A 57,671-nucleotide genomic window follows, 5' to 3' on the forward strand; every position below is an offset into this window, starting at 1 on the left:
AGGGGACGTCTCCTTACCTTTTATTATAAAGGAAGCTTATTGAATACTTCTAAATGAACTATTAACAAAATATTAACTCTACTTATTATACCTTTTGTGAACCTGAAGCAAGAGGATTTTCACTAAACACAATAAAACAATTATTTTCCCTTAAGCTTGAATATTTTAGTTACACAAACAGGATGCAAATGGACATGAAACCGCAAAAAATCCTCCTCGTTTTTTGAGGAAGATTATTTCGTAGACAAACCTAGGTTGTTTCAATGAATACTAACTGGCATGTTGGGGCAACTTAGCCTGCTGCTTTCTCATCTATCCGTAAAAGCTGCCGATAAAGTTCCCGTTTACATCAAACTGCATTTCACTTAACTCCCCAACTACTTCAAGATGATCCAATCGGCGGATTTCAGGGAGTAAGGACTCCGAGATGAACAGATGCTCCAGGTGGAGAGTATTAGGGATATGCATGATACGTGCTTGCTCAGGAATGATGCCCCAACTGCAGCGCAGCGCCGTTCTTATAGCTTCACGATCGTTCTCGATAATAATCGGAATCATGGCACGATGAAGAAATGTGCTTGTAATGACGTTCTCATTTGTTTTATGAAAATCAATTTTGTCAAACAACCGTTTCGTCGTCAAATCGGCTAATCCAACTCCAAGCGCATTGCCTTGACATTCATCGCTCAGGTCCCCCGCGATCACGTATCCGATTCTGGGGAAGGCCGGCTCGTCTACACCGTTAATCCGCATTCTTCCGATAATGTTCGTATCCATACCGGTACCGCTGTAATTTTTCCCGATTTTATCGACATGCAGCACATCAAGCTCCTGCACGGGAAGCTTCGGCATCAGAGATGCAGAGAGCTTGAGCAGCTCCCGTTCCCGCTCCTCAATCAGCCGTGTCGGGATAGCCTCGATCACAGCCGTTTGTTCATAAGCATTTTCAACAATGCCGATACCGCATAAGATTTTCGCTTTCTCAAACACGACTCGCGACACTTCCGGCATGAAATCACGGATCCCTTGAATGCCATAATTGTGCAGCGCCAATGCTTGCTTATGCTTTCCAAGGCCGATAGCCGCCATCTTCATAATGCCGCTTTCGATTCCAATCGGAGATTTGAAGTCGGTATGCTGCTTCACCCTTCCGATCAGAATGATGCCGTCCCCTTCATGTGCATGACGGTCTATATAGACCGGGACTCCCCTCTCCGTCTCACCAATTTGCACCACTTCCATAGACGACAGAATCGGCGCTCCACAGTACGGCTCAGTCACACCCAAGCTTTCCAGCACCTTGGCTTGTCCTTCTGCGGTTGCTCCTCCGTGACTGCCCATAGCTGGAATGATATAAGGCTCCGCACCTATCGATTTCAACCTGCGAACAGTAGCCCTTATAATATCAGCAATGTTGGCGATGCCACGACTCCCTGCTGTCAGCGCAATCCTCCTTCCCGGAGTAATCCTCAACTCATGCTCAATCTGCGAAAGCTGTTTCGTTACTTCTCCTTCGATATCCTTAACTGCAGGGCCGGTAAAGCGCTGCTTCACCAACGCCATCTGTGGCAGTTTCATGTATGATCCTCCTTCCGGTCAACCCCATTAATTCCACAACAAGCTTCATCCCGCTCCAATTGCTGGATTCGGGATGAAGGACTTGCTATATTACTTACACGAACTTAGGCAGCCAATCGCCATGAGCTTCAATAAGTTCATCACACATAGCCACAATATCATCGATAGATAGCTCTGCTGCCGTATGAGGGTCAAGCATCGCTGCATGATAAATATGCTCTTTTTTGCCTGTAGCTGCAGCTTCCAGTGTTAACAGCTGAGTATTGATATTTGTGCGGTTCAATGCGGCCAACTGCTGAGGCAAATCCCCTACATACGTTGGTGTAATTCCGCTTGAATCTACCAAACAAGGAACTTCAACTATAGCTTCCTTAGGAAGATTCGTGATCAAACCGGTATTCATCACATTACCGCCAATTTTGAACGGCTTGTTTGTTTCCATAGCCTCAAACATATAAGATGCATATTCATGAGACCGCGTGTGCCCAAGACTTTTGTTATTGACCAGTTCATCCCGCATGGTTGCCCATCTTTTAATTTGACGTTCACAGCGACGCGGGTACTCATCCAATGGAATATTGAAGCGTTCAATTAATTCGGGATAGTTCTTTTTGATAAAGTAAGGGTGATATTCGGCATTATGCTCGGACGATTCCGTAACATAATAACCAAAGCGGAACATGAGTTCATAACGGACCATGTCATCATGCTGTTCTTTTTGTTTCTCACGGGCACGACGCTTTATTTCCGGATATATATCCACTCCGTCTTTTGTTGCTTCAAGCAACCACGCCATATGGTTTATGCCTGCAATTTTAGTTTGAACTCCTTCGCTTTCCATACCTAACGCCTCAAATAAAAATGGGATGCAGCGTTGAACACTATGGCACAAACCAACTGTTTTTACGCCCCCATATGTCGTCATTGCATTAGTCAGTACAGCCATTGGATTCGTATAGTTCAGGAACCATGCATCCGGGCATACTTCATTCATATCCTTGGCAAAATCCAGCATTACCGGGATGGTGCGAAGATTACGGAAAATGCCGCCTATTCCTAAGGTGTCCCCTATCGTTTGACGCAACCCGTACTTCTTAGGTATTTCAAAATCTGTAATGGTACAAGGATCATAGCCGCCTACTTGTATGGCATTAACCACATATTTCGCCCCACGGAGCGCTTCCCTCCGGTTGGTATATGCTTTTACAACGCAGGTGCTTCCGAGTGTAATCTTTAAATTATTTAACATATTTTCAGAATCTTTGAGACGCTCTTCATTGATATCGAATAATGCTAATTCAAAGCCTTGCAGCGCCGGAGTCATCATGCAGTCACCTAACACGTTTTTAGCAAATACAGAGCTACCCGCGCCCAGAAAAGTAATTTTTGACATTAAAGCTTGCCTCCCAATTATATCGCTTAAATTTAAAAACTTACTTCCTATTAGTACGTTAAAAGGGCCTTTTTGAACAACCTCTATTAAAATCCTGCTAATTTTATGGCCAGCCTCATCGCTTGTTCGATGGCACCGGGATCAGCGTTACCTTGACCTGCAATATCAAAAGCGGTACCGTGCGCAGGTGTCGTGATGACAACCGGAAGTCCACCGCTGACCGTAACTCCTTTATTAAAGCCTAACAATTTCATGCCGGTTTGAGCTTGGTCATGGTACATACTAACCAAACAATCGAAAGGCTTAGTTTTTAAGCGCAAGAAAATAGTATCAGCCGGATATGGACCCTCAACGTGAATTCCTTGCTCCTGCGCTTCATAAATCGCCGGTCTAATTGCGTCAATCTCCTCCGTGCCGAGCAGTCCTCCATCACCGGCATGGGGGTTAAGGGCAGCAACGGCAATTTTGGGATTGTCGTAGCCTACGTTGATTAAAGTATCGTGAGCAAAACGAATGATGCGGGCCACACGCTCTTTGGTAACCAGGCTGCTTACTTGCTTTATCGGTACATGGGAGGTAATCCTTGTTACCCAAAGATCGCCCATCACATTGATTTCACTAAATCCTTCTTTGCAATCAAGAAGCGATGCGAAAAAATGCAGCTCATCCTGAAAATGAAAGCCACCGCTATGCAAAGCTTCTTTATTGATAGGAGCGTAAACAACACCATCCAGCTTTTTCAGCTGTGCGAGCTTCAACACGTAGGTCAATGTTTCGCCGGTTGCTTGGCCGGATTCCGCCGATAATCGGCCCAGCTTATAAGCATCCGGCGACAAATTATGCAAATCAATGAAATACACCTGATCATCGCGTTCAGCTTCTTCGATGTTATCAATTTTTTGATAGGAAAGAGTTACTCCTGCTACAGACAGTCCTTGCTGGAAAACACGTTCATCGCCGACCAAAACCCAAGTTGCCATTTGACGAATTTCTTCGGATTGGAGAGTTTTGGCAACCAGCTCCGACCCGATGCCTGTTGCATCTCCCAATGTCAAACCCATTAACGGTTTCCTCTTCATGGTTTCAATTTCCCTTCTTTATATGTTCTTAGTATACAAATTGCAGGATTATCCTTTCACTGCCCCGGAAGTCATACCTTCAACGAAATATTTTTGCAAAAATAAATATAATGAAATGCTGGGAAGAGCAGCTAATAAAGAACCTGCGGCCACCCACCCGATATCCGAATTGTTCTCACCGAAAAATACGGATAAAGCAACCGTAATCGTTCTATATTCCAGCTTTTGAAGAAAAAATACCGAAAACTGATAATCATTCCAGATAGAAACACCATTCATAATAATAACCGTCGCTGTAATCGGCATTAAAACCGGCAAGATAATCCGAAAAAACAATCCTATCCTTGATGACCCGTCTATCATTGCAGCTTCGTCGAGCTCTCTTGGAATCGTGCTTATAAAACCTGTGAACAAAAAGATGGCCATAGAAAGATGAAAGGTAACATGAAGAATCACTATCCCTGTATACGTATTCATAGCTCCAATATCAACAAACATCTTATACAAAGGAACAAGGATGGTAAGTGGCGGAACGATAAGAGCACTTACAAAAAAACCGTACATCCATTTGTTTAGTGTAGTTCGATGTCGGGCAAGCGGAAAAGCTGCTGACGAGCCCAGAATCAATATCAGAACAAGGGAGAATACAGTAACAATAGCCGTATTCAGAAACGCTCTATCCAGTCCTGCCAGCTGCCATGCATTAGTGAAATTATCCCAAGAAAGATACCCCGGCATGACCCATTTCGAGCTATGATCCAATTCATCCTTAAACGAAGTAGTTATTAGCACATAAAAAGGAACAATATGCATAAGACCTATTAAAGCACCCAATAAAGTATATAGTGCCCCTGCACGCTTCATAACGAAATCTCCTTTTTACGCAAATAATACAAAGAGGATAAACCAATAATTGATATCATAAGAAACATAAAGTTACCTAATGCTGCAGCGTAGCCTGCATCTTGATGTGCGAAATATAATTGATAAATCATTGTAGATAAAGAAGCGGACGCATATCCCGGTCCCCCATTGGTTAATGCGGTTATAACATCAAACAGCTTCAATCCGCCGATCAAATTAAGGACAACATTAATAGTAATGGCCGGCGCAAGCAGCGGAAGGGTGATATTACGGAATCTAGAAAATCCCGAAGCACCATCCATCTCAGCCGCCTCGTAATACTCCTTGGATATAGATTGAAGTCCAGCCAAGAAAATGATCATAGCAACTCCTAGAAATTGATAGGTATTTACCAGAGTAATGATCCATACATTAAGCCCAGTGTCAGCAAGTAAATTGATCGGCTTATCGCGAAACAACAGGATAATATCGTTAAGAGCTCCCCCATTAAACTGAAAGAAAAAGTACCAGATATAACCCATAATGAGAGGACTTACGATAACCGGAAGATAAACAATAGTACGGATAATCGTCTTTCCCCGTATATAGCTGTTTAGCATAATAGCATAAGCCAACCCTATAATATTTTGCAGAATAGTGCTTCCAATTCCATAAATGAGTGTGTTAATAATGACCGTACCTATCCTATGGTCCGAAAGCATCCTTTTATAATTATCCCATCCAATATAACGATACAGCTGTGAGTAGCCATCCCAATTAGTAAAAGAGATCATGATTCCTTTAATAAATGGATAATAAATAAAAAGCACGAAAAGCAGTAATGCAGGCAAGTACATCAGATTCATTGAGGATGGAGAATTTCTCCAACGGCGCAAACGAATTTTGGCAGCTGTACTACTATCTATTTTACGTTCTAAAGTTTCCAGATATAATCTCTCCTTAATCAAGGCAAGAAATGAAGGGGTGAAACTTGGTTATTTTATCTCACCCCTGAATAAATGTTTTATTTATTATTTCGCAGTCGTTCTACTTCCCGCTTCATGGTTTCTGAATATTCTTTTGAAGTAATACGACCGGCAAGCAGCTCTGTACCGGATTTGGACATAACGCTCCACATTCCGTTTGGCAAATAAACTCGGTCGAAATATGGCAGCACTCTAGTATTCGCATATTTATCATAGTACTCGGTTAATTCGTGCTTCGACTCAATCCCTTTCAACCCGGACTGAAGCTTGGTTACATTGGCAATTTTGGACAAATTCTCGGGTTTAGCAAAGAACGCCATCAGCTTCTTAGCTTCCGGTATATTCTTAGAATCTTTCCATACTCCCAATGTGTTCCGTTCGCCACCGGAGAAACTCGGTTTATCACTGGCCGACATCGATGGAATTGGCATTAATCCGACTTTCATATCCGGCTTCAATTTATTAACGGCATCCACGAATGATGGACCCAACAAGGCAAATGCTACTTTGTCAGCAGCAAATACAGCTGGAAGTTCGCTTCGTTTCGCCGTTAAGAAATCTTCATTAATCAGTCCGCGATTTTTGATATCCAATAGCTTGTCTGGAAGTGTCGTCCATTTACTCCAATCAAAAGTATTCTTTAGAAGGTCTTCGGCCGAATTACTTGCAGGACTGATTAAAAGAGCGTTTGCAAAGTATCCAAAGTAGGTGCCAATCGTGCTTTCATCAATTCCAGAGAAGAAGAATGGCGTCGTTTTTCCACCGCTATCTTTTTTAATTTTCTCGGCGGCAGCTATTAGCTCATCGAAGGTTTGAGGCGGCTCCACGTTATACTTTTTGAGCATATCGACATTATACATAATGCCATCCTTGGCTTCACTGATCGGTAAGGCGTACACTTTGCCATTTTTGTCGGTTACGACATTTTTGATCGTATCGGTCAATTGCTTAACCCATGGCTCTTCTCTGAGATCCCCCAAGTATTCGCCATAACGGACTTGTGCCCATCCATGCGTATCAAAAATGTCGGGAAGATCATTAGCAGCCATCTTAACCTTCATGTTATTTTCATAGGCTGACCCAGGGAATTGAATATTCACACCGATTGTCGGGTTCTCTTTTATAAAATCATTAATAATTTGGCGATAAACATCCTGGACCGGTTGGTCTGGAACATTCATCATCATAGATAAAGTTTTCTTGGGACTGCTGCTATTACTACTATTGCTATTATTGGTACTGCTTTCCTTTCCGCTTGAAGGTTCAGCAGACGGTTTTTCGGGACGCTGGGAACAACCGCTTGCAGCTAAAGCTGATGCCAGAATTAACGCCACAGATACTTTCCATTTTGTAGACATATACCCACCTCTTATTTTTGTTTTGTACTTCACGCCTAAATCTTATCACGCTTGTAAGTGTTTACATATGTAGTAAATCTATGATTTCAGGCGCTCATATTTATGGTTGCAACCCTTTACAATTTACAGTATAATCGACCACAAAATTAAAACTGCTGGGGGTAGTCTTGCCTGAATAAGCCAAACATCTCGATTCGTGTGAAACTAATTATGCTCTATTCGTTAACTATACTGCTCCCTGTTATCATTATCGCTTTTGTTATGCCTTCCTATTATGTCAAAATAATTACCGCAGAAACCGAAAAGCTTACAGATGCCACCCTAGTTGGCCTGTCCGAAAACATCCAAACGTATTTAGATGATTTGGAACGGGTAACCGTGTCTCCTTACACCAACAACGAGGTTATGAACTCTCTCAAGCAAAAGGCTAGGGGCTTGAATACTCAAATTGATAATTATTCAAAGTATAAAGCCGACTACACATTGTACCACACTCTTCCAAGCTTGCTAGTTAATTTACGGAAGGATATATTAGGCACGCTGCTAGTGGCTATTGATGGTTCTGTCTACTATAATGATAGCAGCTCACAACTAACTGAACCTCGTAATGATTATCCCTATACGGAACAAAATTGGTATCGTGAAGCCGTCACAGCTAACGGAAGAGTATCGTTTGTTGATGTCCATCCGCAAGATTATTTAAAGCTGCCCTCAGTTCCTGAGGTATTCTCCGTAGCACGTTTAATAAAAGATCCGGATTCCAAACAGCCTCTCGCCATAATTATGGCTGATGCGGATACAATCATTCTGGATAGAATCGTAAGGCAAGTTTCGGTTAATGTAAACTCTATTGTTACCATCACGGACAAGGATCAGAGGTTGATTTACTCTAATACACACCTATCTCAGGAAGATTTGAAGCAATTTCTGAAAAGCCCGACCCATATCGATTATAATAAGCAATCCTATGTAGCGGTTTCAAGGGAAATACCTACCAGCTCCTGGAGAATTACAATTTGGTTATCTAAAGCAGAGCTTGCCTCCAAGGTCCATTGGATGCGCCTGACAGGGGCGGTTTTTGCAGCAGGTGGAGTTGTGCTTGCCTTCTTCTTATTTTTTGCTTATTCCAGAACCCTATTAACACCATTCAAAGAAATGATCGGTGTTATGCGCCAAGTGCAGCTGGGAAATATGAACAAACGGTTTTCCGTTCGAGGTCAAGATGAGATTGCTCAGCTGGGAAATGTTTTAAACCGAATGATCAGTCAATTGGATGAATTAATTACAAATGAGTATCTTACCAAGCTAAAGCTAAGAAATGCTGAATTTCGCGCGCTGCAATCACAAATTCATCCTCATTTTCTTTATAATACGTTAAATGCATTTGTAAGTTTAAACCGCAAAGGTGAGCATGCGCTTCTGGAACGTGCGATATTATCTCTAAGTGGAATGCTTCGTTACTTCCTAACCACCCATGATACCTGCAGTTTAGAAGAGGAATTCTCCAGTATTCAAAAATACGGAGAACTTATGAGTATGCGCTTCAGTGATCGTCTAGAGATAACAATCACACTAGATCCCGCATTGGCATCTTTCCGTATTCCCAAGCTGTTGATTCAGCCCTTAGTCGAAAACGCTATCATTCATGGTGTTGAGCCTTGTGAGCAGCCTTGTAAGGTTGAGGTAAGCGCTGATAGGCTACCTAACATCAATGACAGGGAGTGTATGGTTATTCGCATTGCAGATAATGGGATAGGTTTTAATACCTTCGAGCAAATAGATGATCAGCATATTGGTTTAAGCAATGTAAAGGAAAGATTGGAGCTAGCTTTTCCGGATAATCACGAATTTCAACTGGAGAGTAGACTTGGACATGGTACTACCATAACTATCACAATATCTCTTAACAACGAGGAGCCAGCCTAATGAATATTGTTATTTCTGATGATGAACAATTGGCACGGGAAGCATTGTCAATTATCCTGTTGGAGATATGCCCGGATTTGCATATCTATGAAGCACGTAATGGTAGGGAGCTTATAGAAGTTGTTGAACGAATCCAGCCTGAGGCTGCTTTTGTGGACATTAGAATGCCTGGCAAATCAGGCTTGGAAGCCATCGAGGAAGCAGCCCCGTTAGCACCTGGTACTCAATGGATTATAGTGACAGGATTTGCAGACTTTCAGTATGCTAAAGAGGCGCTTAGACTAAGGGCAATCGAGTATTTGCTAAAGCCGGTTGATATTCAGGATATACGAGTATTACTAACAAAAATACAGCAAACTGCTTTCCTGCAAATCAATGAGAAAAACAAGCTATTTGAGTCGGACATGCTGTCCTTATTTCACGGTCTAATCCGCAACTGGGAAGAAGGGGAGACGGAAACCAAGCAATCCTCCCGGATTCGATGTCAGATTATCTACATGGATAGCTGGTATTCTGAAACGGAAAAATCAGCAGCAATCAAGCTGTTTTTCAATGCCATTCGGACTTTGATGCTCGGGCATTATCACAAGGATTTAGAGCTGGCCACGTTAATTTTGCCAAATGGAGATTGGGCTGTGGTGGGGAGATATACATCCTCGCAGGGTGCAGAGCAATTGAATGAAATATTCTCTTCTCACTCAGAGCTTGTACAAAGGGTTGAAGAACCAGGCTTAGCATTCACACTGGTAGTATCTGATGAATGTGACACTTATACATCCCTACTAGACGAAGTGACGAAACTCCATAGAAATTCCCATTTTCGCTGTTCATTAGGAATTTCCCATAGTTGGACTAAAAAGGATTTATCAGAAGCTGAATCGCATCCAATTATTTCTCAGCAATGCCACACTTTAATCAAGGCAGTAGAGGAATACCACAAAGGACATTATGTAGGGTATATGGATACTATTGAGCAATTTATTAAAATTTATCTTGCGCATAGCGACTCATTAATAGAAATTACACCGGCCTTTTCGCGGTTTCTCAATTGCTCTATCAATGCGCCCTTAATGGCTCCAGCTGAGGAAGAGGATTGGTTACAGTCTCTTAAAAGAGTTGGAGAAAATCTGCTGGACAAAAAAATAAGGCAAATAGACAACAAAACTGACTTAGTAACAAAGACCATTGCTTATATAGAAAATCACTATTCGGGAGATATAACATTAGGTCGTGTTGCTGAACAATTTACAGTGACTCCAAATCATTTAAGCAGTCTATTTCATAAACGAACTGGAACCACATTTATGCAATATGTCACCAAGCTCAGGATGCTGAAAGCGAAGGAGCTGCTGTCTGATCCGACGATACAGGTACAGCAAGCCGCTGAACAGGTTGGCTACTTTAGTTCGAGACATTTCACCAAGCTGTTTAAAGAGTTTTTTGAATGCTACCCTTCCGAATACAAGAAACAGATACAGATGAAGGAATAACGTTTACGGTTGTGGTGCAAAAATTTAAAAGCCGGCTTCTCCCCATTAAAGGTTAAGAAACCAGCTTTAGACATTTCGTATAATGATCTCAAATGAAGAGAATAACCCGACATCAACACTAGCGACTATAAAGCAATTAGGCCCTATTTGCCCTAGATGGGTAAACAATAACTCCTTTGGTCACATTCATTTCAGCATAATTGCCCATAATTTGTGGCACTTCGTCGAGCGAAAATCGATGGCTGATCAGCGGTTCAACCTTGACAAGCTGTTGATCGATAAGTGCGATCGCCTCCTCATGGGTATGTGGATTAATAAAGGAACCCATTAGACGAAGCTCCTTGGTGAAAATGGCAAAAGGCGAAACCTGGATTTGTGTCGACGGGTTGGCGACACCAAACAGCAGCACCTGTCCGCCTTTGCTGGCAGCATCAATCGCCAGTTCCATCGATTCCTTCCGCCCCACACATTCGATCACTATATCGAATCCAGCCCTTAACCGCTCCACAATCAAAGCAGTTGGTTGCACGACCTCATCAGCGCCCAAAGCAAGCAGCGCTTCATGCTTCTCGATAGCAGGCTCGCTAACCACAATTCTTGCCACGCCTTGCATTTTCACCAATTGCAGAAACAATTGCCCAATAAATCCTCCGCCAATCAGCAATACCGTATGAATCGGGCGGATATTCACTTTTTTGAAGCCATGCAGCACACAGCCAAGTGGCTCAACCAAAGCACCCTCGGCAAAGCTCAGTGAATCTGGCAGCAGGTAACAATTCGCGGCCGGAACGACGCAACTTTCACCCATCCCCCCATCACGAGTTACGCCAACTGCTTGGAGATTGTCGCATAGATGAGGCTGGCCATTACGACAGTATCGGCAACCCCCACAATAGATATTGGGGTCTATGGATACGCGATCACCTATTTGGAGCTGCTGCACATGCTCCCCACATTCAGTTACAACGCCAGCCAGCTCGTGGCCGAGTACAATGGGAGGGGTTACGGCTGCCGAACCCGGATTCCCGTGATATATGTGCTGATCTGTGCCACAGATCCCACAGCCATTGACTTGAATCCTCACTTCATTTGGCTTAAGCCCTGCCGACTCCCATTCCAGAATTTCAATCTGATGGGGTGCTTTTAATACGGCTGCCTTCATAACTCAACTCCTTAATATGTGTCGTAACCGCTTTATCTGTTATCTTTGCAATTGTATATTTTTCAATGGATTTGAAGCACCTGCACTGCCGTTTCTTCCGTTGTAATAAGCACATTCAGCTGCTTTCCCTTAAGAGCGCCACATAGCGCTGGCACTTTAGTAGTGCCCTGTGCAACACAAATCCGCAGCTCAATATTCATAAGATCTTCCCTCGTTGCACCAACAACCCTTTCGCTGATACGCGGAATTGAAAACTTGCCCTGTTTGTCGAAGCTATGAAAAAGAATCTCGCCTACACTGGCTTCACTTAATTCCTCGAAAGTCAAACCGGCTACCAGATTTAAAGCCAGCAATGTAGCATCCTCACCCGCGTGTCCAATCCCGAACACGATCGTTTCCAGTTTACGGATTTCATTCATAATCTCTTGTACACTCGGCTCCTGCATAAAGCTGTGTTTGCCTTCAACACTTCCGGCTATGGCAGGCGCTGGGAACAGCTGCGCTTTACCCCGTAGCGCTTGGGCCCACATCTGAATGATAGAGGAGGCAGGAATCTGATCTTCTCTGGCACCGAAGCCTCCTATCAGCTGGACAATTTTTAGACCCGGGCGTGAATCGCACAGATGCAAATGGGTACCGATGGCATTGAGCGTCCTCCCCCACCCGAGCCCTATAGCCCCGTGTGAAGGCAATACCGAATCCAAATATTGAGTGGCTAATGCTTCAAAGGGATTGGCGCTTTGATCGCCTCGAAATACTACACAATCCTTCAAGCCGTAAAGCTTAGTAAGCTTATACTCCAACGAAGCATGGCGGCTGTTGTCCAAATCAGAGCGGATCTGAATCTGTACGATTCCTCTTTCCCTTGCCTCGTTTAAAAACCTAGAGACGGAAGATCTGCCGATATTTAGCTGGACTGAGATTTCCTGCTGACTCATTCCGAGCACATAGTACATGCGTGCGATTCTCTCAAGAAAGCTTTCTTTAGAAGAATGCTCGTTTTTACTAGTTCCACTCATTTTATTGTGTCGTCTCCAATTCGCAGAATATTTTTCAATATCCATCTATTTATATCCTAAGGCAGCCGTTCAAACAAACGTCCGAATTTGCACATTTGCTCAATTATATCATTAGTCTACCATCTTAACACAACGATTTCAACTCTGTGCTAACCTAGCGTTCATAGTGCAGCGGAGAGTGCTTTATGGTGCCACCCCCTACATATCGCGATGACGAAGACAGGCGTATGATATTCCAGCCGTTGTCCCAAAGGTTAAATTTACGAGACTTCACAATGCCTGCTGCTCCTCCAATTCGGACCATCCATCGAAATTTCCAATCCACCTTGCCAGCAATCTAGCAATTCCTTGCAATCATCGATTCGGTTTAAATAGGGCAGTAGATTTATAAAAACAGCCAAAGGGGAAGCCTCCTAAGTTCTCAAGGATAAATACTTTTGAATGATAAGTGCATGTATAGGATGTCCTTCAGGAATACCCGTGATTTGGGCTGCTACTTGATGAATCCCTCTCGATTTAATAGCCTCTTGCAGTTCAACGGCCTCCGCATCTTCTTGATAATCAAACAACAGAGCCGCTGCCATTGCCAAGGCCAAATATTTCGGTTCTATGCCAAGATCAAAACCCTGTAGGGCAGGATACACGAGCCGATCGTTTGGTGAAAGCTTCCGTATCGGTGAACGTGCTACACGGACAACTTCATCACTTAAATAAGGATTGCGAAAACGATCAAGAATCTTACGAATATATTGTGAATGCTCCTCGGGATTAAAGCCATGACTTCTAATAAGAATCGATCCCGTTTCCTCCAAAATATGTTGTACCTGCAAGGAGATGGCGGGATTCTCCATCGATTCTAGAATCGTGTCATGACCACTAAGATAGCCTAAATAAGCGATACAGCTATGTCCCGTATTCACTGTAAACAGTTTCCGTTGTATATAGGGCTCCAATTGATCCACATAATGAACTCCAGCGATTTCTGCGACTCCTGGGAGCAGCCCGGAACGGTCGACCAGCCACTCATAAAAAGGTTCCACGATGACCATCAACGGATCTTCATGGTGTTGGATGGGTACGATCCGATCTACAGCCGCATTCGGAAAGGATACGAGTTGATTCGCCTTATTGCGTATATCTTGACTTAAATGCGTATATACATAATCCTTTAGCTGAGAGCTCCCATCTATCGTATTCTCACAAGCAATAATCTGTAAAGGAGCTGAGGAACGAGACATTCTTTTCTCAATTCCTTTGGCGATTCCTATGGACACCGTATCCAATAATGCCAATCCGACTGCCGTCGTGACCAGCTCCGAACTTGCAATGGCTTCGGCTACTTGCTCAAGATCTTTACCGTTTATGGCGGAAACACCACTCACAAGCGTAGTATCATGGAAGCTGTTGGCCAGTGAAACAGTATAGGCACCTTTTTGCTGAAGCAGCTTTACCAACGGTTCATTGACATCAACAAAGCACACCTCATATCCGGCTTGGGATAATAGCAGCCCGATGAAGCCTCTGCCGATGTTTCCCGCCCCGATGTGAACCGCCTTCATAATTCCATCCCTCTTGTGAAAATAGCAAGCATCTTTTGCATCGATAAGATATTCATGTGACAACCTTTCCTGTTACATGTTAGTTTAAAAGAAATTGAGTATTGACAAGTTATAAATGGGCGCACTGAAACAAGCCGACTCTTATTGAACCATTGTCAGCCTATGTTAATTTTTATAGGTACCCTAAGCACGTTCTACTTGTTGGTTCGGCTCGTTCATTGAATTACGGCCGGATTCTATATAGAGTTCGGGCAGGATCGATCCTTACATTGCGCTCATTAACAAACTCGGTAAATCCGTAAATAGACAAAAGCATAATTGTAGCAGATCCCAGACAAACCAGAATGTGAGTACGAAAGCCAGCGGCATGGTTATTCCACTCCCTTTCCATGCCGACCAACCCTCCTAAACCTGCGGCAAGAACCATTCTGAGAAGCAGCTCCCAATGTGTGATGTACCATATTTGTGAAATGTTGCTCACGAATTGCACTTCCTTGTATGTGACTCGAATGGATGAAGACATCTTATTGATTTACATACATCACTTTCACTGTAAACTCGCTTCGATCCCGCAGCATCTTCAATGCATCGCCGAGTTCTTCAATTTTTACACGATGCGTAATGAGAGGATCAAGCCGAAGCTTTCCAGAGGCGATAAAGCTAAGAACAAGCTGCCACTCGTTAATCGGCAAACTCGCATAATAAGAGTTCCAGGTACCAATAAGCGTAAGATTCTTACGCAGGATTTCCCAATAGCCCTTCTGTGTCAATAGCATATCGCCAGCGGGATTGCCCATAAGAACAATTTTGCCGAATAGACGAGTCGTATGCATCGCATTCTCAAAGGATATGGAGCTGCCTGCACCCTCTATCGTCATGTCTGCCCCCCGGCCATTCGTTTGCTGATGAACCCAGGCTACTACGTCAGTCTTAGCAGCGTTACAAGTATTCATAATGCCCAGACCCCGTGCAAATTGCAGTCTATCTTCATCTACATCGACCAGTAATATACAGCCTGCACCCCAGATATCAGCCAACATAGCAATCATAATACCGATTGGCCCAGCGCCATAAATAAGCACATTATCACCGAGACCGACACCGGCTTGCCGAAGGGTGTGCATGGCCACGGCTGCAGGCTCAACCATAGCCGCTTCCTCATAAGACACACCTTCGGGCATTAGCAGCAGGTTCCACAAGGGTACTGCGATATATTCCGCAAAAGCCCCGTCGCATCGCGAGCCCATGTAATTGTAATTTTCACATGAAGCGAACTCGCCTATCTCACATGCACTGCAGCTGCGGCAAGGCATCAACGGAAACACCGCAGCTCCACGGCCGATAAGCGATTTATCGCCGCCTTCAGCTACTTCTACGATTTCCCCCGAAAATTCATGCCCTGGTACCGTTGGGAACGAGTAAGTCCCTTTCGTAAAAACCCGGGGGATGTCAGAGCCACAGATGCCACATGCCCGCACCTTCAAGAGAACCTCCCCTGTAGCGGGAATCGGCTTTTCCCTCGTCTCCAGCCGAATATCCCCGATAGCATGCAAAGGCCAAGCTTTCATCTTCATCTTTCCTTTCTGACAAGCTAATTACGACTGCCCATTTGCTGCCGAATGCTCATTGCAGGCTGTGGATCATTGCAGGTTAGCAAGGTAACACCGCAGCCCAATGCATAATAAACCTGTTTTTCATTGTCCGTACAATAGCACCCGACAACGAGACCCCTATTCTGAAATTCATCAACTAATGCAGGAGTTAACAGCTTCATACTAATGCCAACTGACCACATCTTCGAATAGGTGCCGTCTTTACCCGCAACAAAGTTTGACATGCTTTCTTCAGGAAAGCCCTGTGTCTTTAGGCTGTACGTGTCGTGGATATAAGTAATGATCTCCGCGTCAAAGCAAGTAAATACACAACGTGAAAGGTAGCCATATTCCTTTAACTTAATGATCGCTAAATCCGCAATCTCCTTGGCATGAACACTCGGTTTAATTTCTACATTCAACAAAGTATCGGGGTAAGCTGCAAGCAGTTCGCAAAGCTCATCAAGGGTTGGTATTTGGAGTCCTTCAAACGCTTTACCGAACCATCCTCCTGCATCTAATTGCTTGAGCTCGGCCAGGGTAAAGTCACTTACTTTACCCTTGCCATTGGTTGTACGCTTCAATGTTTCATCGTGGATAACCATGATTACCTTATCCTTGGAAAAACGAAGGTCAAACTCAAGAACATCTACCCCCATTTCCAATGACTTTTGAAACGCAAGAAGCGTGTTCTCCGGATAGGCCACTTTAAATCCTCTATGCCCGACTACCATAATGGAACGATTATTTTTAAGACGCTCTAACATGATGGCTGCATTCCTTCCTTGTATAGTCATGTTATACAGCTTAGATCTGGAAAGTGTACTTACTTTTTCAAAAGCTTTTCAGCTGCTGTTTTGAAAGTAGTCAGAGTGGCCTGAATATCTTTGTTGTCATACATGATGGCTTGCATAGCAGAGCGGAATTCTTGTATAATTGGCGTCCATGCCAAATGCTTATTCGTGTCAATGCCATATTGAAGCTGATCATACGCTACCTGACGATTCGGTTCTTTTGCATACAACTCTTTAATTTCTTTGGACTCTACCATTTTCTTCGTGAAAGGCAGGTAACCCGTATCAATAATGAACTGCTGTCCACCCTGAGGATCAGTCATCAACCAGTTCATAAACTCCCATGCAGCATCTTTGTTTTTGGAAGAGGCAAACATGGCAACGTTCGCTCCACCGGTTGGATTTGCAAACACTTCATTTTTAGGTAGGAAGGCGGTCTTATAATCAAATTTCACATTTTTTTGAAATCCTCCAATAGTACCAGTTGATTCAAACAAAATGCCGATTTTCCCTTCAGTGAACATCTGTTTAACGATATTTCCTGAATCCTGGGTCGGCGGGTAGAACAAAGCTCCCGTGCTCTGAAGGTTCTTTAGGTAACTAAATACTTTGAGCCCTACTCCGCTGTCAATAAAGCCCATCGCAGTGCCCTCTTCATTAAAGAATCTTCCTTTGGACTGTGTAATCATCGCTTGAAGATACCAATCATCAAACGGCATGGATAGACCTTGGCGTTTATAGCCACTGCCCTCTTTAATGACGAGTGCATTGCTAACAGTTTTCAGTTCCTCCCAAGTAGTAGGAATTTTGAGTCCCATTTCATCCAGCATCGTTTTGTTTACATGCATGATCGGAGTGGAACGGTTGAAAGGCAATGTGACCAATTTTTTATTGAAAGTAGAGTGACCCATCAGTCCTTGAACAAAGCCATCCGTGCTTAAATTCGATTTCTTCAGATACGGTGTCAGATCTTCCAGCACGTCTGCATCTGCAAACAGCTGTACAAAAGAACGCTCTAGCATGGTAACATCCGGTGCTGAACCAGCTGCAGCTGCCTGTTGAAGCTTAGTAACCACTTCATCGTATGATCCCTGGAAGGTTCCAACAACTTCAATATTGGGATGGGAGCCATTAAAACGTTTGATCATCGCATCTGTAAATTCGCCGTTTGCCCCTCCCATAGAGTGCCAATACTGAATCGTAGTCTTGCCAGCCTTTGCTTGCGTTGCCGCTGGTGCTGAAGAGGTTCCCGCAGCTCCGCCAGTACCGGTTGTTTGTGGTGCAGAGCTGCAGCCCGCAAGTATACCAAGCAGCATCGTTGACGTCATAATCATAGTCACATTTTTGTTCATTTTTTTCTTCCTCCCTTTTTTTGTGTTCACTTTATTCATAAGGGATCAAATTATTATTTAATCCCGGAATAAACAAATGCCTTAACAATCTGTTTGGAACAAATCAGGTAAACGATCAGAATAGGGACCACCAAAACGACGTTACCCGCCATAATAATGTGCCAGTTACTGATGCCTTCCGTCTCTCTAAGCATGGCAATTCCGAGCGTCAGCGGGCGAACCGGGTTTGAATCTGTCATAACAAGCGGCCAGAAATAATCATTCCAATGACTCACAAAGCTGAATAGCGCGATCGTTGCCAGTGCAGGCATAGACATCGGTATCATGATTTTCCAAATAATCTTGAACTCACCGGCATTGTCCAATTTGGCCGATTCTATAATTTCTTCAGGAATCTGCATGAAATATTGGCGTAAAAGGAAGATACCAAATGCATTGGACATGAAAGGAATAATTTGCGGCAATAAGGTTTTGATCATTCCCCAATCAGCTAGCATCAGATAAACAGGGATGAAGGTTACTTGACCAGGAATCATAAATGCCAGAAGTACCATAGCAAATAAAAATTCTTTCCCTACAAACTTATATTTGGCAAAAGCATAGGCAGCCGGTATCATCACAGCAAATTGCAAAACAATAATGGAAAGCGTGACGATAACCGAGTTTTTGGCGTAGGTCAGGAAGGGACCTGCACTCATCGCAGTCACAAAATTATTCCATTGAGGTATTGAAGGAATCATAGTAGGAGGTATTGTCATCGTCTCCTGTAAGGTCTGCAGCGATGTGGAAATCATCCATAAGAATGGAAAAACAAAAATTGCGAGAGCTATTATTTTAAGTAAAGTATTTAGTGTCGACCACAGGTGCTTAAGTTCAAATGTCATGAATCGTCAAACCCCCTTTCTCTGGGTAATCCAGGTCTTATTGATAATGAACCTTTTTAGAAAGCAAACGGAAGTAGATAAATGTAAGAATTCCAATAATAGCCATCAATACAACTCCCGTTGCAGAAGCGAAGCCAATATTCGTGGTTCTAAAGCTATAAATATAATAAACAAGTGTATTGGTTGCATTATTGGGACCTCCGCCTGTCATGATTCTGACAGTATCAAAAACCTTAAAGGAACCAATCGTCATAATGATTAGGATGAAAAACAGCTGTGGTGAAATTAAGGGTAACGTTATTTTATAAAACACTTTGAACTTTTTCGCATTATCCAGTTCAGCTGCCTCATAGATGCTTGGCGGTATGCTTTGGAGAGCAGCCACTATGATCAAGGTATAATAACCTACACTGTGCCATACGGATACAATAATGACAGAAATCATAGCCGTCTTGGAGCTCTGCAGCCATTGAGAGGGCGGTAGACCAAGAGCCTTTAAACCAAAGTTGAGCAGACCCAGGTTGGGCTCCATCAGCCAGAGCCACACAAGAGCAATAGATACAATCGAGATGATATGCGGTGTGAATAAGCCAGCTTGCACAATGCTGTTAAACTTGCTCTGTTTACTAAGCCATATAGCAAACAGCAGAGAGATAACCATTGTCAATATAACAACACCAATGGTATAAACAAACGTATTGCCCAGTGCTTTATAGAAATCTTCACGCATAAAGACCTCTTTGTAATTATCTAATCCAATGAATGTGCTTTTGGCTTTATTCATCAGGTTATATTTAAAAAAGCTTAAATAAATCAAATACAGCATCGGGTAAATAACAAAGGTAAAAATACCAATCATGGCGGGTAACACCATGAGATAAGGACGAAGCCGACTCAAAATTGGTTTTTTATCCATACGCTCAACCTCTTCTCAAAGCTTCTAAGTAGTTATTGAAGCGTCCATCTGCCTCACCAATGCGATTTCCATTTGCCTCAAAGAAAAACATTTTATTGGCAGCGACTTCTACATATACATCTTGGTCCACGATGAAATTATCCTCGATACACTTAATCATATAAGAGCTGTTTTTGTATTTCACTTGATAGACCGTCTCAGACCCGAGCATTTCCCTGGTGGCAATAACTCCACGGATGGAAAAGTGCATTCCGGTTGGTTCATTGGATAAAACTGCACTTTCCGGGCGAAATCCGAACTTGATTCCATCTACACCCAAGTCATCTATATTCATCGGCGGAACTCCGATAAACTCCGCAGCAAACTTGTTGCTCGGCTCCCGATACATGATCTCCGGCGGTGCTTCCTGTTGAATAAGCCCTTTATTCATCAAGACGATCGTATCGGCCATCGACATAGCTTCTACTTGGTCATGAGTTACATAAACAAAAGTGGTGCCCAGCTTTTTATGCAGCTCGATGAGCTCAATGCGCATCTGTACCCGGAGTTTGGCATCCAAATTGGACAACGGCTCATCCATCAGAAATACCGAAGGCTGTTTGACCATAGCGCGGGCCAGCGCGACACGCTGACGTTGACCGCCGGATAGTGTGGATGGTTTCCGATCCAGATATTCGGACAATCCAACCGTAGCGCTGATCGATTCCACCAAGCGAGTCCGTTCTTCTTTGGGAACTTTGTTATTTTTCAAACCGAATTCAATGTTCTCCCTTACCGACATCGTCGGGTAGATCGCATAGTTTTGGAACACCATGGCTACTCCTCTTTGACCAGGCGGAATCTTCGTTACATCCTTGCCATTAATCAGCACTTGACCTGACGTCTGGGGGTCGATTCCCGCAATCATCCTAAGAAGTGTCGTCTTCCCGCAGCCTGACGGACCCACCAGAACGGTAAACTTGCCATCTTCAATCTTTAAATCCAAGTCTTTAATAACATCATGCTTATCAAATGACTTCGTAACCTTCACAAACTCTATAGATGCCAATTCGACTCCTCCTAATTGTAGTAAAATTTCAGTTATTATTGCTTCTCTCTACGTCCTCTCTGATAGGATAAACCATCACCTTGATACTTTTATCCTTTTGTGTTGTCGCTACATCAATTGCCTTCTGAATATCTTCAAGAGCAAACTTATGCGTGATGGTATGGCGCAAATCGATATCACTATTTTTCAGCGCTTGAATGGCAGCGGGATACGTGTTTGCATACCGGAACACACCGTAAACATCCAATTCCGAATCGATTAAGAGATTCATGTCCATTGGAATTTGCTCAGCTGTTGGTAAGCCTATATACACAATGCGCCCTCCTCGGTTAACTAAGCGGATGGTATCAGAGATAGCTTGGGTATTTCCTGACGATTCGATGATGACATCAATGCCATCGCCCCCTGTGAGAAGTGAAAGCTGCTCGGACATATTGCCTTCCAACGGATTAATGACAGCAGTTGCACCAAGCTTGAGAGCCATTTCCCTCCGAAACGGCACAATGTCGGAAGCAATGATCTCTGTAACGCCGAACAGTTTCGCAGCTTGAATGCCCAATAAACCAATTGGGCCTAACCCAAGTATCAAGACCCGATCGGATGGACCCACCCTACCTCTCTTCATTGCATGGAAGCCGACTGATAACGGTTCCAGAAGAGCTCCTTCCTCATAACTCATTCCTTCCGGAAGTTTGAACAAAAAATCGCTGCGGATGGCAACATATTCAGCCCAAGCTCCGTCAACTGGAGGCGTAGCCATGAATATAACCTCCGGACATAGGTTATATCGCCCTGACTTGCAATAATTACAGCGTCCACAGGTTACACCAGGCTCAACAGCTACCCGGTCGCCAATAGTGACATTCGTTACCTTATCACCGATCTGGATCACTTCTCCTGCAAGTTCATGACCTAAAATAATAGGTCTATCTACTACATACCTGCCGATCTTCCCATGCTCATAATAATGAATATCCGAACCACAAACACCGATACAATAAACCTTTATCAAAGCTTCGTACGGACCTGGAGCCGGTCTTTTCACTTCTTTAATAGCTATGGTCAGCGGCTTCTCTAAAACTGCGGCGTTCATCATAGTTTCACTCATATTCATACTCCTTTTACTGATTACTCCGGTAATGTTTTAAATTTCTTATAGCACAAAATTCATTGACTTCAGCCATTGTTGGAATACCGTCTTGAGCGTCTAATCTGGTTACCTTTAAAGCGCTTACAATAGTCGCAAATTTGGCAGCGCTTACAATGCTTTCGCCATCAGCTATCGCGCAAGCCAATGCCCCTGCAAATGAATCTCCTGCGGCTACAGTATCAACAGCCTTAACCTCGATTGCTTCAATATACTCCCATAGCCCGTTTGAGTATACAAGCGATCCCATCTCAGCCATTTTGATAATTGATTTGGATATTCCCACTCTTTTGTCCAAAAACCTTGCGGCATCTAGAGCCGATTGAACGTCGATAACATCAATCCCTGTTATGCATTTGGCTTCTTGACGGTTTGGAATGATGATGTCCGCATATTTCAATACATTCAATGTAATACCTTCTGCCGGTGCAGGATCCAAAATAACAGTCACCCCATACTCTCGGGCTTTTACCATTGCATGAATAGCAATCTCCTCAGGAATTTCCAATTGTACAAGAAGCACCTTGCTATTCTTAATCCATTCACTGCAGCCATCAACATCTATAGCATTTAACTCTTCATTCGCGCCCTTTACAACAATCATTGTATTCTGAGCGGACTCATCAATCGTTACGAGCACTGCCCCGGTTTTCTTAGACACAGACCTTTTAATAAAGCTAATATTCACAAGGTTGCCATCCATCGTTTCGATCAAAAGGTGGCCGAACTCGTCTATCCCAACACAACCTACGATTATAGCTTCCTTTCCCAATTTGGCACATGCCGTTGCTTGATTAGCTCCTTTTCCGCCAGGAGAAAAGCGGATTTCGTTGCCAAATATCGTATCGCCGCGACAAGGATAATGGTCTGTTAGAATCACAATATCCATATTGATGCTTCCGACTACAGTAATAGTCACATCATACATCCTCCCTCAGTAGATCGGCTATTTATGGCAAAGCTCCCTCAAATCCACAACTGCTTGCTCCAATTTCACATCCGGCAGGAATAAACTTGAAGTTCCACATACCAGCATGTCAGCCCCCTTCTCAACAACCAGAGGAATATTAGCTAAGCTGATATTTCCATCCACCTGAATAGATATATCCAAATTAGCCGCATTAATTTTATGCCTCAAATCGGCTATTTTCCCCAAAGTGCTGGGAATAAATTTCTGGCCTGCAAATCCCGGATTAACGGTCATTAAACATACATAATCTACAGAATCCAAAACGTAGTCTAACATACAGAGAGGCGTTGATGGGTTTAGAGCTACACCTGCCTTCAGGTTTCGATTCCGTATTGATTGTAGCACTCTCTGCAAATGTAATTTAGACTCTGCATGGACCGAGATCATATCAGCTCCAGCATCTACAAACAGGTCAATAAATCTTTCTGGTTCTTCTACCATAAGATGCACATCGAAAGGTATGCTTGTTTGAGGACGCAACCTTTTCAGCATATCGGGTCCCATACTAAAGTTAGGAACAAAACTTCCATCCATAATATCAAAGTGAAAAAAGTCAACATTGCCCCGATTCAAAATTTGTACGGATTCTACCAAGTATCCTAAATCGGCACACATTAAAGAGGGTCCAATCATAGCCATCTTACGCACCTCATCTGTCTGTTTCAAAAAATATAAATATTAATTTCAATAAATCTGTCTTTGAAATAAACCCAATAACAGGATTATATATCATTAATTATCCGATTTCAACATTTATATTTTTGAAACAAAGAATTTATTGTGAGTTCAGTTGACTACTACGACATTAATGTCACTTGCTTCCATGTCCTTTAATGCGTCTGTCGGTACATTATTATCTGTTACTAATGTATCTATTTCTTCCATGCCGATTAATCGGACCAAGGATTTTCTTTGGAACTTGCTGCTGTCGGCTAATAAAATCAGATGATCCGATATGGAGGCTATACTCTTTTTCAATTGAACATGCGCTTCGTAAGGCTCGCTGATCCCTCTCTGCAAATCGAAGCCTTGGCAGGAGAAGAAAAACTTGTCCACATGGTATCCCTCCACCATTTTCTCAGATGGCGCACCAGTATTGCTTAATGAATGTCTATCCAAGTAACCACCGATAAGAAATATTTGAATATTCGTTTTTTTGACCAATTCGTAGGCGATAGCGATGGAATAAGTTATGATTGTAACCTCTAGGTTTGGGAGGTGTTTAGCCATCTGAAGGCAGGTTGTGCTAGCGTCAAGGGCGATAACCTCCCCTACCTTAACCAAGGATGCCGCGTACTCGCCAATTGACCTTTTTTCGTCAGCTTGGACTAATTCCCGTTGAAGTATAGGCAGTTCAGGACCTTCTTTACGGTTTAGCACGGCTCCTCCATGTGTTCGAAGAAGTGACCCTTCATTCTCCAGCCGTTCCAAATCACGACGAATCGTTTCCTCGGTTACTCCGAATCTTTTGCTCAAATCAGATACACGAACCACCCCTAAATCCTCCAACAGATTTAATATTTCCTTTTTTCGATCATTCCCTGCTAACGACTCTGCTTTTTTGTTTGTATTGCTTTCCACATTTATCACCTATCCTCTATGTTCTGTAGGGTTATACCCCCTCATAATCTTCTTTTCATATCGTTTTTATGTCCGATTTCAAAGATCACTATGTAACTATTTTACTTCATCTTTGAATGAACAGCAATCCTACGACTAATAAGCGAATATAAAACCACATTTTTGGACATATGTCCAAAAATAAACAAATGATGGACAACGTCAACGCTTTCAAGTAATATGAAAATGCTTAGATTTGTTGGTATTGTGAAGAAGGAAGCTCAATTATTAGGAGGATGGAGATGGGGAATTCAAACAATCAAACCAAACAATCTGTGGAAAAACCAAGAAATTTAAAATTGTTAGGTGGCATAAAATGAAACACACACAATCAGACCATCCGCAAGAAAATTTAAGGTTAAAGAAGAGCCCTTTTACACAAAAAAAGCTATTTCTGTCTATTTTGATTATTTTAGCACTCATCCTGTTAGCACTTACTCTACTACCATTTGGTAAAGGAAATGCACAAATTCCAGTTTCAAAGAAATTCGATTTATCAGCCACTGATAAGACCCTAATCACAGGTAAAGTGCTGACAGATCCCACGCTGCAGCAAGGATTTGCGTTTGATAATACGAATAATCATATTTATATGGTACAAATTACAAATGCAGGGCAAAAATTAGGGACAGAGACCCGAACCTACGGAAGTGCAGAGAGATCTATCAAAGGTGATTTAACAGTCACGAAGCTCAGCGCAGAGGGTACTATCTTGGGAAATATGTATTTGATAGGTTTTGGACACGGGGTTTCCATTGGTGTTGAGCCTGTTGGTACGACAGCCTATTTGTGGACGGAAGTGGATGCTGTTGCAGATAAGTCCGAACCGAATAATGGTTTCGGCACAAAGATAGCAAGATTTCCGTTTGTGGATAATCAGGTATTGCTCAACACCGATCCATCTATTACCAAATTTGCTCCAGTGTCAGGCGCTGACCGAACAACCGTCAATATCGATATGGCCAACGGCTTGCTAACGATGCGTTACAGATTAAATGAAACGTTATTCCACTTTAGTGTGTTTAACCTTGCTGAAGTGAAAGCGGGCACCTACAAGCCACTTGTTACGGTAGATCAACCGACGGGTTTGGGTGTTTTTCAGGGATTTGCCTCTTATGGAAGCTATCTTTATTTACTGGACGGAACTGCATACAATTTAAACACGAATCCTACCGGTAACACCTATATTACGACAGTGAACTTAAATACAGGTGTACAAGTGGATCGGGCAATGATAAATGCAGAGAACTCACTGCTATTTAGAGAACCGGAAGGCATGGCCATCCAGATTGTCGGTACAACCGTTCGATTATGCTTCGGTTTTGGTTCATATAGATCGTCTATTGATACAAGAAAGAACGCCAATATCTTTTATAAAGATGCTCTTATAAAAGGAAGCTGACCTGCATGATACGATCGTGTCTTAGCTGCAGCTTTGCTGAAAACCTCTATATTAGTTCATTAAAAAAACGGAACAACAAGCAACGATCGATTGCTTGTTGTTCCGTTTTTATTTACTATGATACGAAATTAAAAATAAGTGCTATATGTCTACATGCAGCTCGGTGTGGTTTCGATAAAATTCGGCCCAACACTCCAGCTCATTAGTCGTTATCAAATCAGTTGGATACTTTGCAGCAATAAGCTCCATATCAGCTAGAGTATCCACGGGCCACGGTCCGGATATAATGCCTCTCTCTTGTATCATTGCTGCGTATTGCGGTGTCATGAAGCGAAGCTGCACTCCCAAAAAGTCACAGTCGATTTCTTCCATAAAAGGAAACACATAAGGCATACTTCCACTGCAACACAGGCCCAGTCTAATATCTTTGTTGAGCTGCCTTGTCTTGGCAATTGAAAAATGGTCGAAACCAATGATTCTTGACTGGTCCAAGGTATCTGTTTTACGTATAATCTCCAGGGCCTTTTCTTCCAATCCCGGATAAAGATCGCCAGATTGCTTCAGCTCAATCAGAATCGATATTTTACCCTTAAGCAAATTCAACGCTTCTTCTAAGGTAGGAATCGTTTCAATTCCTTTAATGCTGAAACGCTTGAGTTCATCTAACGTGTAATCACGGATATTGCCTCTACCGTCCGACATACGTTCGATCGCATAATCATGCATAAGAACAGGAATACCGTCTTTACTCAAATGGACGTCAAGCTCTAAATGAGTAAAAGATAAGTCAACCGCAGCCTGAAAGGATGATAGTGTATTTTCCGGATACTTTACCGGATAGCCCCGGTGAGCAACACCTCTAATTTTCACAATGACATCTCCTCAAATTAGTTTTCATTATGAGCATATGTCCATAATATGACATTTGCTTATATTTAGAGTAATTTTATCATGCCGTCACTATTAATACAACTCTGGATATATCAAATCCTAACCCGTGTAGATCATTAGCTTCTTTGTAAAAAACATAGCAATCCTCTCATTTCTGTTATTTTCCACAACTCTACTCTCAGCCTGAATAAATTGTTGACTTTTCAGCATTCTCCAAAATACCCATTCCCCTTCCTTATAGCGTAACGAGGCTGCCAATGCCGGCAGCCTCGTTCTGATTGCTTATTGAGCTATAAGTTCCTCGTTAGTTACAACGCCCCTTGATAATTTCCAGATTACAAACTATGGCGCTTTCGTTCGATTATAGTTTTCTCCTTAATGCTTGGCCGCAGCGGGCGCAATAGCGGGCATCCCGAGGTGACTGCGTCTTGCATGCCCCGCAAATCAGGGGCTTTGCTTTCAGAGCGTTCGCCTCATCGGCTTCGTTCAACGCTTCATCCTGTAAAAGCGGATTCAGAGCTGTAATGGCATAGTTCTCTTCCTTCGTTCCTTTACGAAGGAGTACGTACAGCAGAAGCAAGCCTCCCGCTCCGACGGAAACCATCGATAGCAATCTCCATAAGCCTTCTACGAAATGGAAGTCCCATAACGCATGAAGTGCTATGGCAGCCAACAGGAGCGCTATAGCCAGCCCTTGCCGTTGGCGCACGAACCGTGTCCTCTGCGCGGCATGACGCCTGTTCAGTTCGAGCCAGATCCCGGCGGCGGCGATGGCCGTCCAAGTGCCGTGCCCAAGTGGCGAGAGCAGCGCTCTAACCCACAATACCGCAAGCATCTCTCCAGTCGAACCCCGCTCCAGATACGACCAGCCGTAAAACATGCTCTCGACAGCGGCAAAGCCCATACCGGCCGCTGCTCCGATCACGACAGCGTCCATCAGAAAACGCATCCGTCCTCCTCTGAGCAGTATCGCGCATACTATCAGCTTCGCGCCTTCTTCAATCAAGGCTACCGATAGAGGCACGCTCAGCTCCGTAAAGCCGGCAGTGCTCCTGGCGACACCGAAGAGCCATTGCCGCTCCACCACCCAGGCAAGCGGAATTGCGACAGCCGCCGACAAGACGAATACCCACGCCAGGCGCACATGGGAAAATCCAAGCTGCTGTGAGCCCCTAATATAGGCTACGAAAGTTACCGGTCCGACAAGCCCGCCTGCCAGCAATGCCGCCATTTGCCAAATCTGGTTTTGCAGCCAGACGGCCATGACAGTACAGCCGGCGAAGAGGCCGCCAAGCAGAAACAGCAGATCGATCCACCTGGTCGATCGGATAGGGCTTTCAGGCAGCAGATCGTGTTCTGCGTCCGGCGCAATCTCGTCCCCCTCTGCCGCACCGAAAGAGTGGGTTATCGCGAGATCCGGACGCCGGATTCGCATAACCTCCGCAAATTGCCGTCTCACTGGTGCATAATGTTGCCAGATTGCCTGAAATTCGGCGCTTCCCATAACCAACAGCTCGCCGTCTTCCATGGCGGTGATAGTAGCCGATTGAGGTTGCTCCGCCAGCAGCGCGATTTCGCCAAAAAAGTCTCCCGTCTCCATGACCGCGCGGCGTGTGACAGTCGAGGTTATCTCGAACCGCCCGCTGCTTATCATATAAAAGCTCTCCTTAGGAGTTCCTTCCCGCAAAATGTTTTCCCCTTGTAACACATTCCTTCGTACCGTAATTTCGGCTAATCCGCGCAGTTCGGAATCAGGGATGGCTGACCAGATTGACGCTTTGCGCAGCAAACCGTGCTTCATGCGAAGCTCTGCCGCGTACGTTAAGCTCTCATGGAAATAGGGACTCGCTTCGGCCAGCTTCTCAAAAGCCGTACGGTCCAGTCGGAGCGCCGTAACTTCGCCCAGAGCCCTAATGCCGGCCGTCCGCTTCTCATTGCGGATTAATGTGATCTCACCGATCAAGGCGCCATATCCGAGCTCCGCCAGTACGACTTGTTTTCCAATCAGGCTGCGGGTATAAACCTGCACTTTTCCGTCCAGCACAAAATAGCAGTCGTTGCCTTCCTCACCTTCGTGCATCATCCACTCCCCATCAGGGAAGCAGACGGTTTCCATGGTGGATGCCGCATTCTCAAGCTCCGTCTCCGGAACGCCGTGCAGCAGTGTATGGTTTCTTAAGAAGCCCACGATATCGAAGGACATTCCGATTTCCAGCCTTTCTCACAATATATCTCTTTTACGGTCATATAAAAAAAGAAACCTGCCGAGGACAGGTTCCCGTACTGCTTCATTATCTCATATTTCCGATAATGCTGGTGCGTTGATCAGACATTTTTTTAATGAAATTGGTCATGGTATCGAAGGCTTCGTTTCTCTTGTTGGTCAAACTTTGCAAGCGAAGCATATCCATTTGCTGACTGCTGTTTAAACTATCGATTTTACCGCGAAGAGAATCCAACGCACGGTCTACTTCGGCTTGTGACCATTTATTCGATGACGGGACCACGACGCCGCTCTCGATTAATTTTTTCTGCAAATCCGCATCTAATGTAACGCTGTCTCCCGATTTTTGCGGACGATTCGATTTTAGTTTGTTTACGATATCATTCAATTTGGCAATATCGTTATTTCTATTTTGTACCATCTCCATTTGCATTTTCAACTGGCCTTCCAATAACTCGGTACGTTGCGACTGAGCTTGCTTTAGTGCGGTTTCAATATCCACATTGGAATATTGAGCCGTAACCATTCCTTGAGCATTGATGGACCCGACAGCATTCTGAGTCGCTTGACCACCAAGCGCTACCTTTAACGAGCTATATGCCGAGTCGTTCATCATTAACCCTACCCCGCCCGCAATCCCGATCACGAAGGTTCCTACGATAGATAATGCCATTTTCTTATTCAATCTTGCTTCCCCCTACTCGCTTCATTGGTTTGATTATATCACTGAAGCTTCCCTTAAGTCTGTTAAGTGCACCACATACCGGAATATTAGGGATGGCGGTGCGGACGCAGGGCGAAAAGCGGGATAGTCACTTTCTTCCGACATCGTCGCTTGCGACTACAAGCACCTACTATTGCGCCTGCAGCATCCATTCCAAGCGGACAGAGAATCCTTACAAGCAAAGCTTATCCTGTAATATTGAAGCCCATCACGAGCGTCAATACGCTCTTGATGGGCTTTTTGTTAAGAGCAAACCATTATTTAAGAGCTTCTGTCATACCTATTTGTGCTTTTTCCAAAACCTTTTGGGGTATCTCCGAACCTGCCCTCGCTATCTGACTTATTATTTGATCCCGTAATTATTTTCGGCATTCCACTTGTTTTCATCCTTCTTTTGCTTTACGAAGTCCAACATAACCTTCTTCAGATCGCTTAAATACTTGTCTGCCTGCAGAGAGCCTTCCAGATAAAGCTGGCCCATCTTTTGATTGTTTTCCGTCACATTTTTGTCGACCTCTCCACCGTAAATATTCAGCTTCATCGGATCGCCTACAAAAGCGAAGCCCTTCAATTTCTCGGGAAGGTCAGCGTTCGATATCGCAGGAGTTCTGTAAAGCTTCTCGGCATGCATACCCTGAACTTTGGACGAGGTTATAAATGCCATAAAATCAACGGCAGCATCAAGCTTCTCCGGCTTAATTGTTTTTGGGATCGCCATATTGCCCGCGGGAACTCCACCAATTTCCATCAGCTTTCCTACGGCGTCAGGATGGTTTTCTTTTGTCAAATAGGGCAGCGGGAACGCCGCTATTTCGAACTTCCGTGCGCTGGATTCATAAATGACCTTGCTCTGCCCAGATGTTCTCATAATCATCGCCACTTCTCCGCGCAGGAACATATCGGATGACGTATTGAAGTCAATCCCGTTATAGCCCTTGGGCCAATACTGGCTCCAGTTTTTGATGATTGGGAATACGTCCTTGTATGGGGATTGGGTAATATCTACAATGCCTTGATCTACGGCGCGCGTATATTCATTCATCTCGATAAAGCCACTTTTGTTCACATCCATCTTTTCATACTGCCCGGCGATCAGTTCTTCGGTCAATATACGAGTTGTCCAGCTTTAGTTATAATCCCCCGGTTTCGTATTTGGAAAACCAAAAGGCGTCACACCTGACTTTTTAAGCTTCTCCTGCGCATCCAGAAACTCGTTCCACGTTTTGGGGACGTTCGTGACACCGGCTTTAGTAAACAGGTCCTTATTGTAAAGAACACGAACCGAGTCGATGTTCGTAGGCACGCTGGCATACGTTTTATTTTCGCCTTGAAGCCGCTGCAGTACGGATTTCGGGAAAACTTCCTCCCATGTTTTATCTCCAAGGTTAGCGTTCTTTTTACTGTAATACGGAGTCAGGTCTACAAGCAGTCCTTTTTTCAGATCCTCCTGATCCCATATATAGCGGGTCGTGAAGATGTCCGGCGCATTGCCCCCAATCAACTGGGTAGTAACCCAAGTCCGATGCTGCTCCACGCCTGCAAAACTTTGCAGCTGCAGATTGATCTTCACATTAGGGTTTTTCTCCGCATACATTTTGACGGTGTCCTCCCAAATGGTTTGCTCCGCTTGATCTCCGGTTGCTTCCGTCATGACCATAACATTTAGCTCTGTCTTAGCGATGGAGCCCGATTGATTACCCGAACCTGTTTCACCCGAAGGCGTACTGCTGCAGCCCGCAACGGTAACTGCCAAAACCGCTCCTATCGTTAGACGAGATAGTGAACTCTTTGCTCTTTTCATTTTTATCTACACCCTCTCTATTCATCATCCAAAGCAAGAATACTTCGAACTCTACAACTGAGTTTGCAAAAAGCGCTTTTCCTTGCCTTATCAAATCTGCTGTATGGACGATGCAAGGAATCAGCCCTTTACCGCACCTGAGGTGATGCCGCTGATAAAGGATTTTGTGGCAAACATAAACAGAATCAGCAGCGGCAAAGAGGCGATGACGTAACCGGCAAACTGCAAGCCTTGTGCTTGCTCCAGCGGTCCCTTGATATTGCTTAACGCAAGTATAATAGGGCGGACTTTATCCCCTGAGGTGACGACCAACGGCCAAATGTAATTGTTCCAGCCGGTCAAAGCATTAATGATGGCCACAGTTGCAATAACGGGCTGCGACAATGGCAGTACAATTTGCCCGAAAATTCTCAGCTCCCCTGCTCCTTCTACCTCCGCCGCTTCAAAGAGACTTGAGGAGAGTCCCTCGAAGAAAGTGCGCATCAGCATTGTCGCCAAAGCAGAAGCGCCAGCCATAGGACCGAAAATTTGCGCCCAATGCGTGTTGAGCAATCCCAATTGCTTGAACAAAATAAACTGTGGAATCAGCAGCAGAAATCCGGGCACCATCATCAGGATGATGACAAGGGAATACAAAATTCCTTTACCAAGGAAGCTGAAGCGTGCGAATGAGTAGCCGGCAAAGGTAGAATTAATTAGCACACAAGCAATAATTCCCGCCGTTATCAGAATGGAGTTTAAAATAAAGGGCCAAATCTGCTTGAAAGCGCCTGCATAATTCTCGAAATGAATCGGAAATACCGGTGTCCAGAAATGGAGAAGGATCTGATCCTGAAACTTCAAGGAGCTGATCAGCAGCATATAAAAAGGAAACAACGTCAACAACACCAGCAGCAGTAAAAAAAATTGATTGGCAGCAGACCCATAAGTAAATTTACCCATCCTTCTCCCCCTAGTCCAGTTTCTCCGTCGGTTTAATTAGTTTATTTGCGGCTAATGTGAACAGCACCAGAATAGCAAAAATCAATACACCAATAGCAGAGGCATAGCCTAATTCATTGTATTCAAAACCTTTCTTATACAAATAAAGAGCCGGTGTGAGTGTCGTAAAGCCGGGACCTCCGTTCGTAAGCACCAATATATTTTCAAAGCTTTGATATTGATGAATGAATGCGAGAATAACAACCAGCCGGATTTGGTTTCTGATTAGAGGCAGTTCAATGTGCAGAAAACGCTGCCATGCATTCATGCCGTCCATTCTGCCGACCTCGAACAGCTCAGGTGAGATTGTAATTAAACCCGCCAAATAAATGAGGAAGTAAATGCCGCCAATCCAAGGGAAGTTGACGAATAATATCGATCCCAAAGCTGTCGCGCTTTCCCCAAGCCAAGCATGGGTCCAGGATTCCAATCCAATACTTTTAAGCAGCACATTTAACATGCCGTTGCTCATATAAATCCATCTCCACAGTAAAAAGATGATGATATAAGGAACGACCATGGGAACGAGAAACAGCACTCGGTATCCATTCTGGAGTTTTTTATTAGAATGAAATACTCCGACAGCTGCGTATAACGGAAGTGTTAATTGGATGATTACAAAGCTGATCGTCAATATCGTTACATTTTTGAGAGAAGCGTAGAAGGTTGGGTCGCTTAATAGCTGGACGAAGTTATCCAAACCAATAAACTTGTTAATGTTCGCCCCGTTCCATTGGTAAAACGACTTTAAGATGGCTGTATAAAACGGATAATACTTGAATAGACCCATTGAAACAAATATCGGTATGAGGAAGGAGTAGGCGATTAAGTGCTTATTCAGCTTTCTCCTTCGTTGTGATGCCTGAGCCGTCTTGGGTTGGGTGGAAACCACCGTACCGGATTGGGATTCTGCCATTATCCCTTCTCCTTTCTCATGTAGTCGCTCACGAATTTCGCGCGACTGATACAACCATTCTAGCTTGTAGCCGCCTGGATGTCATGGTCGATCCTGCCATTCTAGAGGCCGATATGAACACAATTCATCTAGGCCTTATCCTCCCAGGGATCCCTTAGGTAAGAGGCGAACGTCAAATCGACCTCCGGGATCGGATCTTCCGTTCTTAACCGCCAATTGAGAATTCTACTGCGCATCGCCTCGATTCGTTCCTTATATTGCAGCTCTTCAGCCAAATTACAAAATTCGTCGGGATCGGCCGTCAGGTCGTACAGCTCGCAGGGCTGATTGCTGTAATGCACATACTTCCAATCGTCATCGCGAATCATCGTCGCCTTGCATTGATGAGGTGCCAAACCCAACTGCTTGCGGCAGTGATAATATTGAAAGTCCCACTCGGCGAATACTTCACGCTTCCAATCATGGGCAGTGCCATTTACTAATGGCAGCAAACTCGTACCCTGGACCGCTTTAGGTAGGGGTAGACCCGCTAATTCCAGCAGCGTTGGTAGTAAATCAACCGCTTCGGCAAATTGGGAAATGGCTCGATTTTGCGGGATGGTGCCGGGCAGCTTGAGGATGAGCGGCACATGCACCGCTTGCTCGTAGAACAGTTCTTTCTCGATCATGTGATGATCGCCCAAATATTCACCGTGATCCGAGGTAAATACGATCAAGGTGTTTTCCAATACCCCTATTCGCCGCATCTCCTCAAACAAGCGGCCCAGATGATCGTCCAGCTGTGTAATCATGCCGTAATACGCAGCGCGTACACGGCGGAGCCGTTCTTCATCTTCGAGGAAATTTCCCCTGCGCTCATTGCGAAACAGCTCCTGTATCGGCGGCTTATGCTGCAGTTCTCCCTCCTTCAGCTTGGGCATCGGTACTTCCTTCGGGTCATACATACTAAAGTAAGGCTCGGACACGCTAAATGGAAGATGAGGCTTCCAATAGGACAGATGAAGCATCCATGGACGGTCCGTCGTCTCCTTTATAAACCGAATTGCTTCATCCGTCATGTAAGCGGTATCAGAATGCTCCTCACGAATGCGGCATGGATATTCGGCTTCTGCAAAATCCTCTGGGTATGCTTCATTCCCGGGCTGTGGTGTAAGCTCTCTGGGCCAGTAACGGAAGCGGATGTCTTCTTCGCTGTATCCGCATTGCCGCAAATATTGCGGGTAAGAAGAATATCCGTCCTTCGCAGGTAAACCGTCATAGTAGGCATAATATTCGAATCCGTAGGCTTCCGTAATAGGCGTAAAATGAGTGCGTCCGATCAGCGCTGAACGATAGCCTGCAGCATTGAAGTAATCGGCAATCGTTTGTTCACCGGCTCCGAACGGGACCTCGTTGAACCTGACGCGATGGGCATGAACATACCGTCCCGTATAAATGGAAGCCCGGGATGGTGCGCAAACGGCGGACTGCACATACGTTTTCTCAAACCTTGTGCCTTCAGCAGCCAGTTTATCAATGTTGGGTGTCTTTACCATCGGATGCCCCGTGTGTCCCAAACTATCGTACCGAAGCTGATCAGCCATGACAAAAAGAATATTGATTGGCTTAGCGTTAAGGTTCAGTTTTGTCATACTTTCGCTCCTTTTCTTAATCTAAATGAAATACTTCATCCAGCAATGTCATGCCCTTATCCCCATCCCGAATGAGAACGGCAGACATATATTCGTACCATTTACGCTGAATGGGATGAGCGTCTAGCCGGATTAAAGCTTCATCGATGTTATTGACGCTTTCCATATAACCGAACAAGCTTCGACCTTGACGAAAAATTGAATAATTTCGGATACCGCAATCCTTTAACAGCTCCAAAAGCTCCGGCCAAACCTCCCGGTGCCTTCGATCATATTCCTTCTCCATACCAGAACGGATTGTTAAACAAAAAGCGCGTCTGGGCATCCTGTAGCCTCCTGTTTTTTCTAACCTTTATATATATGTATAATAGTAAAGCAATGGCCCATTTATTGTCAACAAAAAGCCGTATTCCGATCATGCTCACTCGGAATACGGCTTTAAATTAGAAGACCAATATTAGATAGCGACAACAGAGCCGCCTATTTTCAGTTCACATGGAAGCAATTCTGTGCCCGAATCAAGCTGCCTCTCCAGGAGTCGACTTACCGCCAATCGCCCCATTTCGTGAAAGGGCTGTACAATGGCACTTATTGATCCGTTCTGCACAAAAGTATGCTGTGGGGTTCCTACGATAAACAAGGACAACTCCTCTGGAATCGTTATCCCCTTTTCCTGCAGAAGTTCTAACAATATTAAGGTCGTCGTGTAATCCGCAGCAAATAAAGCAGTTACCTCCGGATTACGATCCAGCCAATCTGAATATAAGACTTTAGCCTCTGTCCTGTCCTCCGGACGTCCAACAATCCACTGTTTCTCCAAGGGAACACCATATTGTTTAAAGGCGTCCCGGAACGAATCAACCCTCCGTTCATAGTTGGTAAATCCGTCCCGGATTCCAAGTAATCCGATCCGGCGATGGCCCTGCTTCAGCAGATAGCCAACAGCCTCAAATACTGCGCCATATATATCCGAATCCACACAGGGAAAAGGAGCTTGTTCCCAGCTTGAGTTCAATACGATGAACCTCTCTCCTTTATTCCGAGCATCAACCAATACATTCCATTGTTCATTGGATGGGGTAACAATGATATATTCATCCAGTCCAGGAGGAATCGATTGCAGATCTGCCAGATCCAGGAATCGAATGGAAACGCCTCGTCTGTGTGCTTCATCCCGCATGCCGTCCATCATCTCCGACAAGGTGGCATATACACTGCGGTGCTTGTTGCACAGCCAAACATTCAATGTATCCACTTCCTGGGGATTGCTCTCCCGGGGTGGCTCCTGATTGGACACATACGTCCCTTTGCCCTTTCTCGCCGTCAATAAACCTTCGAGAATAAGCTCCGTAATAGCCCTGTTCAAGGTGCCCCAGCTGCAATCATACAGCTCACACATGACGTTTCTGCTCGGCAACAGCTCGCCTGGACTGTATATGCCTCCGGCTATTTTATCTCTGATATCCTGTTTAATAGAGTAATAGGTTGGGGTGAAATCCTTGTTCATACCTTCCTCCGTCGCTTTTCATATCAAATATATACATTTATATATAAGTTACACCATATCCATTGGAGTGGCAAGCGACCCGATACGCTGCGCGTGCTTGTCATTGGATACAGGTTCTTGTCCAATTACAAAATAACCATCGTTGGATCACGTTTTGATCCATAGATAACCATTTCAGCAAAGTATGGTCCTGTATCTCCATTGGTGAATCCAAAACTGTTCTTTGAGCAAAGTAGTCTGACCACCTAAATATTAGGTGGTCAGACTACTTCCTTGACTTCAAAAGATATTCACTGTTGTAATATTAATATTTTCTATGGGGTGTTTAAGACGTTTATAACATCAATCCTATTGAACCTCTTACTCCTGCTAGTTAAATATTCAATTTGCCAAGTATATGATTAGCCATAATTTTATATCCTTCAGCGTTCGGATGCAGTTGGTCTGGTAGTTTGTCGACAAAGGCTTCTCCAAAAATATCCAAACCGTCCACATAAGTAAGATTTGAATCTCCGTAAAAAGTTAGAATATTCACCGCTTCCTGGATTTCTTTCCTCATTGTAACCAAGGTCATCCCTACTAAGTTTTCGTTTGTTTCCCTGTGAGGACAATAAATAGGAGAAAATAAAAATAGAGGCGTGTTGCGATGCTTTTCCCGAATGATCGATACCATGCCAATAATTGCAGAACGAAACGTCCGGATATTTAAACTATTGCCACCCATCACATTAATGCCGAGGCACATGGAAATGACGTCAGCGGGAAGGTCACGAATGACGCGAGCAACCATTGGTTCCAAATGACATTGTCCACCAAATCCCATACAGGTCAGGTCCCAACCTTTGTTGCGTGCTACGATTGCCGGCCAAGTTTGAGCCGGACTTTCAGCTGCGCTGCATTGTGTAATGGAACTGCCGTATGCAACCCACCGCGGTTGATTGTTTTGCAAGGGAGTGACCGATGCCCCATCATCGACTTTTAGTGCTTTCACAATGACGGCAGCCTTTTGTGAAAAATAAATTTCAACCCTCTTCATGCTGCCTGGTAAGTTTGTAAATAAACAAATTTCTTCTCCTGCAATGAGAGTTTTGGTACCGACTAATTCATCTTCAATAACTATGTCAAACAGTATATCTTTATCCGTTATAGCGACATGCAGCTCCACTGAAGTGGAATCGCTTATAAAAGCAACTCTAACACCCGCTGTTTCCCCTGCCTTCTCCGCTAATTCAGATGCAAATAAGCTGAGCTGATCATGTGGCAATCGCCAAGGCCGGAATCCGGTATTAGTCGTTTCTATTGAAACGGCACCCCGAAACCACTCTTTATTTATTTCAATAGTTTGCATTCTTCAATTCACCTTTCTATCGTTATTTGAGTGCTATTATTATTATACCTATTAAAACGGGGCATGAAATAAATATACAATATTTCAATCTAATATATATCAAATAATTCCAAACAAAGCTCTTCGTGAGATAATTTTGATTAGATGGAAAACGAAAATATGCTACCCTTATTGTGATGCTAATAGTTTTCATCGGGAATGAGATAAAGTTCCTGTCATTGACGCATGACAAGAACTTTATCCCATAAAACAAAAAAGCCGCGATTTGCGCGACTCTTTATGAGATAAGATTCTTGCTATCAGGATATATAATTGCCATGCAACCCTTACATTTTTTTAAGTCCACCCCATCCATTATGACTTTTCTAGACGAATCAACTGCTTTCTTTTAATGAACTCTAACCAGATCACACCTCTACGATGTACCAGGAATCACCGGCATATCCTGCAAAATATCGCTGCAAGCTTGCATCCATGAAGCCAATTCGGAGGCAAGCCGTTCGATCTCCCCCGCATTTGCCGGATCCGCCGACAAATCTTGCGTTTCCCAAGGATCGTTTAGCAGATCAAACAATTGGATTCGTTCCGTTCCTGTGTTCGTTTTGGGCGAACAATAATAACGGATCAGCTTCCATCGGCCGTCTGTTGCCATCCGCTGGATATCTTTATAAACCGAGCACACGATAGAACGAACGCCCTCGGTTTCCCCTGCAAAGATCGGGCACAGACTTACGCCTTCCGTTTCCTTCGGCAGGTCGACATTGCATAACCCGGCAACTGTAGGAAATATATCGATATTGCTTGCCAGCGCCAGCTCCTGTTGGCCCTCCGGTACGCCTGGCCCCCGGAATATAAGCGGAATGCGCACACTGTGCTCGTAAAGGTTCTGTTTTCCCATCAGTCCGTGCTGCCCGAGCGCCAAGCCATGGTCCGCAGTATACACGATGAGCGTGTCGTCATAGATGCCCTTAGCCTTCAACGCTTCGATGACTCTACCGATTTGTGCGTCCAAATGGCTTATCATCGCATAGTAATCGGCAATATGTTGACGAATTTCGTCCTCGTCCCTCGGCAATAGTGCGAGTTTCTCGTCCCGAACCGTCATATCGCCGGTATCGAATGGATGCTCCGAGACAAAGTTCGGAGGTAACGGAATGTCGGCTTTGTCGTACAGGCTTGCGTACGGCTCCGGCGCGGTTCGGGGATCATGCGGCGCTGTATAAGCCACATACAGGAAAAACGGCCGATCCTCCAGGTAATCCTCAATAAAGTTGACGGCGGCGTCCGAAAACAATTCCGTTGAGAACGTCCGTTCAATATATTCCTTTTCCTTCGGATAAGCCCCGGTCGGGTCATAATCATGCACGGGAACCTTGGTATGGTCGCTCATTCCGTGGAATAGCAGCTTATCCCCTCCTTCAAAGCTTCGGGAGAAGCTTGCCTTGTCGTTATGCCATTTGCCGACCGCGTGTGTGTGATACCCGGCTTCGCGCATCGTTTGCGGCATTAACCGAACATCCGGACGAATAACGCTCGAATGCTCACGGTTCATCACCTCTTTGCCAATCATCGCCCGGAAGAGCGATATGCCCGTATGGACGCACGCTCTGCTCGGCGCGCATAGCGCTCCGGTCAAGCCGCCGAATATATGCGTGTTACGACAAGCTGTCCCGCTGGCGGCCAATGAATCCAATATCGGCGTGTGCACCGTTTCATTGCCAAACGCCCGAATGGCTTCATCTCGATGATCGTCCGCTATTAAAAATACGACATTAGGTCTTTGGGGTGAGTGCTTCTTATTCATCTTCTCTTTCATCTTATACCTCGCTCACGGCAAATATCTCCATTACTTTTTCGATTTAAACTGGGTATAGGCTTGTTGATAAATTTCCAAGTAACGTTTAATGTTCATTTTATCCAAATTGCTTAAATAGTTGCTCCACTCCTTGTCAACATCCAGCGAGCCTGTAACCGTTTTGGCAAAAAATTCAGTTCTGTAGTCCGTAAGCGTCTTCTCAAGTGTAGCAAGCTCTTCCGCTTGTTCGTTGGTGAAGAACACTGGCGGCACAATTTTGCCCGGATCGGTTTTGTAAGGCTCGTATTTTTTAGTTTCATTATATAAAATAAGTTCCAGCGAGTTTTTCGGATCTGCTACTACGCTTAATCGCAAGTCGTTCGTTCGCAGCGAAGGACCTGCCTGCGCCCAGTGGACATTTTGAAGCTTGCCAAACGTGGCAATCGATTTCCATTTCGCTGGCTTCCCGTTAACTCCAAGCTCTCCTTGCGCCGGACGCACCCACTCCTGGTCAGGACGGCCCTGCGTGCTGCGAAGTGTCGCTTCTTCCGAAAGCAGCAAGTCGGCCATACGGAAGGCGGCGGCGGGATTTTTCGTCTTATTGGTGATGACAAATTGACCTGTAGAGACCGCATAAGGATTATACGCGGTTGAACGTATACCTGCCGGCCCTTTGAGCGGCGGTACGGAAGTATAGTCTTTGAATCTCGGATTATCAACATCGACAAACACCGTTTGATTTTGTGAGGCAATAGCTCCCACGATCGGGATTTCCGGGTTCAAGCCCATTTGTTTCAACTGGTTTCTGTCCTGTGTAAACGCTTGCGGAGATATTAAACCTTCAGCATACAGTTTATTAATATACTTCAAAGCTTCCTTCCACTCTGGTTGATTAAAGGCAACTTGAACCTTTCCATCCTTAACAAAGCGCAGGTTGAAATCCTTCTCGATAAAAGCGCTGGGTAGAAAAAGATCCAACGTCGAGGATGGGCCGTTGGTAGCGCCGACAAGCGGGATCTCATCTGCCTTGCCGTTCCCGTTAGGATCCTTTTCTTTAAAAGCTTTGAGAACTTGATAAAACTCGTCAGTCGTTTCTGGCATTTTTAATCCGAGCTTGTCTAGCCATGGTTGATAAATCCACATCTTTTGACCGAGCGAGCAGTGGTAGCAGTCATTCACCTGAGGTACCGAATAAATATTGCCGTCAGGCATGGTAATCAAATCTTTTACATAGGAAACCTGTTCGTACATCTTTTTCATTTCCACGCCATATTTATCAATATACGGGTTCAGCGGAATAAACACGCCATCCTTACCGTAAATCGACTGCTGTATCGGCGATACACTCATATTAAGCAGCACGTCCGGGTAATCGCCGCTTGCGAGTGATACGTTAAGCTTCTCTGCAAATGTTTTTTCTGGAGCGACTTCCCAATCGATATGAATGTTCGTTTTCTCCTCCAGCCACTTGGTGAACTCGTTAGTTGCAAAGTTTTCGACAATGCTGGAGCCTTTGACCATGACCTTAAGCGTCGTCTTTTCTTTCGTGATCGGGAATACGCCCGCTGGCGATACTTGATCATCGCGACCTGCTTCCACCTTTTTTCCGGCTTCCTTTTGACCACTGTCCGCACATGCGCTTAGCAGCGCCAAAGATGTCGTAATCGCTACCAAAGCGGTTAAACCTTTTCTCATCTAAAAAACCTCCCTTTAGCCTTTTAATGATCCAATCATCATGCCTTTGACAAAGTGCCTTTGTATGAATGGGTAGATGATGAGCACGGGCAGCGTAGATACCACGATAAGGGAAAACTTCAACAGCTCACGCAGACCATCCCTTGCCGATTGATCGGCAACGTCGGTTATCATCGACGCATCGACTTCGTTTTGCACCAAAATATCCCTTAAAACCAATTGAATCGGGTACAACTCCTGATGCTTTAAATAAAGCAGTGCGTTAAAATATTGGTTCCAATGTCCGACTGCGTAAAACAAGGAGATTACAGCTATGATCGGACCTGACAAAGGAAGCACGATTTTTCGCACAAACGTAAAATCACTGCATCCATCCATTTGAGCGGCTTCAAGCAATTCATCCGGAATGGTCGTTTGAAAATAAGTGCGGGCAATGATCATATTCATAACGGCAAGCGCTCCCGGAATAATTAAAGACCACCTTGTGTCGATCATACCGAGCCCTTTCACAACCAAGTAAGACGGGATCAATCCGCCGGAAAACATCATTGTGAATACAAACAAAGCCATAATTGCGTTGCGAGGCATAAAATCTTTTCTTGAAAGCGGATAAGCCGCAATGAGTGTAAAAAGCACATTGATCGTCGTTCCCACTACCGTATAAAATACCGAATTCAAAAAGCTCGACATAATTAAACGATGCTTAAATACCGCTTCATAACCTGCTAGCGTCGGCTCTACCGGATACAACCAGACTTTACCGGAAATAACCGCTGTGGATGAGCTGAAGGAAGCACTGACAATGTAAACCAGAGGATATAAGATCGTAATCGTAAAAATGAATAGGATGATATAATTCAGAATTGTAAAAAGCCTGTCATCCGCACTTTCTTTAATGCTTCCCGTCATCGATGCGCCCCCTTTTTACCACAGACTGGTTTGTCCCAACTTTCTGGCTATCCGATTGACGAGAACCAGCAGGACCAAATTAATTACTGATTTAAACAATCCAATGGCAGACGAGTAAGAATAGTTGATTGCAGTTGATGCCAAGCCGACTTTGTACACAAAAGTATCGATCACCTCAGAAGAGCTCATATTAAGCGGATTCTGCATCAGCAATACCTTTTCGAAGCCTATATCCAGCACATGGCCGGTGTTCATGATCAGCAAAATAACGGCAACCGGCATAATACCCGGCAAGTCGATGTGCCACATTCGCTGCACTTTATTCGCTCCATCCACAACAGCAGCCTCGTGCAGCGAAGGATCGACAGCTGCAAGCGCTGCCAGGTAGATGATGCAGGAAAAACCAACGTTTTGCCAAATACCGGACCAGACAAAAACGTGTGAAAACCATTCGGGTATGCCCATGAAATTGATTGCGGGCAATCCGAAATATTTCATAATCGTTTGAACCAGGCCAATCCGCGGGTCCATCATTTGTAGAATGATGCCCACCATAACGACTACGGAAATAAAATGCGGCGCGTAAGTGACCATTTGTACGGTTTTCTTAAAGAAACGAGAGTTTACGTAATTCAAGGAAAGTGCAAGTATGATTGGGAACGGAAACCCCGCAAGTAAACTATAGATGCTGAGCAGGATCGTATTTTTCATAATCCGAACAAACTCATACGAATGGAAAAAACGGTCAAAATGCTTCAGGCCTACCCATTCGCTGCCCCATACCCCTTTAGTAGGAAGATAATTTTTGAACGCAATCAAAGCCCCATACATCGGTACGTACTTGAATATGAGCAAATAAATAATCGGCAGCAGCATAAACAGGTAGAGCTGCCAATGGCTGGATGCGTTCTTCTTCAGTCTGGACAAGTAATTTTCCTTTTTACCAACAACTGCAGACAATGTGTTGCGCTTATTAGCCGAAACTTCCATAAACCCCTCCCTGTTTCGATGACCCTGACTGGGTATGTTTTGTGTCTTTCTATATTTAGAATACGAAAAAAGGGCCCGCCGAGCATTACACTAATTTACACCGATATGACTTTATTTGCACTGGACGACGGCATGCGAATCGTAACCATCGTCCCCACTCCCCGCTCGCTTTTCACGGAAAGCCCATACTTCTGTCCGAACACCATTTGAATCCGGTTATGCACATTGAGCAGCCCGATGCTGCCTTCGAATGTTGGTTGTGCATCCAGCAGCCTCTCCTCCCGGCTGTTCATGAGTCGTGTGTTTAATTGCAGAAGGGATTCCGCTTCCATGCCGCAGCCATTATCTTCTACGGTGACATAAAAATCCGCTTCATCCTTCCAGGCGTCAATAATAATCGTGTGAGTATCCTCGATCCCATCAGGAAACGCATGCTTAAACACATTTTCGACCAAGGGCTGCAGCGTCAAGCGAACCATGCTGTCCAGAAAATAATCCGCGGGGATGCGAACATCAATCTCAAATTCGTGCTGGTTGCGGTATTTCATAATAGACATAAAATACAGAATGTGTTTAAGCTCGTTGACTACCGTAATTTCCTCCAAATCGGTGCGTATGGAATAGCGCAGCATATACGACAGAGAACGAACGATGTCTTTTATTTCGCTTGATTTCTGGATAACGGCGTAACAAATAATAATTTCCAAAGTGTTGTACAAGAAGTGCGGATTAATCTGTAATTGTAGCGATTGAAATTCGGCCAGCTGCCGTTTCATTAAATTGTCCTGATTGCGCAGCTCGGTCTCGTAAACCTCCTCGACAAGCTCCTCCAGACGGGTGACCATCGAATTGTAGCTGGTAATAAGCTGATCCATCTCATCACGGCTTCCGGTCAGAGGTACTTTGGTCCACTGACCTTTTGCCGTTTGACGCATCCCGTTTTCCAGTAGTCGAATTGGACGAACGATAGATTGACCGAAACGATAAGCTAGAAATGAGGCCAAAATCAATGTGACGATACCTACGATTAGCGTTGTTTGCCGCAAGTCTGAAATCGGCTTTCTCTGTTCAGCAACCGACATGCTTGCCACCAGCGTCCATCCGGAGTAGTCGGACTTTCGACTAAAGAAAACCCGCCCTGGTTCTCCGGGCAATTCAAATATTTGGTCTTTATTGGCTTCAACCGAATTGAAATGCATACTGTCAAGCTGTTTGCCGATTCGGCTCGGATCCGGATGGTATAAAATTTTTCCGCGATCGTTGACGATAAAAAAATATCCGGATTGTCCGAGCTTTATCCCCTTCCAGAGCGTGTTCAACTCCCCTATCTTCAGTTCGAAGCCCATAATGCCTTTAAATGATTTAGATGAGGTTCGGTCCGCCAATTTGCGAATGAGTGTGAGATGACCGTCCAGAAATCCGGAGTCTTGGATCGTCAGCTTCCCGTTTATTGCATCGTCTTCCTTCATCTGTTCGACATATTCTTCAAAAGCTTTGTAATTAAAAGGAACAATGTGGATATTGAAATCCGTTGCCTGGAACCCGTTGTAACCGATGATGTACGTCATTGATATTTCCGGGTTGTTGATGAGAACCGGTTGAAATACCCCCTTCATGGCAATTTCTGATGTATAAAAGCTAGGAGTTGTATTGCGTGGAAGATCCAGAGCCTCTTTCACTACAGGAGACGTCAGAATAGATACCGTTGCCCTCTCGTAGTTTTTCAAAAGTAAATCGGTTTCATGCAAAACATTATCAACGATTTGAGTCAATAACCCTTCATACTGATTCTCCAATTCGTTGGACGACCGCCAATAGCCGGTGACCCCCACCGTCACCAAGGTCAGCACGATAATAATGACAAAATAAATGTAAACCTTGCGTCCCAGGCTGTTATTCATTACTTGATCCCGAGCAGCCCGCGATATTCGGTAGGGGAATATCCGGTTGCCTTTTTGAATACTCTGGAAAAGTGTGGGTAGCTTTCGTAACCGACCTCGGTTACAATGTCGATGATTTTGTAGTGCGGAACGGCAAGCAGCTGTTTGGCTTTATCCATTCGTTTGCGCATCCGATATTGCACGAAGGTCTCGTTCGTCTTTTTCTTAAAATAATGGCTAAAATAGGTCGGCGTTACGCCTAACTTCCCTGCAACCATATCCAGTGAAAGCTCCTCTTCGAAAAGATGCTCATCGATGTACTGGATAGCCGCCTCCAAAACATTGATTTTTTCATGATTGCGGTACTCGCTCAGTCGCTGTATCCATATTCCGATTTCGGCCTGAAACCATTCGTACGTAATCGTAATGACAGTGTTCTCCTCTAAAAGCGGCTTAGCCTCAAACCTGTACGCCCCTCTGGCATTCAGTTTCTTGAGAAGCAGTCTGACAGCGTCGTATACCCGCTGGTGCTGCTGGATGTCCGTTTCAACAGCGAACAACCCCCTCAATCCCTCCCCAAGCAGTTCATCGGCCCGAACCTTGTCCATCATCCAAACTGCTTCCTCCAACTGATCGATCCACTGCTCAAAAAGAGAGAAGGAAATAACCGCAGCTTCCCGCATGGCGAGCAGTTTATCCAGCACTGGAAAAAGCTCGATTTCTGTAATAGGCTTCAGCAAATATTCCTGTACGCCGTACGACATACATTTTTGCGCATAAGAAAAATCCCCATATCCCGAAAGCACAACTACTTTCGTGAAGAGCTTTAACTCCTGAACATTTCGGCATAGCTCCAGACCGTCCATACGAGGCATCCGAATATCAGTCAACACAACGTCAGGAGGGTTAGCCATGATATTCGACAGCGCTGACACACCGTCTTTAAACGTATCGATCTCACTAAACCGTTTATATTCCCCAATTAACGTTTTGAGGCCAATCCTGATGATAGGTTCATCGTCAACAACAAAGATTCTGGCCATTCGCTTGCCCCCTTGTTTTATAAATCGTTAACCTTTGATTGCCTCGACAAGAGCGCCTTTGACAAAATACTTTTGCAGGAAAAGATACACCAGCTGAATCGTTAAAGTGGCTACGATACTGGTCGCATATTTCAAGGTTGCCGCCAGTGCGGCCATATCACTTGCTACGGCTCCTGCAGCCATTTGAGCTTGATTCGCCCTGTAGCAAAATTTCACGAAGCACCAGCTGTAAGCGGATACAAAGAGCGGTCTTGCAAAATAATCATCGTCTGAAACCATGAGCTCCAATGGCTGACACTATAATACAGCGTCATCACTGCAATTACAGGCATGTAAAGCGGCACGAATCTGTTATTCATTTCTATTCCCTTTTTGGAATAACGCTAAGATGCATGTCTCAATTCCATACCTCTATTATGTTAAGTTCCCTTTAGTTTGCATACCCATTAAAACCTGAACTTAGTCATCAAAATCGATAATTTCCTACCGTTAATAATCCAAGATGGCTCAGCTGGCTCTGATCCTGAGAACGGTTATCCTGAATGGAGTCTTTGCAATTTATATAAAAAGCCCAAAATGGCGGGTAAAGTGTACCCGCGCATCAGGGCTATTTGGATGGATCGATAGACGATCGATTATGCAGCTATTTTACCCACAGCAATGACCGGCGGATCGCTATGTTGCGACGAACTTCCATGTCGGAAGGGTCAGGATCAAGACTGTTCCACAGCTCAATATACATCTGGAGGATACGGCCATGCCGATTTATCCTTCAAATAGGGGAACAGATAAGATAGTCCTTAGCGGATCCTAAGTAAGGAAAGACGTTCGTTCTGATCGCTTGCTTTTGTTAGTTTCATCATGGTTTATTCATACTCCTTGCGTCGTTAAAAAATAAAATTGTCCCAGCCCATCAGCTTAGCCATAGCTTCTACATAGTAATAATCACCGTAAATCAGAGATACGTTGACATCCCTATCGATCGGCTTGTTACCTGTAGCTTCAAGCAATATGCCCTCGAATTCAGGCCGATCCAGCGTGCTATAATTTTGCGACAATGCTTGCATAATCGATTCTGCGGCTTTACGATACACCCTTCCTTCTTCAGCTGGCAACTGCTTTGCGATTTCCAGGAGACCCGATGCCCCGATGCTTGCGGCTGAAGTATCTCTTGGCTCTCCGTTTAAATCTGGAACGCGGAAATCCCAATGGGCGACGTAATCATCTGGAAGACAGCTAAGAAAATAATTCGCCGTACGCTTTGCGGCGTTCAAATATTTGATGTCCCCCGTGTATTTGTATGTATTAGCCATTCCATACAGAGCCCAAGCCTGCCCTCGGCTCCAAGAGGAAGTCGGCGAATACCCTTGACCCCCCACGTATTCCTTCACTTCACCCGTATCCGCTTCGAACACGGTAATGTGATGCGATGACCCGTCTTCGCGGAGAGTGTGCCGCAGCACCGTGTCCGCGTGTGCACGCGCGATTTGAGCAAATCTCGGATCGCCCGACTCTTGCGATGCCCAAAACAGGATCGACAGGTTCATCATCGTATCAATGATCGAACCCCCGGGACGGTCCCCCTGATTTTGCGCCCTCAAAAAGCCTCCTGCCAAGTTAAAACGACCAGCTAAAATATTCGCTGCCTGTAATCCCCTGCGTCTGGCGTCAGCGTCACCCGTCAGTTTATATTTAATAACCGCCGTGCATAGAAACTGAAATCCTACGTCATGATGAAACCGATTCTCCCGCAAAAAACACTGTTCGATCCGTTCATCCCAAGACCATGCACCCTGACGATACGTTTCTTTGCCCGTCATATCGTATAAGATCCACATCATACCCGGCCAAAAACCGGAAGTCCACCAATCTAGGATCACATCGTCATAAACACCTGACACTGATGCATGAGGACATTTATCACCCATTTGCTCCATCATCCGATCCACTTTCGTTTGAATCTGACTCCACCATCCAGACCATGGTGCTTCCTGCATTCCTGTAAAGCTAGTCATCATTCCTTGTCTCCCCTCGTTATACGTTCGTTTCACAATCAATCATTACATGTCGCCTTTATGCTCATTGCGCAGCTTAAACGCTTCGGCAATTATTCTTTCTAATATTATAAAGAAACACATAAACCTCGGATATGGCTAATACTCACTTGTTTTTGTCATTCCTCACCTTTTACGCAAAAAAGCCTTCTTTCCGCATTTGCAGAAGGAAGGCCTATCTCACAATTCTCCACTCATTTAAAAAATCGTGCTCCAATATAATGTCCTTTCCAACCGCATTAAGTAATGAATCCCGATACTGGGACGGGGATAGACCTACTTGTTTTTTTAAAATTTTACTGAAGTACGGCAGCGTCCATCCTACCTTATCAGCTACTTCAGATATCGATAGTGACGTAAACTCAAGATATTCCTTGGATTTTTCCAAACGGATGGCTTGCAGAAATTGGATGGGCGTAATACCCGTTTTATCGTAAAATATTTTGATCAAATAGTTCCGATTAAAACCAAAATGCTTCGCTAGAAGATCAAGTGTAATTTTTTCGGCAAAGTTTGTTTTCAAATAGTGTACGAGTGGCTCATTATCATCTACCGAAGGTAATGCAGCGTAAGGGCTCGCGTGAACGGCAGCTCCGCTCAGCAGCAGGGAAACTAATGTGCTCTTGAAGCCTGCTTCGATCCGTAAGGGGTGAACGGACACCGGATTTCTCATCTGCTGAAGCGACATTTTATACCACTGCTTGATCTCCGTTAATTCCGTGCCCCTGCATATACAATACGGTTCAGCAGAGCCTAGGGCCTCCATGATTCTGGAGTCGGACAATCGAAATTTAAAATCCAGAGTTATCGTATCTCTCTTAAATTGAAAGCTGTGTGATACCCCACGCAATAACAAATACGCTGAGCCTTCCTTCATCGTGTAATGCTGCTCCCCAATGCATACCTCGCCATCACCAGACAAAATAACAAGCAACTGCTCATAATCATTATGCTGATGCGGCTCTACTCGACTGCTTGTTGAATAATCGATACGCGCTGTCCAAAGCAGTTGTAATTGAGAGTCCCTTAATTCACTCATATGCCCCGCTCCTAGGATCATCGTTATACTTGTTTCATAAATTATGTGAATCTATAATATACCACAAGCATGTTTATGATTATGCCAACACATGACGAAACCATTCATAAGCGAGCTTACCCGATATTTCATGCTCACCCTCGAATAGATCTAATTCCAAATTATCAACGGCATCCACTAAATGATAAATGTTTTGAAGCTTCTCATATGCCTCTTTAGTGGCGTGAACGGGGAAAATCGGGTCTCGCGTTCCCGCTTCAATGAGCAAAGGCTTAGGAGCGATCAGACTCAGCAGATCAGGCATTTCCGCAACAATTGACAATCCAGGGACGTAATTATCCACACAATGATGCATAGATAAAATACTGGCTTGGAAGGTGTTAGTGAACCCGCTTACAACAGCGGCAGAAATCCGATCATCTAAGGCGGTAGCAAATGAGCAAACAAGACCTCCACCAGAAATGCCCATACATCCTATACGCTCCGCATCAACATCTTCACGCGTAAGTATATAGTCCACACAACGCAACGTCTCAAAAACTCGATACCCCGCCATCGTTTGGCCTATTGCCAGGAGAAAGGTAGATAACCTATGGCAGGAGTTCATTGCCTGGGCGTCCTCTTGGAGCTTACGGTCTCCAAATCCAAACAATTCGGGCGCGATGGTAAGGAAACCTCGATTGACCAGTTCGACGGCAAAATTCTTTTGGTACCCTGGATTTCCCGTTTTTTTCGTACCATCGGGGTTTAAACCCACGATATCCTTACTACCGTATCCGTGACCGTGACAGGCGATAACTGCTCCAAGACGGCCTTTGCTTTCTTTTGGGATAAGGACATAGATGGGCATATAGAGTCGTGGATAGGTCTGAATTTGAATGCGCTGACGGATATACGTTCCGCAGTCCTCCGATTCAAGCAGAATCGGTGAAAGACTTGGCACCTCAACGGGAAAACCGCCTAGCCGTTCAACCAACTGTTTGCGTAAACGCCCTCTCCACTCCTCCCATTCCAGCTGCGAGTCCGCACGAAAGCTTTCAACGGGACGCATGCTTTCATATAAATGTTTAAGATACTCATCCGGGTTCCACACAAAAAATCCCTCCTACGATTTGTAATCGAATTCATACTTCATATGAACATCCCTTATAACTAGTAGTGTACCTCATGTGCAATCTCTGTGTCCAAGTTATCTAGGTGCTATTGATACCTCACAGGTGGGTTCTCATACAAAAAGCTAGAAAGCCACAGCAGGGAACTATCCTAATATATCGAATAAATGATCATATAGAAGCAGAACACAAGTTGAGGTGAAAGTAGGGGAGCGGAATGATGGATAATTGGGCGTTCAACCATTTGACAGCCAACAAGACGAAAGACGGATGGAAACCCTTACGGTTCACAGAAGATCAGTTGAAAGAACATGATAAACGCGACGTTCATAGTTTACGCAGTCGATGTCCTGCAGGTGTAGGGCTTACCTTTCGGACTGATGCTAACTGGATTCGTTTATCGTATACGATCATCGATAAGATAAGAGAGTTTGCTTATTTTAATTTATTTGTCGATGGTATTTGGATCTCAAGTGAAGGTTATGAACAGGTAAACTTAGGCTCACATGTGAGTACTTTTGTATTGCCGGAGTATGAGGGCATGCGCTCGATAGCCATTTATTTGCCGCATACGGCAGATCTTGTGCTTCATGATTTGGTGTTTTCCCCAGAGTCTGCAGTGGAATCAATTCCACCCCGGAAGCATCGGATACTCTGCTTGGGGGATTCCATCACACAAGGCTTACATGCCAAGCACCCTGCCAGTACATACCCTGTACTGATTTCAAATTTCTTGGATATGCAGTTGTTGAATCAAGGCGTGGGTGGAACTATTTTTAATGCAGCATCTCTGGATATCCATTTACCCTATTTACCGGAACTGATCACTGTTGCTTATGGAGTTAATGATTGGGTACAATGTAACACCATGGCTGAATTTCGTGAAAATTGCGCGAGCTATATGAAGAAATTAGTTTCCATATTTCCCGCAATACCGATCTTCGTGATAACGCCCATATGGACACAGAACATACACAAGCAACGCGACACTGGTTCATTGCCAGACATAAGTAAAGTGATCGTTGAAGAGTGCAGCCCCTTTCCCACTGTACGCATAATTGATGGGCTAACCTTAGTTCCACATCTCCCTTCTATGTTCAATGATAACGTACATCCCACAGACGAAGCCTTTCTTCATATGGCTATGAATATCCTTAGGAATTTCGGTACTTAGTTCCGTAATTTCGTTGGATTTCGCACATTTATCATCGGAATATGAATATACGAGACCGCTTACATAAATTAATATCAAGCTAGGATTGAATTTCTTTTCAGAAAGGAGCACTCGTGCAAGTGATAACAACTCATTCTATTAAGGAGGAGATTTAAATGAAAAAGATATTAAGCTTATTAACCGTATTATTGGGTTTTTCAGTTATTTTTTCGCTTAGTGTGTTCGCAGAAGCACCTGGACGGCCACTTGTTGAGGGCATTACCCCTACCAGCACCACGAACAAAACCTTGAAAACAAGCGACCATCAGCTTATTCGCGCCGGTGTTGGCTGGTATGGAAAATGCTGGCCGAACAGTCCTAATACTGTACTTCTCGAGGACGAGAATTATTGGAAAAGAGCCAAAGCCGCCGGATTGAATGCGATTCGCGTTACGAACTGGGATGAACGCGGATATGTTAATGATGCTTCTTTAAATGATACAAGTAATTGTACTTATTTGAATGATAACCCCCATGGTGGTGCTGAATACAATGGAGCTTGGACGATTGATGGAAATTTAAGGCATTTGACTATAATGGTCAACCATGCTGCAAGAAATGGCATGTACGTCATTATCACACCAGGTGATGCACCGGGAAGTTATAGCAAACCATATTTAGAAGCATTCTGGACTAAAGCAGCAGCAAAATTCGCAGGTGAAACACATGTTATTTATGAAATTACCAACGAGCCGGTCAATTTCAACGCAAACAACTATGACGATGCTACTCATCCTAATACTACCGGAAACCTAGCAGATATTTATAAAATTATGAGAAAGGCCGCACCAGATACACCTATCCTGAGTCTTACGTTTGCTGTCGCCAAAGAGAGTATGAATCCCGTAGTTACCAGATTTACTCAAAAAGTCAATGAAGGTACGACTGGTAATGATAGGCCGCTTATTTGGTCAAACAATAAAGATTTGGTTTCCTTCCACACTTATAATACGGATGATATGGTCACTATAAACGCCCTTAGAGCCGTTTATCCAGTCATGAATACGGAATGGAGCTATTTCGGCGACACTTCAGTTAAAAAAATTGATGGTAAATTGTTTCATGGACAAAATCTAGAGCAAGCTGATCTACCTGAGCAAGGCGGCGGAATAAGCTGGATAAATTTCCGCGCAGGAAGAGACGATTCCGAGTTTGTTCCAGATTTCTATAAGTTTGTCAACGATGCTAAATTCAAAAACTACTTTTGGAAACCAAGCTCTCTTATAGATGATTCTTTAAGTGATCTTACCAAAGTACACTTCTCTACTAACATGCAAATAACTCCAGCATGCTCGCCAGCCAATTGCAACAATTTTGAAGGAGATGCTTATAGGGCCACACTTATTACTGGTCAAGGTACAGGGTATATCACTTATAAAGCACCAGGGGTTGGAAAATTTAAAGCTCATATTTATTCCAATAACAATTTCACCACCGGCACCAACCAAACGAGCGGCATCAAATTTTACGTATCCGGCAACAATGTAGACTGGGAAAATATAAATGTAACGAAATCAACGCCAGTCGCTACAGCAGCTGGTTGGAAAGTAGCCTATTATACCCCTACGGCCCCTTTGCCTGTCGGTACCGAATATATCAAGGTTGAACTAACCCAAACACCCAACTTTGCTAACCAAATCGCTGATATGCAAATAACTTATTGGCCGTGATCATGTGGATCAAGGACTGATTATCCATTTCCACTGATATTATAAAAAAGAGCTTGAGGTTCAGCCTCAAGTTCTTTTTGTATATCGAATTAGGTTCATCCGCAACAAAGATCGGGTGAAGCAGGTCAGATGAACCCGTGGCGAACATATTGCTCCTCAGGAGCTTGGGTTTCCTTCATGGCTTGAATCATTTTCCCCGCCATCTCCGCTTCTGGTGTAGAATCACTTATAAGCTTTGTTTGAAAATAGCCATTTATACCGTCTTTCTTGGCAAAACCGTGTGCCCCTGCTCCGGTCCACACCATTGCTGGCGATATTGCGTTGGACTTAAACCGCAAGCCTGCTTATACCAAATGCTAAAGTGTCTTTGATCGTCAAAGCCTATCGACTGCCCTATCTCTCTGATCGCCTTGTTTGTTGACAACAGTAGCTGCGAAGCATATTCGAATCGTTGCTGCTGTATATATTTCATTGGACTTATCCCCAGTGATTTGCGAAATAACAGCTGGAACTGGCTCTGGCTTAGAAAGGAATGGTCGGCCAATATCTTAATCGTTAGCTTCTCTGCAAGATGCGTATCGATATAACTGCAAGCGCGATTGATTCGTTCATCAATAACATTAGGCAGACCATGCATGACAGGTATGACAGGCATGACGTTCTTCATGATGATCTCCAGCCATTCTGAAAGTATCGCGTTAATACGAAGATTTATTAGCGTTTGATGCACATTCAACATTTTAAATTGCGATTCATCATAAGTGGGGTCATCTGTTGTTATAAACTCATGCAGGAGGGATCTCCCACTAACATCCAATTGATACCATAAACGCTGGATTTGTTCCCAATCCTCTGAATCCATAACCGTCGAAACGACAGGAAATCGATACCAATCCAGCAAATTGAATGAACCGATTTTAAAATCACAACCAACGACTAAATACTCCATATCCTTGTCACCTGTGATACTTAAATCCGTTCTTTGGCAGTGAGGAGGGATACAAACCAAGTCTCCCTCTGACAGTTCGTAGGTTATGTTATTGATACTTAGCTCCCTATTCCCTCCAAGAATGATCCAAAAAATGCTATGAGGATTAGAAGGTCTGCTGACATGCATAAGCTGAGGTGAATATTTGTAATGATCAGACCAACGAAGCTTTACCGATATTTTGTCCATATGATTAGGAAAGTTTAATGATGTAATGTTAACCACTCCTTTCACGCTTATAGGGCTGTCATTTCGTTAAAATGTGGATCAAGGACTGATTATCCATTTCCACTTTGGTTGAACTTCGCTGAAAACTATCTTTGCTATCCTTATAAAAAAGAGCTTGAGGTCCAGCCTCAAGTTCTTTTTGTATATCGGATTAGGTTCATCCGCAATAAAGATCGAGTAAAGCAGGTCAGATGAACCCGAGGCGAGCATATTGCTCCTCTGGTGCTTGGGCTTCCTTCATGGCTTGAATCATTTTTTTCACCATCTTCGCTTCCAGTACAGAATCTGTTAGCGGCTTTGTTTGGAAATAGTCATTCTGAATATCGAACAATACCGTCTTTCTTTCCAATGCTTTATGGCCTAATTCCGGCCCACTGCCCCCAGCAGGGAATTTGAATACAGGATAATTCGTATGAGGAAGAAACCTGCCGCTTTCCACTTCGTTCATATCAGGCCTTCTGGTAAAGCTGCGAAAGGCTGTCGGCAATGCCGTATACAGGTTGCAAGGCTGATTATCCTCTCGCGCTGCTGTACGAAGGTAAGTATACATCCCATCTGTCATATTAATGTCCATACCGAAGTAGCCATACAAAGCCACATCACGGATTCGATCAGTACGATGCTCTAGCAACTCCATTAGGGTATGGCCTTGAACTTCTTGCGGTATGGAGATGCCGAAATGCTCCAGCAGCGTAGGCATCAGATCTATATTTTGCGTAATCGCGTCGATCCGCTCTCCTGCTCCGCGGTTATTGGGAAGATGGACCATTAGCGGAAGATGTGCCAATTCGTTATATACGCTCATCACATTTTTCCCCAGGCAATCATGTTCACCAAGCAGGAAACCATGATCGGTAGTCAAAATAACAAGGGTATCCTCCCATAGGTTATGCTGATCCATCTTATCGAGCAGCTTGCCAAACCAACGGTCCACCATCGTTAATGTAGCGGCGTACCGGTTGCGGAGATGCTCCGTCGCTTCAGGTGTCTCCGGATTCACGCCATAATTGGGCCAGTTATAGCGTGGACCCGTATACGTATCCTTATATAAATCCAAATACTCCTGCGGACAATCGAATGGCTCATGGGGGTCGAACGGTTCCACCATAAGAAAGAAATCATCCGCGTTATGATTGTTTTCCAGCCAGTCGCAAGCTGCTTGTAAAGTGCGTGGTCCTGGATAATCTTCTTCATTAACGAGTTTTTGCCGGTTTAATTCATATTGATTGTTAACCCGACCGAGATAAGAAGAAGGCAGCACGGCGGGTTTCACCCTGGACACCCACGGATCGAATTCTTGTCCCCGATGGAAGTCCCACGTTGTAAACGTCTGGCAATAATTTTCTCCACCAGTTGCGAAATAATGATAATGATCGGTAACGATATGGGAGAACACCCCATTCTTCGTCAATTGCTCCTGCAAGGTGACATCGAAAGGCTCCAGCCCTCCCCAGCCTCTCTCCAGGAAGCTTAGTCTTCCCGTGAATATATCACGTCTTGCCGGCATGCAAGGGAGGGAGCCCGACCAATGGTTGGTAAATACCGCACTCTTATGCGAAAATCGTTCAATATTCGGTGTTTGTACTAAGGTTTCAGGATTATAAACCGATAACGAATGCCTGTTTAAGGTATCAATCAATACGACAATGGCTTTCATGATTCTCCTCCTTTGCTTAAGGGCAGATTGCTGGACGAAGTGTCCAAGGAATCGTGAGACTGCATTAATGGAATAGCTATCGTCCAGGTCTTGGTCGCAGGGTTATCAAGGTCATAGACCCCTCCACAGTTTGCGGTGGCAGCATAGAAATGGGTAGGAATCCCGTCTTGGATGAGCAGTTGCGGCCTTTCGAGGGAACCTTGAACCGTTTCGGTATGATCATCCCATTGAACTCTGCGGGAATAAGCCATAGGGGGATTCGAAACCTCCCAATGAACGCCATCCGAGGATGTCGCATGAATACCGGCATGCATTTCACCGCAAATCCCGCCTTCCATATCCTTCATGATCAGCTGGAACCTTCCATCATGAAACCAGATATAAGGATCTTCCACATGATCCCCCATTTCATCAAACTGAAAGATCGGCTCCTCTCTCAGTCGCACATAGGGACCGCGATAGTGATCTGCTTTGGCAATGCCAAGCCGCAAACGATCCAATTGATCACCGGTCGATTTGTACACCAGCATCACACTTCCATCCGGTAGTACGCATGCCGCAGGATTGGTCGTCATAAGACCGTCCCATTTGCCGGTTCTCGGTTGAAGGATAGGTTCGTCAAATCGTTCCCATGGTCCTGTAATGGAATGGGAGACTGCTAATCCAACACGCTGATTGCGCCTGGCCTCTGCTGTTTTTTCATTGCCCCATATATCTTGAGAATGTACATCAGGCATCCCTCCACTGTAGGTCGTTCCGGTATAATACAGCAAATAAGTATCTCCGCTTTTGTGAATGGTAGGGTTATGCGTCATCATCCCATCCCAGAAGTCAGGACCCCGTGACGGGAGGATCACCTCTGCGAATTCAAAAGGGCCCTCTGGCGTATCTGAAACCGCACGCACGATTTCGGAATTGGTCACCCAGTAAGGCCAGAAGCTTACCTCCATCGACCATCTGGATGCGAACATATGATATTTGCCATCCTCACCTTGAATGACGGAGCCGCACCAAATCCAGTAGTTATCCATTTCAAATCCCCCACCGACTGGGGCTGGCTGCATATTTTTAATAAAAGATTCCTTCATCGTTCAACTCTCCCTTCTGCTATTTCGTTATCCCCAATCAAAGGGCAGACTGCAACGCTCATCCATTATTTACTCCCTTACCATCACCAGCTCCGAGGCTCTCGATCTGCCGCTGCTCGAATTGATGCGCTGCTGCATTTTCCAGCTCAGGTGTACAAATTTTCCTCAG

Annotated in this window: 52 protein-coding genes and 1 pseudogene (1 of these 53 running past the window's edge); 5 read left to right on the plus strand and 48 right to left on the minus strand. The window is 44.5% G+C overall.

Annotated features, from left to right (window positions below):
* Positions 1–312: 312 nt before the first annotated feature.
* The 6 genes from GC093_RS12685 to GC093_RS12710 form a co-directional block, all read right to left on the minus strand.
* Entirely contained in the window at positions 313–1,578 is a 1,266-nt protein-coding gene (locus tag GC093_RS12685) for a nickel pincer cofactor-dependent isomerase, group 22 (RefSeq protein WP_171652238.1), read from the minus strand.
* A gap of 94 nt (positions 1,579–1,672) precedes the next feature.
* Positions 1,673–2,971 carry an alpha-glucosidase/alpha-galactosidase gene (locus GC093_RS12690; RefSeq protein WP_171652239.1) on the minus strand — a complete coding sequence of 433 codons (1,299 nt, stop codon included), beginning with the start codon at positions 2,969–2,971 and terminating at the stop codon, positions 1,673–1,675.
* Positions 2,972–3,057: 86 nt separating this feature from the next.
* On the minus strand, positions 3,058–4,032 hold the full coding sequence (locus tag GC093_RS12695; RefSeq protein WP_171652240.1) for a PdxA family dehydrogenase: 975 nt from the start codon (positions 4,030–4,032) through the stop codon (positions 3,058–3,060).
* 66 nt (positions 4,033–4,098) lie between these two features.
* The gene (locus tag GC093_RS12700; protein ID WP_171652241.1) at positions 4,099–4,914 is read right to left on the minus strand and encodes a carbohydrate ABC transporter permease; all 816 of its coding nucleotides are present in this window, start codon (positions 4,912–4,914) and stop codon (positions 4,099–4,101) included.
* Positions 4,911–5,840 (minus strand): carbohydrate ABC transporter permease, encoded by a 930-nt coding sequence (locus tag GC093_RS12705; protein WP_376768648.1) that lies wholly within the window; start codon positions 5,838–5,840, stop codon positions 4,911–4,913. The genes GC093_RS12700 and GC093_RS12705 overlap by 4 nt, the downstream gene beginning before the upstream one ends.
* A gap of 77 nt (positions 5,841–5,917) precedes the next feature.
* Positions 5,918–7,237, minus strand: coding sequence for an ABC transporter substrate-binding protein (locus GC093_RS12710; protein WP_171652243.1), 1,320 nt, complete (start codon positions 7,235–7,237; stop codon positions 5,918–5,920).
* A 198-nt stretch (positions 7,238–7,435) separates the two neighbouring features.
* Here GC093_RS12710 and GC093_RS12715 point away from each other — a divergent pair, with 198 nt between their 5' ends.
* Together GC093_RS12715 and GC093_RS12720 are read left to right on the plus strand one after the other, a co-directional pair.
* A complete protein-coding gene (locus GC093_RS12715) occupies positions 7,436–9,163 on the plus strand; it encodes a cache domain-containing sensor histidine kinase (RefSeq protein WP_171652244.1) in 1,728 nt (575 codons plus the stop codon).
* Complete coding sequence (locus tag GC093_RS12720; RefSeq protein ID WP_171652245.1) at positions 9,163–10,653, plus strand: response regulator transcription factor; 1,491 nt, start codon at positions 9,163–9,165, stop codon at positions 10,651–10,653. Before GC093_RS12715 ends, GC093_RS12720 begins: the two co-directional genes overlap by 1 nt.
* A 136-nt stretch (positions 10,654–10,789) precedes the next feature.
* Here the strand turns inward: GC093_RS12720 and GC093_RS12725 are convergent, their stop codons facing one another.
* From GC093_RS12725 to GC093_RS12795, 15 genes and pseudogenes are all read right to left on the minus strand, one after another.
* Positions 10,790–11,815 (minus strand): zinc-dependent alcohol dehydrogenase family protein, encoded by a 1,026-nt coding sequence (locus GC093_RS12725; RefSeq protein ID WP_171652246.1) that lies wholly within the window; start codon positions 11,813–11,815, stop codon positions 10,790–10,792.
* Between the two features lie 62 nt (positions 11,816–11,877).
* Positions 11,878–12,879, minus strand: coding sequence for a sugar-binding transcriptional regulator (locus tag GC093_RS12730; RefSeq protein ID WP_171652247.1), 1,002 nt, complete (start codon positions 12,877–12,879; stop codon positions 11,878–11,880).
* Between the two features lie 215 nt (positions 12,880–13,094).
* Positions 13,095–13,235 carry a hypothetical protein gene (locus GC093_RS12735; protein WP_216624611.1) on the minus strand — a complete coding sequence of 47 codons (141 nt, stop codon included), beginning with the start codon at positions 13,233–13,235 and terminating at the stop codon, positions 13,095–13,097.
* 12 nt (positions 13,236–13,247) lie between these two features.
* Positions 13,248–14,393, minus strand: coding sequence for a mannitol-1-phosphate 5-dehydrogenase (locus GC093_RS12740; RefSeq protein WP_171652248.1), 1,146 nt, complete (start codon positions 14,391–14,393; stop codon positions 13,248–13,250).
* Positions 14,394–14,640: 247 nt separating this feature from the next.
* Positions 14,641–14,820 (minus strand): annotated as a pseudogene (locus tag GC093_RS12745) (MgtC/SapB family protein); the annotation flags it as partial.
* Between the two features lie 97 nt (positions 14,821–14,917).
* Positions 14,918–15,961 carry a galactitol-1-phosphate 5-dehydrogenase gene (locus GC093_RS12750; protein ID WP_171652249.1) on the minus strand — a complete coding sequence of 348 codons (1,044 nt, stop codon included), beginning with the start codon at positions 15,959–15,961 and terminating at the stop codon, positions 14,918–14,920.
* Between the two features lie 23 nt (positions 15,962–15,984).
* The gene (locus GC093_RS12755) at positions 15,985–16,782 is read right to left on the minus strand and encodes a glycerophosphodiester phosphodiesterase family protein (protein WP_246314140.1); all 798 of its coding nucleotides are present in this window, start codon (positions 16,780–16,782) and stop codon (positions 15,985–15,987) included.
* A gap of 29 nt (positions 16,783–16,811) precedes the next feature.
* Positions 16,812–18,131 carry an ABC transporter substrate-binding protein gene (locus GC093_RS12760; protein ID WP_171652250.1) on the minus strand — a complete coding sequence of 440 codons (1,320 nt, stop codon included), beginning with the start codon at positions 18,129–18,131 and terminating at the stop codon, positions 16,812–16,814.
* Positions 18,132–18,184: 53 nt separating this feature from the next.
* Positions 18,185–19,015, minus strand: coding sequence for a carbohydrate ABC transporter permease (locus tag GC093_RS12765; protein WP_171652251.1), 831 nt, complete (start codon positions 19,013–19,015; stop codon positions 18,185–18,187).
* Between the two features lie 37 nt (positions 19,016–19,052).
* Complete coding sequence (locus GC093_RS12770; protein ID WP_171652252.1) at positions 19,053–19,931, minus strand: carbohydrate ABC transporter permease; 879 nt, start codon at positions 19,929–19,931, stop codon at positions 19,053–19,055.
* A 4-nt stretch (positions 19,932–19,935) separates the two neighbouring features.
* A complete protein-coding gene (locus GC093_RS12775; protein ID WP_171652253.1) occupies positions 19,936–20,979 on the minus strand; it encodes an ABC transporter ATP-binding protein in 1,044 nt (347 codons plus the stop codon).
* Positions 20,980–21,007: 28 nt separating this feature from the next.
* Complete coding sequence (locus GC093_RS12780) at positions 21,008–22,087, minus strand: NAD(P)-dependent alcohol dehydrogenase (RefSeq protein ID WP_171652254.1); 1,080 nt, start codon at positions 22,085–22,087, stop codon at positions 21,008–21,010.
* 13 nt (positions 22,088–22,100) lie between these two features.
* A complete protein-coding gene (locus tag GC093_RS12785) occupies positions 22,101–23,045 on the minus strand; it encodes a ribokinase (protein WP_171652255.1) in 945 nt (314 codons plus the stop codon).
* A 27-nt stretch (positions 23,046–23,072) separates the two neighbouring features.
* Positions 23,073–23,735 carry a ribulose-phosphate 3-epimerase gene (gene rpe / locus GC093_RS12790; RefSeq protein WP_171652299.1) on the minus strand — a complete coding sequence of 221 codons (663 nt, stop codon included), beginning with the start codon at positions 23,733–23,735 and terminating at the stop codon, positions 23,073–23,075.
* A 147-nt stretch (positions 23,736–23,882) separates the two neighbouring features.
* Positions 23,883–24,686, minus strand: a complete 804-nt coding sequence (locus tag GC093_RS12795) for a DeoR/GlpR family DNA-binding transcription regulator (protein ID WP_312886517.1) — start codon at positions 24,684–24,686, stop codon at positions 23,883–23,885.
* Between the two features lie 346 nt (positions 24,687–25,032).
* Here GC093_RS12795 and GC093_RS12800 point away from each other — a divergent pair, with 346 nt between their 5' ends.
* Positions 25,033–26,118 (plus strand): phage baseplate protein, encoded by a 1,086-nt coding sequence (locus GC093_RS12800; protein WP_171652256.1) that lies wholly within the window; start codon positions 25,033–25,035, stop codon positions 26,116–26,118.
* 141 nt (positions 26,119–26,259) lie between these two features.
* Here GC093_RS12800 and GC093_RS12805 read toward each other — a convergent pair whose 3' ends face one another.
* The 22 genes from GC093_RS12805 to GC093_RS12905 form a co-directional block, all read right to left on the minus strand.
* Positions 26,260–26,988 (minus strand): glycerophosphodiester phosphodiesterase, encoded by a 729-nt coding sequence (locus tag GC093_RS12805; protein WP_312886518.1) that lies wholly within the window; start codon positions 26,986–26,988, stop codon positions 26,260–26,262.
* A gap of 382 nt (positions 26,989–27,370) precedes the next feature.
* Positions 27,371–29,212, minus strand: coding sequence for a cyclic nucleotide-binding domain-containing protein (locus tag GC093_RS12810; protein ID WP_171652257.1), 1,842 nt, complete (start codon positions 29,210–29,212; stop codon positions 27,371–27,373).
* Between the two features lie 88 nt (positions 29,213–29,300).
* Positions 29,301–29,918 (minus strand): hypothetical protein, encoded by a 618-nt coding sequence (locus tag GC093_RS12815; RefSeq protein WP_171652258.1) that lies wholly within the window; start codon positions 29,916–29,918, stop codon positions 29,301–29,303.
* Positions 29,919–30,300: 382 nt separating this feature from the next.
* On the minus strand, positions 30,301–31,065 hold the full coding sequence (locus GC093_RS12820; protein WP_171652259.1) for an extracellular solute-binding protein: 765 nt from the start codon (positions 31,063–31,065) through the stop codon (positions 30,301–30,303).
* A gap of 18 nt (positions 31,066–31,083) precedes the next feature.
* Entirely contained in the window at positions 31,084–31,758 is a 675-nt protein-coding gene (locus GC093_RS12825) for an ABC transporter substrate-binding protein (protein ID WP_171652260.1), read from the minus strand.
* Between the two features lie 120 nt (positions 31,759–31,878).
* Positions 31,879–32,700 (minus strand): carbohydrate ABC transporter permease, encoded by an 822-nt coding sequence (locus GC093_RS12830; RefSeq protein ID WP_171652261.1) that lies wholly within the window; start codon positions 32,698–32,700, stop codon positions 31,879–31,881.
* Positions 32,701–32,710: 10 nt separating this feature from the next.
* On the minus strand, positions 32,711–33,655 hold the full coding sequence (locus GC093_RS12835) for a carbohydrate ABC transporter permease (RefSeq protein WP_171652262.1): 945 nt from the start codon (positions 33,653–33,655) through the stop codon (positions 32,711–32,713).
* 128 nt (positions 33,656–33,783) lie between these two features.
* Positions 33,784–35,286 carry a sulfatase-like hydrolase/transferase gene (locus GC093_RS12840; protein WP_171652263.1) on the minus strand — a complete coding sequence of 501 codons (1,503 nt, stop codon included), beginning with the start codon at positions 35,284–35,286 and terminating at the stop codon, positions 33,784–33,786.
* Positions 35,287–35,302: 16 nt separating this feature from the next.
* Entirely contained in the window at positions 35,303–35,611 is a 309-nt protein-coding gene (locus tag GC093_RS12845) for an L-rhamnose mutarotase (protein WP_171652264.1), read from the minus strand.
* 132 nt (positions 35,612–35,743) lie between these two features.
* Positions 35,744–36,793, minus strand: coding sequence for a GntR family transcriptional regulator (locus GC093_RS12850; protein WP_171652265.1), 1,050 nt, complete (start codon positions 36,791–36,793; stop codon positions 35,744–35,746).
* A gap of 373 nt (positions 36,794–37,166) precedes the next feature.
* A complete protein-coding gene (locus tag GC093_RS12855) occupies positions 37,167–38,141 on the minus strand; it encodes an SGNH/GDSL hydrolase family protein (protein ID WP_171652266.1) in 975 nt (324 codons plus the stop codon).
* A 415-nt stretch (positions 38,142–38,556) separates the two neighbouring features.
* The gene (locus GC093_RS12860) at positions 38,557–39,957 is read right to left on the minus strand and encodes a sulfatase family protein (protein ID WP_246314142.1); all 1,401 of its coding nucleotides are present in this window, start codon (positions 39,955–39,957) and stop codon (positions 38,557–38,559) included.
* 30 nt (positions 39,958–39,987) lie between these two features.
* The gene (locus GC093_RS12865) at positions 39,988–41,631 is read right to left on the minus strand and encodes an ABC transporter substrate-binding protein (protein ID WP_171652267.1); all 1,644 of its coding nucleotides are present in this window, start codon (positions 41,629–41,631) and stop codon (positions 39,988–39,990) included.
* A gap of 15 nt (positions 41,632–41,646) precedes the next feature.
* A complete protein-coding gene (locus tag GC093_RS12870) occupies positions 41,647–42,540 on the minus strand; it encodes a carbohydrate ABC transporter permease (protein WP_171652268.1) in 894 nt (297 codons plus the stop codon).
* A 15-nt stretch (positions 42,541–42,555) separates the two neighbouring features.
* Entirely contained in the window at positions 42,556–43,530 is a 975-nt protein-coding gene (locus GC093_RS12875) for an ABC transporter permease (protein ID WP_171652269.1), read from the minus strand.
* 95 nt (positions 43,531–43,625) lie between these two features.
* The gene (locus tag GC093_RS12880) at positions 43,626–45,431 is read right to left on the minus strand and encodes a cache domain-containing sensor histidine kinase (RefSeq protein ID WP_171652270.1); all 1,806 of its coding nucleotides are present in this window, start codon (positions 45,429–45,431) and stop codon (positions 43,626–43,628) included.
* Positions 45,431–46,453 (minus strand): response regulator, encoded by a 1,023-nt coding sequence (locus GC093_RS12885; RefSeq protein WP_171652271.1) that lies wholly within the window; start codon positions 46,451–46,453, stop codon positions 45,431–45,433. Before GC093_RS12885 ends, GC093_RS12880 begins: the two co-directional genes overlap by 1 nt.
* 27 nt (positions 46,454–46,480) lie before the next feature.
* Entirely contained in the window at positions 46,481–46,669 is a 189-nt protein-coding gene (locus GC093_RS35910) for a hypothetical protein (protein ID WP_246314144.1), read from the minus strand.
* The gene (locus GC093_RS35915) at positions 46,666–46,812 is read right to left on the minus strand and encodes a hypothetical protein (protein ID WP_246314146.1); all 147 of its coding nucleotides are present in this window, start codon (positions 46,810–46,812) and stop codon (positions 46,666–46,668) included. Before GC093_RS35915 ends, GC093_RS35910 begins: the two co-directional genes overlap by 4 nt.
* A 528-nt stretch (positions 46,813–47,340) precedes the next feature.
* Positions 47,341–48,468: a glycoside hydrolase family 88 protein gene (locus GC093_RS12895; protein ID WP_171652303.1), complete on the minus strand. Its 1,128-nt coding sequence runs from the start codon at positions 48,466–48,468 to the stop codon at positions 47,341–47,343.
* A gap of 214 nt (positions 48,469–48,682) precedes the next feature.
* The gene (locus GC093_RS12900) at positions 48,683–49,546 is read right to left on the minus strand and encodes an AraC family transcriptional regulator (protein ID WP_171652272.1); all 864 of its coding nucleotides are present in this window, start codon (positions 49,544–49,546) and stop codon (positions 48,683–48,685) included.
* A 79-nt stretch (positions 49,547–49,625) separates the two neighbouring features.
* Positions 49,626–50,639, minus strand: coding sequence for an alpha/beta hydrolase family protein (locus tag GC093_RS12905; protein WP_171652273.1), 1,014 nt, complete (start codon positions 50,637–50,639; stop codon positions 49,626–49,628).
* A gap of 236 nt (positions 50,640–50,875) precedes the next feature.
* On the opposite strand from GC093_RS12905, the gene GC093_RS12910 reads away from it, so the two are divergent.
* A complete protein-coding gene (locus GC093_RS12910) occupies positions 50,876–51,832 on the plus strand; it encodes an SGNH/GDSL hydrolase family protein (protein ID WP_171652274.1) in 957 nt (318 codons plus the stop codon).
* A 155-nt stretch (positions 51,833–51,987) separates the two neighbouring features.
* Positions 51,988–53,541 carry a cellulase family glycosylhydrolase gene (locus tag GC093_RS12915; protein WP_171652275.1) on the plus strand — a complete coding sequence of 518 codons (1,554 nt, stop codon included), beginning with the start codon at positions 51,988–51,990 and terminating at the stop codon, positions 53,539–53,541.
* Positions 53,542–53,666: 125 nt separating this feature from the next.
* Here GC093_RS12915 and GC093_RS35490 read toward each other — a convergent pair whose 3' ends face one another.
* The 5 genes from GC093_RS35490 to GC093_RS12935 form a co-directional block, all read right to left on the minus strand.
* A complete protein-coding gene (locus tag GC093_RS35490; protein WP_216624617.1) occupies positions 53,667–53,846 on the minus strand; it encodes a hypothetical protein in 180 nt (59 codons plus the stop codon).
* The gene (locus GC093_RS12920) at positions 53,795–54,718 is read right to left on the minus strand and encodes a helix-turn-helix domain-containing protein (RefSeq protein WP_171652276.1); all 924 of its coding nucleotides are present in this window, start codon (positions 54,716–54,718) and stop codon (positions 53,795–53,797) included. The genes GC093_RS35490 and GC093_RS12920 overlap by 52 nt, the downstream gene beginning before the upstream one ends.
* A 226-nt stretch (positions 54,719–54,944) precedes the next feature.
* Complete coding sequence (locus GC093_RS12925; protein ID WP_171652277.1) at positions 54,945–56,414, minus strand: sulfatase; 1,470 nt, start codon at positions 56,412–56,414, stop codon at positions 54,945–54,947.
* Entirely contained in the window at positions 56,411–57,502 is a 1,092-nt protein-coding gene (locus GC093_RS12930) for a glycoside hydrolase family protein (protein ID WP_216624612.1), read from the minus strand. The genes GC093_RS12925 and GC093_RS12930 overlap by 4 nt, the downstream gene beginning before the upstream one ends.
* 58 nt (positions 57,503–57,560) lie before the next feature.
* A protein-coding gene (locus tag GC093_RS12935; RefSeq protein WP_171652278.1) for a sulfatase family protein crosses the window boundary here: on the minus strand, positions 57,561–57,671 show its 3' end. It continues 1,257 nt past the right edge of the window; the window shows 111 of its 1,368 coding nt (coding positions 1,258–1,368); its start codon lies beyond the right edge, outside the window — the gene reads right to left on this strand; its stop codon occupies positions 57,561–57,563.

This window comes from Paenibacillus foliorum, from assembly GCF_013141765.1.
Lineage (GTDB): Bacteria > Bacillota > Bacilli > Paenibacillales > NBRC-103111 > Paenibacillus_S > Paenibacillus_S foliorum.

Excerpts from the sequence above, each read along its gene's own strand:
- GC093_RS12685 (WP_171652238.1), bottom strand. The coding sequence starts at position 1,578 with ATGAAACTGCCACAGATGGCGTTGGTGAAGCAGCGCTTTACCGGCCCT.
- GC093_RS12690 (WP_171652239.1), bottom strand. The coding sequence starts at position 2,971 with ATGTCAAAAATTACTTTTCTGGGCGCGGGTAGCTCTGTATTTGCTAAA.
- GC093_RS12695 (WP_171652240.1), bottom strand. The coding sequence starts at position 4,032 with ATGGGTTTGACATTGGGAGATGCAACAGGCATCGGGTCGGAGCTGGTT.
- GC093_RS12700 (WP_171652241.1), bottom strand. The coding sequence starts at position 4,914 with ATGAAGCGTGCAGGGGCACTATATACTTTATTGGGTGCTTTAATAGGT.
- GC093_RS12710 (WP_171652243.1), bottom strand. The coding sequence starts at position 7,237 with ATGTCTACAAAATGGAAAGTATCTGTGGCGTTAATTCTGGCATCAGCT.
- GC093_RS12720 (WP_171652245.1), top strand. The coding sequence starts at position 9,163 with ATGAATATTGTTATTTCTGATGATGAACAATTGGCACGGGAAGCATTG.
- GC093_RS12725 (WP_171652246.1), bottom strand. The coding sequence starts at position 11,815 with ATGAAGGCAGCCGTATTAAAAGCACCCCATCAGATTGAAATTCTGGAA.
- GC093_RS12730 (WP_171652247.1), bottom strand. The coding sequence starts at position 12,879 with ATGGATATTGAAAAATATTCTGCGAATTGGAGACGACACAATAAAATG.
- GC093_RS12740 (WP_171652248.1), bottom strand. The coding sequence starts at position 14,393 with ATGAAGGCGGTTCACATCGGGGCGGGAAACATCGGCAGAGGCTTCATC.
- GC093_RS12750 (WP_171652249.1), bottom strand. The coding sequence starts at position 15,961 with ATGAAAGCTTGGCCTTTGCATGCTATCGGGGATATTCGGCTGGAGACG.
- GC093_RS12755 (WP_246314140.1), bottom strand. The coding sequence starts at position 16,782 with ATGACTATACAAGGAAGGAATGCAGCCATCATGTTAGAGCGTCTTAAA.
- GC093_RS12760 (WP_171652250.1), bottom strand. The coding sequence starts at position 18,131 with ATGAACAAAAATGTGACTATGATTATGACGTCAACGATGCTGCTTGGT.
- GC093_RS12765 (WP_171652251.1), bottom strand. The coding sequence starts at position 19,015 with ATGACATTTGAACTTAAGCACCTGTGGTCGACACTAAATACTTTACTT.
- GC093_RS12770 (WP_171652252.1), bottom strand. The coding sequence starts at position 19,931 with ATGGATAAAAAACCAATTTTGAGTCGGCTTCGTCCTTATCTCATGGTG.
- GC093_RS12780 (WP_171652254.1), bottom strand. The coding sequence starts at position 22,087 with ATGAGTGAAACTATGATGAACGCCGCAGTTTTAGAGAAGCCGCTGACC.
- rpe (WP_171652299.1), bottom strand. The coding sequence starts at position 23,735 with ATGGCTATGATTGGACCCTCTTTAATGTGTGCCGATTTAGGATACTTG.
- GC093_RS12800 (WP_171652256.1), top strand. The coding sequence starts at position 25,033 with ATGAAACACACACAATCAGACCATCCGCAAGAAAATTTAAGGTTAAAG.
- GC093_RS12810 (WP_171652257.1), bottom strand. The coding sequence starts at position 29,212 with ATGTCCTTCGATATCGTGGGCTTCTTAAGAAACCATACACTGCTGCAC.
- GC093_RS12825 (WP_171652260.1), bottom strand. The coding sequence starts at position 31,758 with ATGAAAAGAGCAAAGAGTTCACTATCTCGTCTAACGATAGGAGCGGTT.
- GC093_RS12830 (WP_171652261.1), bottom strand. The coding sequence starts at position 32,700 with ATGGGTAAATTTACTTATGGGTCTGCTGCCAATCAATTTTTTTTACTG.
- GC093_RS12835 (WP_171652262.1), bottom strand. The coding sequence starts at position 33,655 with ATGGCAGAATCCCAATCCGGTACGGTGGTTTCCACCCAACCCAAGACG.
- GC093_RS12840 (WP_171652263.1), bottom strand. The coding sequence starts at position 35,286 with ATGACAAAACTGAACCTTAACGCTAAGCCAATCAATATTCTTTTTGTC.
- GC093_RS12845 (WP_171652264.1), bottom strand. The coding sequence starts at position 35,611 with ATGCCCAGACGCGCTTTTTGTTTAACAATCCGTTCTGGTATGGAGAAG.
- GC093_RS12850 (WP_171652265.1), bottom strand. The coding sequence starts at position 36,793 with ATGAACAAGGATTTCACCCCAACCTATTACTCTATTAAACAGGATATC.
- GC093_RS12855 (WP_171652266.1), bottom strand. The coding sequence starts at position 38,141 with ATGCAAACTATTGAAATAAATAAAGAGTGGTTTCGGGGTGCCGTTTCA.
- GC093_RS12860 (WP_246314142.1), bottom strand. The coding sequence starts at position 39,957 with ATGAAAGAGAAGATGAATAAGAAGCACTCACCCCAAAGACCTAATGTC.
- GC093_RS12865 (WP_171652267.1), bottom strand. The coding sequence starts at position 41,631 with ATGAGAAAAGGTTTAACCGCTTTGGTAGCGATTACGACATCTTTGGCG.
- GC093_RS12870 (WP_171652268.1), bottom strand. The coding sequence starts at position 42,540 with ATGACGGGAAGCATTAAAGAAAGTGCGGATGACAGGCTTTTTACAATT.
- GC093_RS12875 (WP_171652269.1), bottom strand. The coding sequence starts at position 43,530 with ATGGAAGTTTCGGCTAATAAGCGCAACACATTGTCTGCAGTTGTTGGT.
- GC093_RS12880 (WP_171652270.1), bottom strand. The coding sequence starts at position 45,431 with ATGAATAACAGCCTGGGACGCAAGGTTTACATTTATTTTGTCATTATT.
- GC093_RS12885 (WP_171652271.1), bottom strand. The coding sequence starts at position 46,453 with ATGGCCAGAATCTTTGTTGTTGACGATGAACCTATCATCAGGATTGGC.
- GC093_RS35915 (WP_246314146.1), bottom strand. The coding sequence starts at position 46,812 with ATGAATAACAGATTCGTGCCGCTTTACATGCCTGTAATTGCAGTGATG.
- GC093_RS12895 (WP_171652303.1), bottom strand. The coding sequence starts at position 48,468 with ATGACTAGCTTTACAGGAATGCAGGAAGCACCATGGTCTGGATGGTGG.
- GC093_RS12900 (WP_171652272.1), bottom strand. The coding sequence starts at position 49,546 with ATGAGTGAATTAAGGGACTCTCAATTACAACTGCTTTGGACAGCGCGT.
- GC093_RS12910 (WP_171652274.1), top strand. The coding sequence starts at position 50,876 with ATGATGGATAATTGGGCGTTCAACCATTTGACAGCCAACAAGACGAAA.
- GC093_RS12915 (WP_171652275.1), top strand. The coding sequence starts at position 51,988 with ATGAAAAAGATATTAAGCTTATTAACCGTATTATTGGGTTTTTCAGTT.
- GC093_RS35490 (WP_216624617.1), bottom strand. The coding sequence starts at position 53,846 with ATGGTGTGGACCGGAGCAGGGGCACACGGTTTTGCCAAGAAAGACGGT.
- GC093_RS12920 (WP_171652276.1), bottom strand. The coding sequence starts at position 54,718 with ATGGACAAAATATCGGTAAAGCTTCGTTGGTCTGATCATTACAAATAT.
- GC093_RS12925 (WP_171652277.1), bottom strand. The coding sequence starts at position 56,414 with ATGAAAGCCATTGTCGTATTGATTGATACCTTAAACAGGCATTCGTTA.
- GC093_RS12930 (WP_216624612.1), bottom strand. The coding sequence starts at position 57,502 with ATGAAGGAATCTTTTATTAAAAATATGCAGCCAGCCCCAGTCGGTGGG.